We start from the raw sequence: 57,671 nt of genomic DNA, 5'->3' as shown, positions 1-57,671 counted from the left end.
CTTTCGATCATTTCATTGTCATCGATTTCTGGCTGTGTCTTCTCCAGTGCCTCCAACATTTTATCTTGCTGGTTAGAGGTATAATAATTTTCTATCGTTGGGTAAAGCAAAAAGCCAACACCTATCAGTACGACTATTACAGCTACACCTCTCATCAGCCTTTGGCCCTCCCTCTATATAAAAAGAGCAGTGGAGTTTATTATGCTTGTTCCCCACTACTCTCTTCTTCTTTTCAACTGTCCAGAAGCATATAGAGCAAATCCAAAAGCAATGAGTAACCCGCCAATCAAATAGTATATAGTTGGCATTGATTCACCCGTTTGCGGTAAACCTCCAGAAAATGCAGGTATGGCAGTGCCTGTTTGTGGCGTGCCTGAACCGCCTCCATTAGTTGGAGTCCCTAGTGTGGATGGACTTTCTTGGTTATCCTTATCTCCTGGGCTCTCTGGATTTTCTTCGTCTGGTTTATCCGTTATTTTCCCGTCAGCGTAAAATTTAAAAGAGACCTTAGCGTTTAAACCCTGGTACTCATTTCCAAGCTCGTAAGGCATTTCAACTCTAAGTTCCAAAGTTTCAAAAGTGCCATGTAATAGTGGACGAGGTTCAAGTTCCTTAAAATCTTTCAGCATTCCATCAAATAAAATATTTTCTTTATCTTTTACTGTGAGTAATAGAGCGTCATAAAACATTTTGGATCCTTTCGAAAACTCGCTTGTAAAAAGATATCTAAAATCCTGTAATCCGTTATTTTTAATTGTAATTTCCCTGGTAATTGTGTCTCCAGGTTTTATATTATCCGTATTGAATAAAACATTTTTAGGACTAGTTGAAATATCAATTTCTTTTTTGCCATTCGTTTCTGCCAGAGGATGGTTTGGAATGACCAAAATCAGCACAAGAGCTACAATGGAAATGGTATATATTTTAAATAATTTCATATACAGTTCCCCCTTTATAAATTGCAGCTCTTGTATTAATGTTACTTATGATGATTTTTGGACAGTTGCTTCTTCCTCCTCTTTACGAGTATTTGTATCGATAGAGGATAATGTCTGCCATATGGTAAAGCAAGCGTAACCAAGAAGCAGAACACCAGGCACGAACAACAGTAACGCGCTGCCAGTTTTGGATTTAGCATAATCAACAAAATATCCTAGATAAGGAACGGTAAAACCAGTGTATTGAGCGACAACATTTTCAGATTGGACCGGATTCAAATCCTCAGCATCATTGTTATCACCTTTTGTTCTGAAGAGGGTTTGCCCTTCACTTTCCACAACTTCTGTAATCCTATGGGTGACAAGGTAGTCTTCCTCTTTATAAGTGATAACGTCTCCTTTTTTGAGTTTCTCTGTATTTTCTATTGGTTCAACAGCTATAATTGAACCTGTCTTGATTCCTGGTTCCATCGATCCTGATAAGACTGTCTTTAATTGATAACCGAACATACTCGGGCCATCCGGCGAAGCCTTTGACGTGATGACCATGAATACCATGAACAATAGCAATACTGCTAACACTGTGGTAATTAGATAGTTCAACACTTTCTTAACGATTTTCATCTTGTTAGTCACTCCTTATTTTCTTTCTGTTCTTCTGAGGGTTTTTCTTCCGTTGTTTCTTTATTTGACTTTTCACTTATCGTTTTTTCTTCTTTAACCCCTTTTTTGTTAGCATCTTCTTGTTTAGGTCTCTCCGTATCTTCCGCTATTTCATCCTCTTTTTCATTAGAGGAAGCCGCTTTATCCTCTGACTTTTGAGCGGAATCATTAGACTTTACTGGTGGTTTATCTTGTTTGTTCTTTGATTCCTCATTTGAAGTTTCGTCCTGAGCTGAGTCATCTTCTGTTTGCTCTTGACTCTCTTCTTCATCAGTCTGTTCTTCCGCTTTATCTTTCTCAACATTTTGATCAAGAGATTCCGTTTCCTCTTCACTATCTTCTCTCTCTGCATCGTTATTAGCTTTCTCTTCTTCCTCATCACATTCAACAGTAATCGTATCGCTCCATAAGTCATGTCTTTCATCTTCTTTGTTACCATGCCCAGGTCGTTGGAAAGCCCTGAACTTATAGTTGCCAGGCTCCTTAGCTATGTAGCTTATCTCTCCAACTCCATCTTTCTTTATAATTTCAATCGTGCCATCAGCAATCTTTTCTCCTTTTTTCATTGGGTTGCCAGATTCCGAATAATAAACTTCAAACTCTGATGTGCCTTCCATATCACTTCCAGAATTCTTGATAGCCGCCATGATCTTAAGCGGCTTACACCCTTGTTCCATTAATTCCTTTACTTCTCCACCTTTTTCTTTTACAAATTTCAGTGAGCTTTTGTCCCAAAGAGATTTTTCCTCCCAATGGCCGGCCTGGATCGTGGTTTTCGCTACAGATTTAGAATTGAAAAATGCCCCAGTATCAGACGTTGCATAGGATAAGATTAGTGTAGAAACATAAAAAATGCTAAAAAGCTTTACCATAATTGACCGATGCTTCTTCCTAAAGTCACTTAACCGTGAAATACGTATCTCAACCACGTCCTTTCAGCCATAAATTATGTATTGTTTTTCAATTCCTTTCATTTCATTTCAAGCTAAAACCTCGAAGTGAAAGGGAAAGAATTGATAAATGAAGGAACTGAGAAGCAGGAAGTTACTGCTTCTCAGTGTATTTATTATTTTGCTTCCCCTGCTCCTTGCATACCATTAAATTGCCAGTTTAGTTCTAAAGAGTCACCTTGGAATATGTTTTGATCTTTACCGTTATCTACAAATTCAAATTGCACATAAAAAGTATCAGTGGTACCAGCAGCAAGATTACCACCTTTCTCAGCAAAGAATTGACTCCAGAAATTCCCTTCAATAACATCAGGGTCCATGTCTTTTAATTCTGATAGTGTGGTACTAAAGACAGGCGCATCCAATTTATCAGCATTTATTAGGAAATTAACTCGAATGTGGTCACCAAAATCATTTCCTTTGTTACTATCGTCTGAATTTACAGTATAATCAGTGAGTAAATCGATACTTGCAATATCTAAACTTCCATCATTTTCAAGTTTGAATTCTCTAAGCATTGTGTCTCCAGGTTTAATTTTATCTACATTTATTACCTCTTCTGGGTTAGTGCTAAGTTGCAACGTTCCTGCAGCAAATGATCCTGAAGCTTCAGCAGTGTCACTAAAGTAAGCGTATGTACCTCCGCCCATTAATGCTAAACCCATCGCCGCAGACATAACACCCATGCCCAATTTCTTCTTAATACTCATACAAAATTCCTCCTCTTGATTTTGTTTTTTGTTCTCTTTTGAGAACCACAAACTGAGTATATGCCAAAAACCCTAGATGTAAAACCTTCAAAAATGGCTGATTATTCCATATAAAGAACTAAAGGCGTTCTTTTTCTTTGATTATCTGCTATTTTCTTAGTATTTTATTTCTTATAAAGAACATTTTGTGTTATATAAAGAACATAAATAAAGAATAAGCCCCTTAAAATGCTTACGCATCCTAAGGGGCTTGTTCAAGTAAACCATCATCTATTTATCATGGATTTGTTTGACTCTGCCAACCTGGCCATCCTGAAGACGGACTTTTATTCCATGAGGATGCTGGGCAGATTTTGTTAGAATTTCCTTCACTACTCCACGGGTAGTTTTACCAGTCCGCTGATCCTGCTTTAAAACGATATCTACTTCGGCTCCCTGTTGAATATCTTTACGGTATTGCCCGCTTTTACTCATTTCATTTCACATGCCTTCCCTTGCAAATTTACTTCTTCTATTCTGACGGTTATTAACCAGAACTGCAAGCTATACAAAAATGCCAGGGGGCCATAAATTCTATTAATCGGGCTATTGCACCAGTCAGCGTCTTTTTGTCATAAAATACAGGAACCAGACGGCGTGATTCTGCTCATCGGCCGATGCCCGACGGAATGTCTGTTGGATAAAAGGATCGGTAGATTGCTCGGCAATGTCCTGATAAAAATCAGCCGTATCCTGTTCATCTTTGAAAGCTGCTTCTATTCCCCTCCGATAATTAGTCGGGCAATCCTCAATCTGCTGTGGGCTCGGCTGTCTTCCCGTTAAACTTCTGTATATACGACTAAATTGCCGCAGGTGTTTTTCTTCATCCCTTCGGATTTCCCTGATTTGTCGTTTTTCTTCGTTTGTCGGTGCCTGCTCAATCAATTTAGCATAACACTGGACCGCCGTGTACTCTCCGTTGATAGCCTGGGCAATATTGCTGATCAGCTGCTGCTGATTTTGCCGCTCCATCGGCTGGTAATACGGATAATAATAAGAATAATACATGATACCCTCTCCTTTTTAATACATGAAATCATGGTATCCCTTACCTTTTTCCATTAACATCCAGATTAATAACTAAGTTTCATCGGTGAGGTAATTCAGTTCAATTTGTCTTAGCTGGCCAATCAATTGCTCTGTAGAACGTTCTGCTTCTTCCAAATCCAACCGGCATTTGGAAACAAATTTTGATAGAGAATAAAGGTGTGCCTAAATGCCAGCCGGGCATCTTGATGATTCAGGTTCTCTGACACATCCTACACACTCCTTTTAATGGTGCTGATGTTTTTACAGGTGTTCTCGCTCATATTGATAGTAGGTCGAACAGATACCTTCTGAGGAAACCATACAGGGACCCAAGGGACTTTCCGGTGTACAGGCAATGTCGAACAGCTTACAGTTAAATGGTACTTCTTTCGCTTTTACTATATCTCCGCATCGACAGTCTTTCACATTCCTCGACATTGGTTTATCGGTCACAATATTCTTTCGTACATCATATTTTTTAAATTCCGCCTGAATGGTCAGTCCACTGTCTGGCAGCTTACCGAAACCTCTCCATGATGGTGAATGTACCTCGAAAACTTCTTCTACAAGCTTCTTCGCTTGTCCATTGCCGAATTCCCTAACATGTCGAGGGTAATTATTTTGAATAACATGTGAGGATCTATCCATTTCTTTCAGTAATAAAACAACCGATGACAGCAGATCTATTGGCTCGAATCCACTGATAACGGTAGGTACACGAAACCTTTCTAACCCCTGCCAGCCATGGCGTCCAATTATTACCGAAACATGCCCCGGCAGCAATAAGCCATCCAGTTTATGTTCCTTATCCATTAGCAAAGAAGCGACGGCTGGAAGTGTCAGCTTGTTTGCGGGGTAAACAAAATAATTTTTAGTTCCTTGTTCTTTCGCTTTTTTTATCGTCTGTGCAATACTCGGAGCTGTGGTTTCAAATCCGATACCTAAAAAGACAACCCGTTTGTCTGGATTCTCTTCAGCTATTTCAAGCGATTGTGATGGTGATTGGACAATTCTTATGTCTGAACCTTCTAACTTTCGCTGATAAAGGTTGGAATGAGTGCCAGGCACCTTCAACATATTTGCAAAGGTCGTGACGATGACATTTTCACATGTTGCATAAGCAATCATCTGATCAATATCACATTGATCGGTCACAGAAGCCGGACATCCCAGACCGCTAACCAGGTTGATATATGGAGCAAGCAGATTCCTTACCCCAGATTTAGAAAAAGCTGCCGTATGGGTTCCGCATACTTCCATTAAATTAATTTTCCTGCCTAATGCTTCCCTTTTTTCTTTTAAAAGAGGCTCAGTTTTTCTGAAAAGTCGCTTGAACACGGGACCATTTCGATAGGACATCAGGTTCATCCTTACAGCTCCTCTCCATAAATCAAATAAGTAAACCACCTGTTCTTAATCTATTAACTCGATTGCTTCCAATTCATGTAAGCCTATGACGACACCTTTGATCCTGCTTCCTGATTAACTGATCAAATCCATTCATTTCACTTTTTACTCGAGGAACATGAGAAGTCGTATTCTCGTGGAGAGTATCACGTCCAGTCGAAGTCTTTTACCTGCGTTTGAGCAACCCAGCTTTCCTTTAACCACTTCGTCCATCTCTTGAACCCTTCCCCTGACTGGGCTGATAGTTCAAAAACCGGAGCATCTGGATTGATTTGCTTGACGTTCTCTCTGAATTCTTTCAGATCAAACCCTGTATAAGGAAATATATCCATTTTAGTAAGAAGAATGACATCAGCATGCTCAAAGGGCGTCGGGTGTTTGATTACTTTCTCGGCGCTCTCCACAGTGCTTATAACTGCTGCATTGACATGTTCACCTAAATCAAAAGGCTCTGGATCATTAAGGGTGCCGACATTCTCAATTACCAACATATCTATTTCTCTCAATGTAAAATGAGGCAGAACTTCGGCTATCATTTTAGCGTCCAGCTGGCATGCCCCTTGCGTGTTGATTTGCACAGATTGTACATTTTGTATAGAAATACGCTCTGTACTAGCAGCTTTAACTGCTTCAATCACCCCGAAAGTCATAACATCTTTTAACTGCTCGATTGTTCTTTTCAGAATAGTTGTCTTTCCAGAATAAGCATCACTGAGTAAATTAATCACAAATACATTTTCATCATAAAAAACTGTGCGGTTTTGCGCCGCAAATTTCTTATTTGCAAGCAGGACGTCTCGTTTCATGGTCAATTTATTTCCTCTCTTTCCATGTGATTTCGAAGTATTCTCCATCTTCAGCCATAGTAGATTCTATGTGAATCTATCGATTATTATCACTCGTCCGCCTTTTGGCTGATTTTCTCCTTTCGACTGAAAATTCAGTGTACAGAAAATGTAAGCAGGGTAAACAAATGCTAGACTGTTAGATAAGGAAAGGGGAATGGAAAATGACATTTAAAGCATTTCGCGTGAATCAGGATGGAGAGGAATTTTCAAGAGGGATAGAAGAAGTTGAGATAGACGATTTGACGGAGGGCGATGTTGTAATCAAGGTGCACTATTCCAGTGTCAACTACAAAGATGCGATGGCAAGCGTGAAAAACAGTAAGATTGCACAGAAATATCCGTTGACACCAGGAATTGACCTGGCAGGAGAAGTAGTAGAATCCAATTCCGAACAATTTCGTGAAGGAGACAAGATAGTTGCTACCAGCTACGACATCGGGGTCTCCAAGGATGGTGGCTATAGTGAATATGCACGGATTCCTTCTGATTGGATCGTCGAACTGCCAGAAGGAATGACATTGGAAGAATCGATGATATTTGGAACAGCCGGCTTTACTGCTGCCTTATCGATACATCGTCTGGAAGAAGCGGGTATTAGACCGGAAGACGGGCAAATTCTTGTTACCGGAGCAACTGGCGGGGTTGGCAGCATGGCGATCGCAATGCTTGCCAAACTTGGCTATAGCGTTGTGGCAAGTACCGGAAAAGAGAGTGAACATGACTACTTAAAAGAGCTGGGGGCAAGAGAGGTCATTTCCCGTGAGGATGTCTATGATGGCGGTAAAATTAAACCATTGGACAAGCAGAAATGGGCCGGGTCCGTCGACCCAACGGGTGGAAACAACCTGGCAGCCATTTTAGGTAAACTTCAATATAGCGGGGCAGTTGCTGTAAGCGGTCTGACAGCAGGGACAGATGTGCCGGCTACCGTGTTCCCGTTCATTTTGCGAGGTATCAGCCTGCTCGGTGTTGATTCTGTCCACTGCCCGATGACCATTCGCAGACAGATTTGGAATCGGATGGCGACAGACCTTAAGCCAGAAGAACATTTTGAGAAAATGAAAAATGAAGTGACACTGGAAGAATTGCCGGAGACTTTAAATACATTGTTAGAGGGTAAAGCACGCGGCAGAAATATCGTTAAGCTGTAACATAAAAAAGGAGCATCTGAGAATCACTCAGTTGCTCCTTTTTTAAAATTATTCTTCGCCGTGATAATAGCTTCCAGTCAATGTATCCCAGAAAGAAGTATCAGCATTATCGATTGAACCATCTGCGATTGCCTTCAATGTAGCTTTCATCGTTACTACTCCTTGTTGGATCAACTTTCCATTACTCTTTTGACCAAGCACATAGTCTTCACGGTAATGGTCAGCCATTCCCCTCATTTCAAATAGTAAAGTAGAAATACCGTACTCATTAGCTAATCCATTACGGCTGATTGTATTAGCGTTGCCGCCCGGATATTTAGACAATGTCCCGTACCCTTTAGATTCTACAGCATCATAGACTATTACACCTAGCTGCTTGGATTTTTCTAGCACCTCAGAGTCGACGTCCTCATTGGTCGGATGAAGGATAGATCCAGATACAAGCGGTCCGTCTTCTCCTTTCGTCACCTGTGTACCTTGGTGATGGAAGTCAATCATATAGTCTGGCATATACTTTGCAAGTACATTCTCATGCAGGGCTTTTGTTTCCGGCTGCTCACGGTCAACGTGATCCCGGTTAAGATCTACTCCATTTGCGTTATAACGCGTATGTGTCCCTGAGACATAGTCGTCCAGTGAGAAGTTTACATCGCCTTCTGCTCCATCGACATTGAGACGAGGAGCAATCAATACATTTACATTATCTAAGATTTGTTGAACTTCATTGCTGTCTGTGCTTAAGTATTGAACCATTTTCAAAGCAGCTTCCGTTGTCAATGTTTCGTTTCCATGCTGCTGTGTCAAAAATAAGATTGTCGGATTATCTTCATTTTCCCCAAACTTAGCAAGGTATAAATCACGATCTTTTACAGACTGTCCATATACTTCTAACGTCAAGTTTTCGGACTTTTGATCGACCCTTTCAAGGAGTTTGACCATTTCACTATACGAATGCAAACGCTCGTTCTTGATCGTTTCATTACCATTGTAATTCGGGCCGTTCGCACTTACAGAGTCTACTGTACCAAAAGCAAGACCTGAACTTAACAACACACCGGATAAAGCGATATTCAATGCTTTTCTTTTCATAAACATGCATCCTTTCGTCATTTTATTCGGGTTCTCTTTGAGCTTTCTAGACAGTTTTAGAGGAATCCTGTCAAAATAACGCAACTCAGGAAAAACGCCCTAACAAAAGGATACATACGTCCTATGCTTAATCTTCAGCTATTCCAAAAGTTTCATTCGCTTGTTCAAACCTTATCGCGAGATACAAAAAAACAGACCTTTTTTGGAGGTCTGTTTCGTTACTTGTTGCTGTTTTCATAATTGTGTTCTTTTTGAACATCTCCATTTTTCTTATGAATGACCGCTTTAGTGCCTTTATTTTCTGCAATTTCTTTTGCCCGTTGGATTGCTTCATCTTTATTGTCAAAAACCTGGTCGGGCTTTTTGGCTCCTTTAGCCTGGACTGCCCAGCCGTCATCATGGGCCACAACATGTTCTCCACGGTCCAGTAATTCCGGTCGGTTGTCATATTGTTTATCTTCTTCATCCCGCTCCTTCAATTCCTTATCATCGACATCTTTCATTTCATTTATTTCTTTTTGTGATGCATTGTCGTACCATTCTTTCGCCTGACTTGTCGCGATTGGGATTGCACGGTTTTCATCATAGCCTTCATCTAACATAGCATTTGCTATATCAATCGCTTTATTCCGGACGGCGCTGTTTAAATTCTTCAGAGAGCTTGGATAATCATTTTTATCCCAAGGCATTACGTCACCTCCTGAATCGTTTGTTTACTATGTTCCGCATAAATGAACATAATAAACATCTTCTGCCTGTTTTAGGCAGGTATAGGTTGCCCAGTCCATATGAATACTAGCTATGTACCACAAAAAAAGGAGTGTTTCTAATGGGAATTTTAACAGGCGATCCTAAAGAACAGCCTCTCCATTATGGGGAAGTGTTCGGAATGTGGTCCTATTTAGCCGTGGCTAAAGGAAATTACACACGTTACCAGACGTTTATGAACCATACAGGAGATAAAGAATTGATGAAGTTGCTTGAAGAGTTAATTGAGGGAATCAAGCATGAATCAGAAAGTATTGAAGAGATTCTGAAAACGAACGGGATAGCATTACCTCCTTCCGCTCCAGAAAGATCCAATGCTACGTTAGAGGATATCCCGGTTGGCGCACGTTTCAACGATCCGGAAATCAGCGCGCAGGTTTCCGCAGATTTATCACTGGGAATGGTTGCCTGCAGCCAGGTCATCGGACAGTGTACGCGTGAAGACGTTGCGATGATGTTCGGGCAGTTCCATATGAACAAAACCCAGGCTGCCGCTAAAGCGCTTCGTCTGAATAAAGAGAAGGGCTGGCTGGTAACACCTCCCCTGCATACAAAAGTACCTGAACCAGTTTAACCCCTGGACCAGACCATCAATACATGGTCTGGTTTTTTCTTTTAAAATATAGCTATGTTAAAAGTCATGTTAAAATTTTATTGGCAATGGGAAAGTTTTTATGAAAAAGTGATTGCATCATTAGCAAAATTCCTGTATGTTGGTAATTAACTCATTTCAATTGAATATTCACAATTCTTATGAAGAGAAGCTGAGGGAACTGGACCGATGAAGCTTCAGCAACCTGCCATTATGGTGAGGTGCTACATCCAGCAAATGGTATGATCCATTTGAAAAATAAGAAGAAGTGGCTAATTGACGGTAAAATCAGCTCTTCTTCTGAAGGGCTGATTTTTTATTTTACAATAAAGGAGACGGAATGATGGGCACTTATCACCTTGATACAACACTCGCACAAACAGGAAACCGAAGTGAAACAGCAACAGGAGCAGTTAATCCTCCTGTGTATTTCTCTACAGCCTATCGGCATGAAGGGATCGGAAAATCAAGCGGGTATGATTATTCGCGAACAGGCAATCCGACGCGTGATTTGTTGGAGCAGACAATCGCTGATCTGGAATCCGGCGCAGGAGGTGTGGCTTTTAGTTCAGGAATGGCTGCCATCCAGGCTACTTTTTCGATTTTTGAACCGGGGGATGAGTTCATTGTAACGAAGGATGTTTATGGTGGCTCCTATCGTATTTTCGAAACTCATTTCAAAAAGTTCGGCCTCAACTTTCACTATGTGAATAGCTCTGACCCAGCAGATTTTGAACAGGTCATTACAAATAGAACGAAAGGACTGTTCATTGAATCTCCAACAAACCCTTTGATGAAACAAATCGATATCACGGCACTGGCTAAGGTTGCTGAAAAGAACAAAATTTTATTAATCGTGGATAATACATTCTACACGCCATACCTTCAGCGTCCACTTGAGCAGGGAGCGGATATCGTGCTCCATAGCGGGACTAAATATTTGGGCGGACATAATGATGTACTTGCCGGATTGGTGGTAGCTCGGGATGGCAAGCTTTTAGAAGAACTTCGCTTGGAACAAAATTCATCAGGAGCGGTATTATCTCCGTTTGACAGCTGGTTATTGATGCGAGGGATGAAGACGTTAGGGTTGAGAATGCGACAGCATGAAGAAAATGCCAAACAGCTGGTCAAGTTCCTGGAACAAAGTCCTTTTATTGCTGACGTTTTATATCCTGGCAAAGGCGGTATGGTTTCCTTTCGTGTTCAGGATGAAACAGCCGTCCCACATCTACTCGAACAACTGAAACTGATTACATTTGCAGAGAGCCTGGGAGGAACAGAAACGTTCATCACCTATCCAGCTACCCAGACGCATTATGATATACCAGAAGAGATTCGCAGCAGCTATGGAGTTTGTAACAGGCTCCTTCGCATGTCCGTAGGAATCGAAAATGTTGAGGATTTAACTCAGGATCTACAGCAGGCATTAGAAAACTCGCACCAGCATGTCTGATTTTTCCCCTTGGAAATGCCCCCTTACCCTAAGAGCGTAAGGGGGCTATTTTCACCAGATAAATAAAGCGAGAGTAGTGGATACCATCAGCCCAATGATGACAGGGAAGAAGTTTTTGCGAACAAGTTCCATAACAGAAACCCCGCAAAAACCAGCTACAGCTACCAGCGATGACCAGGCGATCAAAGTTCCGCCGCCAACCCAAATGGATCCCATCTGTCCAATAGCTGCCAGGGTAGCAGGATCAATATTCCCTGAAGCAAGTGCACCAGATAATGCCCCTGTCAATGGCAGACCGGAAAAACCAGACCCATCCAAACCAGTGATCATACCGATAATCAGAATACCAAAGGCAGACAGCACCATATTTTCCGGGATTACATTTTGACCTGCCTGCACGAGATCGAACAAAAATGCTGGACTGGCCTCTTCTCCCAGTGACAGAATGCTTCCGGCGAAATCTCCACTTCCCAGGAAGAAAAAGCCGGCAATCGGGATGACAGGTCCCATCGCTTTAAAAGCAAATACAAAACCTTCTGTAATGTGCTCGGAAATACGATCCAGTGCCTTCCCTTTTCCAAAAGCAAGCGTCGCAAAAGATAATAATAATACAGCAACACCGCCGATGAACGCCGCTCCGTCTCCTCCTTCAAAACCACCCATTCTTCCACTGCTGAATTTCGTGTATGCCATATATAATATAACCAGCAGCATGGAAAGAGGGACAATGACAGCAAAAACTTTCCCCCATCGCGAATCTGTTTGAGAAGCAGCAGATCTAGTTGTACTGCCACCGCCCGGCAATGATTTTAAAGCTTTTTCGTTTTCAGGGTCATTCGGTTTTCGAATCTGTTTTCTAATCAACATATAGGCGATAGAGATGGCAACAGCACCGGTAATCAAAGATAATAGTAAAGCTTTATCTGCTACTGCGGCTGTTTCGATACCAGCTGATGTAGCGCTCAACATCGGTGCGACCTGGATCACATAGTCCGAAGACAAAGCCATTCCTTGTCCGGATATAGCCACAATCATTGCGGCCCCCATAATAGGAAGCCCTGCTCTGACAGCTGCTGGTACCAACAGCGCACAAATTAATGGTACAGCTGGAGTCGGCCAGAAAAATAACGAAATGACAAAGGTGACAAGGATCAACATGATAAAAGCGATATGTCCGTTCGTCATCACTTTTTGAATCGGAGCAATCATTTGTCGATCGGCACCCAAATCCTTCAATGCATGCAGCAAAGCAACCATGAATGTAATAATGAGGAAAATACTGAACAACTCTTTTGCTGCGGTCAGGTTTGCATTAAATACAGAAGTGAACCCACTGACGAGATTCCCATTATAAATCCATGCAACCAGGAAAGTACCAAGCAGAGTCGGAAGCACGACACCTTTCCTGAATATCATGGTCATAATAACAGCCAGCGTCACAATTGCATAAACCCAGTGAGCTGCGGTCAAAACCATCTTGATGTCTCCTTTCGAGCCTAGTGCTCGATTTTGGAGTATTCTATGTGCATCCGCCTATATATGTGTGGGCTTATCATTAAATAGGCGGACATTATAAAAAAATGCATTAGAAAAACTTGCTTGTTGCCAAGTACTTTTGGCAAAAGTCTTTCACCTTTTCATTCCGTAGACCTTTCTTAAAGTACAAAAAAGACGCTCCAGTGCGGAACGTCTTTAAAATTTACAACTTTCCTTCTTCCTTTAGTACTTCTTCAAATACTGCGACAATATCAGGATCGTAATGAATGCCAGCGAGACTCTTGATTTCTTCCATCGCATATTCTGCCGTAAACGCCTTACGGTAAGTTCTATCCTCTGTCATCGCATCAAATGTGTCACACACAGCGATAATTTTCGCTTCATATCGGATTTCTTCCTCTTTCAGTCCATAAGGATAGCCTGATCCATCCAATCGTTCATGATGTTGAATTATTATTGGTGCTAACTCTTTGTAGTATGTATTCGCCAACATGTCAGCGCCATCCCCAGGATGCTTCTTAATCAGATCGAACTCGTCTTTTGTAAGCTTTCCAGGCTTGTTCAGTATGTCTTCTGAGATATTAATTTTTCCTACATCATGAAGTTCAGCAGCTAAGTGTGCATGCTCCAATTGCTGCTTTTTTAGATGGAGTTTTTGAGCTACCTTTACGGTGTAGTGTGCAACTCGTTTGCTATGCATATACGTATACCGATCTTTTCTTTCAACTGTATAAACAATATCTTTCAGTTTTCTAATATATTCGCTAACATCTTTAAAGATAGGTTCTGTTATTACCCATAAGTATTTCGTATCCTTTAAGGCAGTAAAATGAACTGGAGACTTAAGTTTTTTGATGGAAAAATAATCATTTTCTTTGAGGATTATTTCCTCGCCTTCTATTTCTCCTTTAAGTTCTCCGCTTAACAGATAAAAGAACTCCATGACTTCTTTATTTTCACTTGGATAAATATAAAATATATTACTTTCGTGGATGGTTTGTAGCATAATTTCTACGCCATCTCCACGTTCTAGCAGGCTGAGTTCATGGGAACTAACTTTATATTTATCTAGATATGAGCCGCCTTTAGCTATTTTTATTCCTTCCACATTCACTCCTCCTTAGCTCAAAACAACTTATACCCCTACTACTCTTACCGGATCAACCATTACTGTTCGGTCAGCAATCTGCACCTCTACCCATTCCACTTCAGCGTCCACTCCGAGTTTTTCTATAGCATTGATGGTTGTATAGGTCAACGTTCGGGTAGTGTAATCAAGCAACGCAATCAACAAATCAAGGTCCTGGTTATATTTTGCTGTACGTGCTGCCGCTTCTTCCTCATCCTCAATTGTTTCCATGTCTTGCAGGTAATTATCCTGAAGCACATTTCCTGCTTCCTGAGCTTTCTCAATTAAAAAGTAAATTTTACTATTCGTGGTATCAGCCAGCTTCAAAGCTGCCTCCATATTTTCGGCTTCATTATCGGCTGCGAAAACATTACCTCCTGCAGCCAGCGTCAACACTAAAGATAAAATCATCATTCCAACTAACTTTTTCATCATTCCTATTACCTCCTGTTATTTGGGTGCGTTATGTATTCTCATTTGCTGATAAGACATACTGAAAGCGGGTCCACTCACCCCTTATATCGTCACAAAAAGCAAGAACTTAACAGAATGCTTCAAATTATGACATTAGAAAAAAATGGTTTATCGCCAAGTACTTATGGCGAAAGCCTTAGATTTCCTTATACATTAAACCTAACAAAGCCACAATTTTAAGGTATAAAAAAGAATCGTGTGATTGGCTCACACGATTCCGCAAGATGCTGTTCCATTTTTTTGTAAGTATTTCTGATGATACTCTTCTGCTTCATAAAAAGGAGCTGCCTGTTTGACCTCGGTGACTATTTCGGTTTTAAATACTCCCTTTTGATTCCATTCCTGAATTTTTTCTGCAGCAATCTGCTTCTGCCGGTCATCTTGAAAGAAAATGATGGAGCGATATTGAGACCCAATATCTTCTCCTTGACGATTCCTTGTCGTTGGATCATGGCATTCAAAGAATGCATCAACAAGTTCAGAGTAAGAAATTTTTTCAGGATCAAAATCTATTTTCACTGATTCAGCATGGCCGGTCTTCCCTGTTTTGACTAATTCATACGAAGGATTTTCAATAGTACCTCCGCTGTAACCTACTTTTGTCTGGTCTACACCATTTAAACGTTCGAACCATGCCTCTACACCCCAGAAACATCCTGCTGAAAATACTGCTATTGCCATTACTCATCGCTTCCTTTCCACTCACGTTACTTCTTTCGCAAGAGATTGACGAGCCTTTATACGTTGAGAAACACTCAGCTTCTCACCAGGTCTTTCTGGTGAAAACCTAAGCGTTTCTTATACTTTAATCCCTTTAACAAAGGTAAATGCTTAAAGTATAAAAAGATCCCTCTCTTATCCAAAAGAAAGGGATCCGTACGTTTATGCATACGTCCTCTCATCTTTCAGGATCATTCATCCTGCAGGAATTGGCACCGTTCGAATCATGACGATCCGATGGTTGCCGGGCATCAAAGGGCCAGTCCCTCCGCCTCTCTGGATAAGAAGTTAACGATAGTATTTAAATTTGTAATTCTTATCTTACAATAAATGCTATGCCGAAGTAAAGGGATAAAAACCATTTTTTTCGAATAGGTCCTTTATTTTTTTCACAACCTATAGCGAGCATGCTAAGGGAAAGAGGTGTACATATGGGCTGGATGTCCGTCATACCGTTCGTTGCTGTGGTTGTAGCCGCTATTTGGACGAAACAAGTAGTGCCAAGTCTCTTACTGGCTGTAGTTGTCGCTGGGTATCTCGCCGAACCAGACTGGCTGGGAGGGATGACTACTTCGCTTCAGTTCATCATTGAGGGTTTACAAGACGAAAATAACTTAAAAATCATCATCTTTCTTTATGCATTTTCAGCATTGATAGGGCTTATTAAATTCGCCGGGGGAATAAAGGGGTTCGTACGAGCAGCTACAGAAAAAGTGGATACAAAGCGTGGAGCATTCCTATTGACCTGGTTGTCATCTGTCGGCACCTTCAGCGCCCCCAGTTTCCGTATTGTCACTATCGCTCCTGTAATGAAAGCCATGCGAAAAAAGCTGCCAATGACGAAGCAGGAATTAGCCTTTGTCATTGAAACGACCGCTTCTCCGCTTGTTGTTTTAATTCCGGTGGCTACCGCTTTTGTAGGATATATGAGCTCGGTAATTGAGATGTCAATTCATCAGGCTGGGACTGAAGGCGACCCTTATAGACTCTACCTTCAAAGTATTCCGTTCAATTTTTTCGCATTCGCTATGCTCGGGATTGGATTCTATCTCAGCTTTTTTCACCGGAATAAAAAGTCTGCAACCGATGCGGAAGATGGAACAAAACAAGCAAACGAAGAAGACGACCAATGGGAGGACTGCCACCCAGCTGTCGCCAAAAATCTGCCTACCAGACCGTGGACATTGATCATACCTTTGTTCAGTGTGATTATCCTGACTTTTTTATTGATGTACGTGCTTGGTTTGGCTAAAGGTGAACAAGGGTTTCAAGCCTTAATTAACGCTAATGTGCTTGATGCTATGGTATTGGCCGTAGTGCTGACCATCGTATTACTGATGGTCTATCTGAAAATCGTCCGCCAGCCCTTACGAACGATGATGAATACGTTGATACATGAAGGAAATGAAATGATGGGGGTTATCGTACTGCTTGCGATGGTATGGGGATTGAGCAAAGGTTCTGAAGCTTTGCAGTTCGCTGATACGGTTTCGTCTTCCTTCGGATGGATACCTCCTGGCTATGTAGCCGTTGTCCTCTTTATCGTTGGGTGCGGTTTATCTTATTTTATCGGCTCTTCGTGGGGAACCTGGGGGATTCTAATGCCTGTCGGAGTGTCGATCGCCGTATCTGCAGGTAGCTCATTGCCGATTGTCATCGGAGCCGTCTTTGCCAGTGGGACGTTCGGTGCGTTTGCCTCCCCTTTAAGCGATGATACCAATACTACAGCAGGAATATTAGATCTTAATCCGGTCAAATATGCTAAATTCAAGCTGAAACCCGCTCTTATTGCTGCGGGTGTAGCGGCTGTAATCTACTTTGCCTTTTCCTTTTTTATGTAAACGTGAATTTTATAGCTTCATAAGCAAACAACCAGCCCTCAAGATGAAGGGCTGGTCGTTTGTTATCGAGCGCTGAAGTTTTGGAAGACATTCTTAGCTGGAAGTTTGTAAACTTCCCGGTCAAGCAGATGATTGATAATAACTTTGTTTCGGTGAATCGCCAATCCAAGATTGGTAGAGCCTACCCCATGGGTGTGAGAGATGCCACTGTGTACATAGATTTCGTTCGCTTCTTCGGTTGTTTTCAAACGATAATCCGCTTCTACTTTATATCGCCCTTTCTCATCCCACTCAATGATGGAATCCAGACTGTCAATGAATTCGGGGACAAGGGGCTTATAACCGGTTGCCGTTACCACTACCTCACTGGCATGGGTAAACGTTTCGTCTGTTTCCGTCTGCCTGCAGGTAAGTTCGTAGCCTTCTCCATTCGATTTCTGTTCTATTTTTTCTACTTCTGACAATACTTGAAGCCCTACATCTAATGGTTCACCGCCAACCGAATGTTCATACAACAGGTTATAGATATCGGTCACCGTGTGGTTGCTGATTCCTTTATAATATAAGCCCTGGGTCGGAAATATTTCATCTTTTTTCTCCTGGGGAAGCTGGTAAAAGTAATTGACATAGTCCGGGGAGAAATGTTCCAAACTTAGTTTCGACTCTTCCATCGAATCAAACCCTGGGGAACGCGTAATCCAATCAAGCCGGTAGCCATATTGTTTTTGTTCTTTCAACAATTCCCGGAACGCTTCCGCAGCGCTTTGCCCCGATCCGACCACCGTCACTGATTTTGCTCTTTTACACCGATCCTGATGGTTTAGGAAATCAGCCGTATGGAACACATCTTCCTCCGGCAACCCTTGCAATGATGCAGGAACGGCTGGGACGCTTCCAGTCCCTAACACGAGATTTTTCGTGCGGAAAGCATGTGTTTCATTCGTGGCAAGGTTCACAACCTCTACTTCAAAATAAGCTTCGTTGTCCTTCACATGCCTAAGGTTCGTCACCCGGTACCCGAACTTACAACTGGAAAGCTGACCAGCCACCCACTGGCAATAATCATTATACTCCCGGCGGGGGATATCCAGGCGCTGTAAAAAATAAAACTGATACATACGCTCATTTTCATTGATATAGTTTAAAAATGTATACTTGCTGCGCGGATCTGCCATAGTAACTAAATCAGCCAGAAACGGTACCTGGAGCTTCGTGCCTTCAATCAGCATTCCAGGATGCCACTCGAACCTTTCCTTTTGTTCAAAAAACATGGCATCTATTTCCGGCTGTTCATCCAATAGTGCTGCCAGGCTCAAGTTGAACGGTCCTGCACCAATACCAATCAAGTCATATAATTTTGCTTTGTCCAAATCCTTCACTTCCCCTGTATGTTGATTTCTCCGATTGTCACACTATCTTTTATCGTATCATAAGTTTTACGGTACTTGCCTAAATACTAAAAAAAGACCACAAGCGGTTACACTTATGGTCCTCTATTTCAAGCTAATCTATTCTATCTGGAACTGAAATGCGCCCCATTATCAATGTGGACGAATGGAATATCCGTATCCACTTCGCCGGTGATGTGTGCCATCTCAATATCTTCTCCTTTTAGCCATTTACCGAAGTCCAATTCGGTAGGCTCCTGGTCTCCACCTAAGGCAAACCAGGTTTTCATCTGATGGGGAAGATAGACGGATGTGTGGATGGTACCAGCCCAGCTCTTGTATTTTTTCGAAAATACACCTTTATCCGTATCATTCATGACACGGAAAGCTTCATAAGCCTGCTTGGCACCACCACGCTCCATCGCATCCATTCGCTTATAGGAATCAGCGAGGTGATTACGATTTTCATGCTTCATAATTTCAAAATGATTGGTGCACATTGCTGATTGACGAACTTCGACACCACGCGGGGAAGCCTCAACTACATAGGTCTGTCCACTTCGATCATACACAATATAACTGAAAGAGTGACGATGGGGGATTTCCTTTAACATGGCGATTGCATCCGCTACATCAGCACAGCTCTCTAATATGAGACGACCGATCATACAGCAGATGAAACCTAAGCCCGGCTTTTTGCGATGCATGAAATTATACCCCAGCACAAGTCCTTTCTCATTCATTCCGTCCATACGTCCGGTAATTCGCTGTGTTGGACCAGCGATGGCATATCCTTGATCGGTCGGCTGGAAAAAGACATATCGGCCTTCATATGTTTTCGGCTGATAATCATAATTCCGCACGAAAAAGTCTTTTCCCGTCAGTATCGAACACCCGGACTTTTGATAATTAACACGGTAGCCGCCAAATTCTTTCATCACCCGTTCCATTGGCCAGCCAAGGCTATCCCGTAACCCTTCCAGTTCCGCCCAGACACCTGGTGCGAATTTAGTGATGGCTGCTTTTACTTCTTCTTCTTCCACCGTAAACCTTGGAATTCTTACCTTCCATTGTTTTTCACGGTTTTTGACTGTCAGAGAATCTTTTAATAGCTCCCCCTGTTTATAGCCAAAATCATAATGGGTACCTCGAAATTGTACTATATCGCTATGTATTTTCTTCAAGCTGATCCCTCTTTTACATGAATGTATGTAATAAGACTACCTATAATTGTCATCATTTTTCAAATGAATAGAATTATTTTATGATAGAACATAGCATGCATTCCAGTTGAAAGGGTGAAATCAGTGTATAAAATTGAAGAACAACGCCAGCAAGTGATTGCTTCCATGGCTGACCTTACCGATGAAGAAGCACGAAAAAAACCGGATGAACATACATGGTCCATCCTGGAAACACTGGAACATTTATATTTAATCGAAGGATGGGTGACTCAGCAGCTAAAAAAATCATTAGCTGAAGAGGACGTTCAGGAAGCGAAGGAAAAGCCTATTGAGCGAACGGTGGATCGCTCCCATAAAGTAGAGGCACCGGAATCGCTTCGTCCAAAAGGCAAATTTGATTCCCTTGATGAAGCTTTGGATAGTCTCTCCAAAAGCAGAGATTCCTTGCTGTTTCTCCTTCGAAACTATGAGGAAGAGGATTTTCGAAAAAGAGCGATGCCTCATCCTGCTTTTGGCAAAATGAACCTGTTACAATGGGTCGAGTTCATCGGATATCATGAGCTCCGTCATCTGGAACAGATGAAAGAAATAAAAAATGCTTTATAGTGGTCTTCCACTATAAAGCATTTTTATGTTTTTATTTTCGCGCTCAGACGCCCACTTCGCAGCAGCATGCTCATGCGCAACAAAAAACCCAGCCCATAAGTGGGGCTGACTTAAACTTCTATGGTACTATAGTTACGGGGACTTTTGCAGAATGTAGGACGCTGTAGCTTATGCTGCCTAAAATCGCACCTTTCAATGCGCCCATTCCACGGGATCCCATAATGATTCCTTCGACTTCTTCCTCATCCGCCACTTCACATATAGCTGGAGCTACTTTTCCAGCCATCTTTCTCGTTTCTACCGATACAGGAACGCTTTTCAGATGTTCATCCGCCAGAGCAATTGCTTCGTTAGCTGCTTTTTCCTGCTGAGCTTCAATTTCTTCATTAGTAAAAACACGATGAGTGTTATACGTGTCGAATAGCGGTTGTACGTTGACGAGAAGGATACGACTTCCATTTTGTCCTGCTAGCTTAGCGGCATAATCAAGGGCACGCAGGGAGTGCTCGGAACCGTCTACCGGTACGATGTATTTCTTGACCATTTTACCCCTTCCCTTCTCTAGGAATCTACCTCAATTATACCATATCCCTATCGATTACCGGAATTTTCTGATCAATCGTTCAGAATTCGTTCAATTACATGGGCGACGCCGTGGTCTGTATTCGACAATGTCACCCAGTCTGCTTCCTCTTTAACGATGTCCTGTGCATTTCCCATCGCTACACCAAACCCAGCCTCACGGATCATTGCTATGTCGTTCAGGCTGTCACCGACCGCCATAATCTCGTTCATGGACAGGTCAAGCCAGTTGGTTACCTTTCGTAAGGCAGCGGCTTTATTAACACCGGCAGCATTGACTTCGATATTTGTCAGGCTTGAATTAGTCACTTCCAATGCTTCATTTTTTACTAATTCATCATAAATAACCTGACGCACTTCATCATCTTCAATATCGAACCCGAACTTCAGCCATTCATACGTTTCAATATCCCGGTCGAATGGTTGTCCAGAATTGAACATTCCTTCTGAAGTACTCGACCAAAAAATGGTATCATGCTGTTCTTTCAATTCCCATAACCGCTTGACCAGGCTGGCTTCGAGCGGCTGGCGATCCACTAATTTAAAATTATGATCATAAATCTCTCCCCCATTGACGGTGACAATATAGGAAGACCGGCCAAGCTCTTCAGCAATATCCCGGCAATTCGGCAAGGAGCGACCGGTACTTAAAACGACATGAAGCCCCTTTTCCTTAGCTCGTTGAATAGCTTGTTCATTCTCCTCTGAAACATGGCCTTCGTCATTGACGAGGGTACCATCCATATCAAGTGCAATCAGTTTTATATCCATGACTAACACGTCCTCTCATTTGCTGACCTCATTTTAATATTCCATAACTTTTTATATAATAACAGAAAAAGAAGGGGGTATTCATCTCAAACTTCTGGAGTTGAAGTCAACCAGCTACAAAGGAGTATCCATAATCATGTGATTTTAATGTTTTCCAGACAAAAAACAGCCCCTTTGAAGGGCTGCTTTGTCATTTATAGAGTTCCGCTGGCAGCTTCTTTACAAACGACAGCATGAGACTGAGACCTTTCCGCGTTTCTTTATCGTTCATCATCCGCATCAACTGCATCATGGAAGGAGGTTCCCTATAAGTCTGCTCCTGCATCGCCATATCAAAAGCACCTACCATACCGTCTGCAAGTTCGACGGCTCCTTTTTGTACAAGTTCATCCCCAAGTTCAATTCCTCTGATTACCTTGTCCATCATATCGGAAATCATAGGACCAGTCATAGCGGACTTCATACTTTGGACCAGTTCAGCAGCTTCTGCCAAAGTCTTTATTGTTCCGCTTTCTTCCAGCTTTTTCACTTCCATTAAAGTTCGTTGTAAATTTTCACTGACTTCCGGGAAAGTCCTTAGCAGCTCCACCGTTTCCGGCTGTAGAACATCATCAGCAACTTCGATCATTTCCACGACTTTCCCGGCAATTCCGGTTACCATTTCCGCTGTAACAGCCTGCATGGCTGCTTCAGTGAGATTTTCTATTTTTTCTGTATTGTTCATAGAGGGCTCAGTTATTACAGCAGTCATGTTCTCCCCTCCTCATAAAATACCCCTGGCATTCAGCCAGTATAATTCATTATAGACAGACTTAAACCAGTGAAGCATATCAGAAGTCGTCGCTGGTTTAGGCGGATGCTGGTAATCAAACGTGATCATACTTGCATCTTCAAGACTATTCTCCAGGAAACAAGCGACCTTACCACTGTATCTGGCGGTTTCCGGTCTGCCTTTTACACGACTGATAAGGTTATGAACTAATGTTTCAGCTTGATAATGAGCCGTAGACCCTGCCTTGCTGATTGGGAGATTGGTAGCATCACCAACGACATAGACATCATCAGAACCTTCCATTTTCAGGTTGTAACGGTCTGTCGGGATAAAGCCATCTTCATCGCCGAGTCCTGAGTCAATCACAGCTTTTGCTCCTGTATGTGCCGGAATCGAGATGAGAATATCATAGGAATGTTCTTCCCCATCCATGGTAATCGCTACTTTCTTTTTTGAATCTACTTCTTCCAGATTGAAAAAGGTTTCATAATCAATATTTCTTTTTTCAAATTCCGGAAGTCCCCAATCCGCCACAGGCTGCAGCGAATGAATACGGCCAATTGGATACGTATATTTGATTTCCACTTGATCACGAACACCTTTTTTGCGGAAATAGTCATCAAGCATTAATGTGATTTCCAGCGGTGCAGCCGGACATTTATGGGGGACATCAATGGTAATCAGGATCTTACCTTCCTGAAAGTCGGCAAGTTTATCACGAAGCTTTTCAGCTCCTTCTAACGTATAGAAGTTGTCTGCACCTTCAGATAAACCAGGAATACTATTCATATCAGGATGGGACCCAGTAGCAATGACCAGATAGTCGTAGCTGTATGTAGACTTATCACCATGAACGCGATTGGTTCCAGGGTCGATTATCTGGACATCATCATAAACAAGGTTGACCAGTCTGTGGGCTATTCTTTCTTGCTTTCGTATGAAATGTTCCGGCTGCTGTTCATTAAATGCTATAAATAAATAGCCAGGCTGATAGATGTGTTTCTCTGTATTGCTTAATAACGTGATTTCTACTTCGTTTCTTTTAATTTCGTCTGGAAGCTGTCTGGCGAGACGGTTGGCTACCATCATTCCTCCGCTGCCTCCACCTACAATTACTATTTTTTTCGGCATTAAAAACGCTCCTTTTACACCACCAGACTCTCAAGCTGGCAGCAATCGTTATTTCATCTTACGGACCGCGATGTAATAATCTTCACCTTCCAGTCGTTCATTGGCAATTTCATGCCCCATTTTGTTAACCCACTCCGGAATGTCAACACGAGAGCCCTTATCATCAGAAATTAACTCAATCACATCTCCCATTTGGCCTCGCTTGATACTTTTCACCAATTCCATTAATGGACCAGGGCAATAGGTTCCTCGTGCATCCACTTGCTTAGTGAAATCTACTTGACGCATTATAATTTCCTCCCTTTACATTGTGATAACTTGAGCATTATTAGTCATTCCTAGAAACGCAGTGACCCCAATGACATCATCAAAGACATCTATCATATCTTCTTTTTTCCACTCCATCAGATCCATCGCCAGCGCACAACCGTAGACATTGATCTCCCCGAAGTCTTTCCCTTCTTGCAGCAAGTGATCGAATAATGGAATTTTCTTCGCCAGAATCTCCTTACCGACTACTCCGTACTTAAAATCTGTCTCTTCAAAATTATCCTTGTGAAAAGGTACTAAGGCATTCATCGTTACAAATACATTTACTTTCATGCCTGACATCGCTGCTACTGACCCGACTAATGAACCGGCATGGAGCTTTTCTAAATCCTCCGAAATCAAAATCAATGCTAATGAAGGCGCTTGCTCACTCATTGCTATTCCCCCTTGAACTTGATGCCCCTATTATACATACAGGGGTATAGGTATGTCTGTGTCATCCATTTGGCAATAATATGGCCAATTTTTGAAACTATTCAATAATTCGAGTAGTGTGATTGACAAAAAGTTAACAATACCAACACTGTAAAAATTAAAAATCCTGAAACCCCTTTAACAGCAAGGGTTCCAGGACATTTTCAAATGTGCTATTCTTTCTCAAACAGTTGTTTCGTACTCCATTTCCCATATTTGTAATAAAGTGATGCCACCACACTGCTGATGACAAAACTTACCCCCATACCAACCGCAATTCCTGAATCTCCTAACAGCCTGGAAAATAAGGCGGTCAACGGATACCGGAGTACCCAGAAAGAGATGATATTCAACACAAGTACCTGATACATAGCACCTGAAGCCCGGACGATTCCATTCAAGATAAAGTTGATGCCTAAAAATGGATAAAAGAAGGCTACTATTCGAAGATATTCACCACCAAAAGCTACTGGGGCTTCTTCCTGCACGAACAATTTAATTCCATATTCCCCAAACAACACTAACAGCAACGCAACCACCAGCATGATTGTTATCGTATAAATCAAGCCATAACGAGCGATCTTATGGACGCGATCCCAATTTTCCATGCCAATATTTTGACCTGCCATACTGTTCACAGCGGTTGCCAGTGCCATAGGTGGCAGCATCAAAACACTATCCAGGCGCTGTGCGGCACTGAATCCGGCTACTACATCCTCTCCGAATGCAGTGACAACACTCATGATGGCAGCTACCCCGGCAGAAATGACAGCCATCTGCAGTCCTGAAGGGATCCCTAAGTGCAGTATTACCCCCACTTCCTGTTTACTCGGAATGGAAGGGATAGAAAATGGAGCAAGATTCTTTTTCAGAACGATATACATCCCATAGAGGAAAGAGGCTCCTTGCGCAACAACCGTGGCATATGCAGCTCCGTCAATACCCAGGCTGAAAACGTAAATGAATAATGGATCGAGTACGGCATTCAAAAGAACAGCAGCCACCACGAAACGGAGCGGGGTTTTGCTGTCCCCAAGTGCACGCATAACCGTTCCGATGAAGTTATACCCCATTAAAAAAAGAATACCGATGGAGTTGATCTGTAAATATGCTTTCGCTCCCGGCATCATCGCATCCGGTGTTCCCAACATCAACAGGACTCTTTCGGCCAACAGGAAACCAAGGAGGCCCAGTCCAGCAGCTAAAAATAGCAAAACGACAACAAACGCATTCAAGTAGCGCTTCAGACCTTGCTGATCGTCTTTCCCTTTCTGTTGCGATAAAACAGTCAGTGTCGCATTGTTAAGGCCGATGATGAATGACAAAAGCGTAAATAGGACCGTACTCGCTACAGCCACAGCACCCAGTGCATTTCCCCCGAGGAGATTTCCAACCCACATGCTGTCGATGAACTGGTACGATACCTGAAGCAAGTTGGTCAGCATAATTGGACCTGAGAAGCTGACGAGCTGTTTTCCTATATTTCCGCTTGTAAAATTATGTTGATTCCCCATAACCGACTTCCTTTCTCCTCTACTTTATCATCCTGCCAGAATAATTGCTGTTTATAATCTTTCCATATGGGTATTTAAAGGTTGAACGCTGCTATGACGGTGTTCATGAGGACCAAGTATATAAAAAAGGAACCCCACACAAGCCGATAAGGAGGTCGATTGCGGGCAAATCATTAAATAAAACGGAAAAATCCCCCAAACAGTAAAACCCTTTCATATCAAGGGTTTAAGATTCGATTTTTTTGAAACTTTTAGAAAATTACAGAATTCCTAAGCATTATTTAAAGAATCCCCCATTAAGCACCACTCAGTATAACTCAGCGATAATAAACCTTATTCAGCAAGATTAAGCTAGTTTGATAAAAAAACGGGAGCGATTTAATATTATCAAGTATGTAAGGTCACACCTTATTAAAAATGGAAAGGAGAATCCACCATCACTCAAACGACAAAAGAACGAGCAGTATCAACCGCAACATTAACATTTAGCGAACCAAACTTGGATGATGGAAAAGCAATGTGGGAATTAGTCGATAATTCCTCTTTAGATCAAAATTCAGCTTACAAATATCTCATGATGAGTGAGTTTTTTTCTGATACTTGTGTAGTAGCAAAAGAAGATGATAAATTAGTTGGATTTGTAACCGCGTTTATCCCCCCTGAACATCCTGATGTGGTGTTTGTCTGGCAGATTGGAGTAGATTCTTCCCAACGAGGGAAAGGAGTCGCATCCAAACTTCTCAATGAACTTGTAGCACGGGAAGCATGCCAGGATGTCCATTACCTGGAAGCGACAGTCACCCCATCGAATGAAGCATCTCAATCCTTATTCCGAAGATTAGCTCGTGATCATGATACCGAGTGCAAGGTCACCGAACGTTTCACAGAAGAAATGTTCCCTGGCGATGAACACGAAGAAGAATTGAATTTCCGAATTGGACCATTTAAACGGTAAACTTTGAAAATAAATACCAAGTAATCCGATGATTAAACAAGGAGGAAAACAATGAGTAAAACTGATATGAACATCTTTGAAAAATATGAATCTGAGGTACGCAGTTACTGCCGCGGCTTCCCTACTGTATTTTCTAAAGCGAAAGGCTACAAAATGTGGGACGAAGACGGAAAAGAATATATCGATTTCTTCTCCGGAGCTGGCGCATTGAATTACGGGCACAATGATGATCATATGCAAGATAAGCTTGTAGAGTATATCAAAAGCGATGGTCCAACCCATACGCTGGACATGGCCACAACAGAAAAAGCGAACTTCCTGACAAAATTCAATGATGTCGTTCTGAAACCACGAGACTTGGATTACAAAGTCATGTTCCCTGGACCAACAGGTACAAACACGGTTGAAAGTGCTCTGAAACTTGCACGTAAGGTTACAGGCCGTACAGATGTCATCAGCTTTACAAACGGCTTCCATGGCATGACCATTGGCTCTCTATCTGTTACGGGTAATGCAATGAAACGTAAAGGTGCTGGTATTCCATTGAATAATACCGTGACCATGCCATACGACAATTTTGTTGATGAAAGTATGGATACACTTGAATATTTAGAACGTTTCCTGGAAGACAACGGAAGTGGGGTAGATTTACCTGCCGCAATGATTCTTGAAACTGTCCAGGGTGAAGGCGGCATCAATGCAGCACGTATGGAATGGCTGAAAAAAGTCGACGAAATCTGTAAGAAGTGGGACATCCTGTTAATCATTGATGATGTGCAGGCAGGTGTCGGACGTACTGGTACTTTCTTCAGTTTTGAACCAGCAGGTATCAAACCTGATATCGTATGTCTGTCCAAATCATTGAGCGGTTACGGCCTTCCATTTGCAATCACTCTCTTCCGTCCAGACCTTGATATCTGGGCTCCAGGTGAGCATAATGGAACATTCCGCGGCTTCAATCATGCATTCATCACAGCTTCTGCCGCTTTGGATTATTGGAAAGATGAGCAATTCGAGAAAGGGATCCAGCAAAAATCCGAAAAAGTAAAAGATTTCCTTGTTGGACTTACTGAAAAATATCCAGAGCTGCAAGGTACCTTCTGCGGTCGTGGTCTTATGGTCGGTATCGAATGTGCAAAAGAAGGGCTTGCCGATGAAGTTGCAGCGGAAGCTTTCGAGCGTGGTTTGATTATGGAAACTTCCGGACCGAAGAGTGAAGTATTCAAATTGTTCCCACCACTAAATATCGATGATGAAGGTCTTCAAAAAGGCTTTAACATCATAGAGGAAAGTGTAAAGGCATTAGTAAGTGAACCAGTAACTAACTAATCTACCAACGAACCAGGAGGAATCAGACATGAAAACAGTCAAACTACAAGACGTAATCGATTCAGAAAATCACGTAAAAGCAGATACTTGGGAAAGCAGACGTTTAGTATTGAAAAAAGATGGCATGGGCTATTCTGTTCATGATACCGTCATTAAAGCAGGTACAGAAACACATATCTGGTACCAAAACCATTTAGAATCTGTCTACTGCATTGAAGGCAAAGGCGAAGTTGAAACCATAAAAGATGGAAAAGTATGGCCAATCGAAAAGGATACCATCTATGTGCTGGATCAACATGATGAACATTACCTGCGCGCCGAAACGGATATGCGTATGGTATGCGTCTTCAACCCGCCGATCACAGGCCAAGAAACACATGATGAAAACGGTGTCTACCCACTAGTAGAAGATTAATAGTATAAAAGCTTCCAACTTTGGTTGGAGGCTTTTTTCTTTGCCTTCCCCCTAGTTACTATTCAACTAGCTATTCATTACTTTTTTGCTATATAATGGATGAAAAAGCAATGGAGGATTTTGTTAATGAAAAATGCTTTGATTGACCGCTTCATCCGTTATGCCAAAATAGACACCCAGTCTGATGCCAGCAACCCAGAGTGCCCTTCCACCCCTGGACAGCTGACGCTCGCCAATATGCTGATAGAAGAATTGAAAGGAATCGGTATGCAGGATGTATCCATCGACGAACACGGGTATGTGATGGCGACTTTGCCTTCCAACACAGATAAAAACGTTCCGACCATCGGATTTTTGGCTCACCTTGATACTGCCACGGACTTCACTGGTAAAAACGTCAAACCACAAGTAGTAGAAAATTACGACGGTAATGCGATCACACTGAATGACATACATAGCGTAGTTCTATCACCGGAAGACTTCCCTGAGCTAACCGGTTATAAAGGACATACCCTTATCACGACAGATGGAACGACATTGCTTGGCGCAGATAACAAAGCAGGAATCACAGAAACCATGACAGCGATGAACTATCTGATCGAGCATCCGGAAATAAAGCATGGAGATATCCGGGTTGCTTTCACCCCTGATGAAGAAATCGGACGAGGGCCACATAAATTTGATGTTGACCGCTTCCACGCCGACTTTGCCTATACGGTAGATGGCGGCCCTTTGGGGGAACTTCAGTATGAGAGTTTCAATGCTGCTGGCGCCCGGATTACTTTTTTAGGGAACAGTGTCCATCCCGGTACCGCTAAAGGTAAAATGGTTCATTCGAGCAAACTGGCAATGGAATTCCACTCCCACCTTCCAGCAGAGCAGGCACCAGAGTACACAGAAGGTTATGAGGGCTTTTACCATCTCATTTCCATGCATGGCGATGTGGAAAAAACAGAGTTAACTTACATTATTCGGGATTTTGATAAAGACACATTCCGAACAAAAAAAGAAAATATAGCCACCATTACGGATCAAATGAAGGAAAAGTATGGGCAAGAACGAATAATCTTAGAAATGGAAGACCAATATTACAATATGGGAGATAAAATCAAACCTGTTAAAGAAATCGTCGACACCGCCTATCAAGCAATGAAAAATATAGATATTGAACCGCTTGTCCGGCCCATCCGCGGCGGTACCGATGGCTCCCAGTTATCTTATATGGGCCTGCCAACACCGAATATTTTCACTGGTGGAGAAAACTTTCATGGAAAATATGAATACATTTCCGTTAATAATATGGAAAAAGCTGTACAAGTAATTGTAGAAATATCTCATCTTTTTGAACAACAGGCTTAGATGTCCGTCCAATTGCATGTGTAAACCTTCCTTTTTGCGGGTAATGGGTAGTAGGAAGACCAACATTTTTGGGGGAGTGTAAATTGTCAAAAAATGAAGTTTTACGTGAATATTTTCTAGAGCACGCAAAAGTAATAACGGAAGAGTGGTATAACACAATCGAAGAAAGTGATCCAGCTTCCATCTATGCCATTCGGACACCAGAAGTAGTAGAGAAATTAAAAAAACAGAATTATGACTTCCATCATTTTTTCACTCAAATCTTTGTGAAAACTGAAGAAGAGTGGGCGGAAATCTTTGATGAATGGGCATCTGAAATTGCAGCCGACCAAAACCACTTGAACACACCCAGTCACTACGTCATTCGAGAATTTATGAGAGTGCGTATGTTCTATCTCAAATACTTAAAAAGGTTTGTAAAAGAAACGGAACTTGACATAACACAAGAAGATATAGATAACTGGAATGAATTGGTCATCACAGGGTTCGATACTGCTATCCTGATGTTCGTCGAAGGTGCTAATAGAAATTCCAAAGAATTACTGAAAGCAAAAGAGGATATCATTCAACAATTGAGTGCTCCCGTCATTGCCTTGGACGATAAGCGGGCGCTGCTCCCACTGATTGGAGAGATTGATAGTGAACGCGCTGGTGTTATCCTGGAGAATACCCTTCATAATTGTTCCAGGATAGGGATTAGTCAATTGTATATTGACCTCTCTGGTGTAGCAACGATTGACACATTGGTAGCTCACCAGATTTCTAATTTAATTCAATCCTTACAACTCCTTGGCATCAAACCAATGATTTCAGGCATGCGTCCGGAAATCGCCCAAACCGCCATTCAACTTGGTATTGCGTTTGATGATGTCACGATCAAATCTTCCCTTGCAAATGCCATGGAAGAAAAATAAAAAAAGTCAGCAGTTGTTTAATCAGCTGCTGACCTTTTTCATGGCTTTTTTATGTTACAGAAGGGCCATTACAGACCTTGTGTATTTATCAATAACAATCTCCTTATCTCCCTCATCAAGATGGTGAAACGGCTGTTCATTAGGCAGCACAATATGGCTTAAGAAAATCCCGCCTAATTGACGTGCGCATAATTCCGTGTCCACATTATCACCTGCGAAGTGATGATCTAGTCCATTTTTCAAACTTGTAAATATCAGCTTCGGCAGGTCAATCTCTTCTGTAAGGTTCCCCATAAGGCTTTCCGATATCAACATCTTTACCAGTGGGGTGTTTTTCGAAAGCACTTCCAGCCTGTTTTCAATAATCTTTCTGAAGAAATATTCTGTATCTGCCTCATCCGCTAATTTCATAACCTTGGAATTAAATTGGTTTTCAAGGACATGTTTGATGACACTGATAAATAGGTTCTGCTTTGTTGCAAACTTACGGTACAGCGTCACTTCTGCTACATCTGCTTCTTTTGCTATTTCTTGTGTTGTAGCCTGTAGTCCCTTTTTAATAAAAACAGCTACTGCCGCCTTCAAAATTTGATCTGTCTTATCTTTCAAGCTATTCACCCCACTTGTACTTCCTTCCTAGCTTTTATTTTCACAAAACGATCCAAAATAATCAAGACAACAGGCATAACGACCACCGTGCTGAATAATGCCAATGAGATATTGATCAATGTCATCAACCCGAAATTACTCAAGATGACAAAGTCAGATATCAGAAGGGCGCTAAAGCCGCCAATTGTCGTCAACGCGGACGTAAAAATAGCTTTTCCGATTTTCTGGTTGGAAATCCGGACTGCCACTTCAGCACTGTTCCCTTTTTCTCGTTCTTCATAATATCGTTCCATGATGAGAACCGTAAACTCTGTCCCAATACCAATGATTAGCGCGCCCAGGGTCGCAGTCAACGGAGTATAATCAATACCTAAAAAGTACATCGCTCCCCCTGACCATCCGATAATCAGGATGATCGGTACAAGAGGGATGAATGCTTTGACTGGGTGACGGTAAAGGATCAACAAGCCCAAGAAGACTAGTCCCATTCCAAGCAGGGTCATTTGATACCTTCCTGATGTTAAGGCAGAAATCATTTCTACATCTAACACGGATTTTCCTGTTATTGTAGTTTCTACTTCAGCAGCCTCATTTTCCTCCAGATATGTTTCCATATCCTTCAGAAATTCTTGCAGAGGTTCAGACTCCAGATGCTTGATACCGACGTTTATTACACCCTGTGTATGTTCTTCATTGATCAACAGTTTGGACTGATCCGCCGGCATATCTTCCAGCTGGGATGCCCAGTCCCCATCTTCCGGAAGCTCACCATCATTCATCTGCTTGATAGCGGTCGTGATTGATTTAGCATCTACCACTTCTGAAAAATCATCATCCAGTGACTCACTAACACTATCCACCCAAGTCATGACATCCTTGTTGATTACATCTTCACCTTTATAGACAATGGACACCTGGTCGGTTGTACCGATGACATCTCTGATCTTATGGATATCTGCAAGCGCCTGATCATCCTGGGGCATGAAGCTTTCCACGTCAGTTTCAACCCCGGCATCTGTATCCACCCATATCCCCAAGGCTGCGGTCAAGATGGCCAGCAGAATGATTAGCCACCTTAGCTTGATCAATTGTTTCGTGAATTTATCAAGGAAACGATCTCCTTTTCCCGCCCCTTTTCTCCTGACAGTTTTCGTTTTCTTGCTTCCGAAAAAATAATCACGGGTGAACAGGATAGGGATCAACAAGAATAATCCGACAAAGAAACTTACAATCATCCCGACTGTCAGCATTTTACCGAAATCCTGAATCATAGGGACAGGCGAGGTATACAAGGAAATAAAACCTAACGCTGTTGCAATCAAAGCGGTCATTACTGCCGGAACCATTTTTGTAACAGTCCGATGCAAGCTTTCTTCTGACTGGTTCGTAAATGATTTATTGCTCATGAGAATCCTCTCCTTCATTCAATTCTTCGGTGTATCGACTGTGAAACTGGATGGCATAGTCAATACCTAATCCGATCAAGATCGGGAACACAGCCATGGAAACCATTGTAATTGGGATATTAAGCCATCCCATCAGACCGACAGTTCCGATAACGGCTACCATAATTACAACTAATGATAGTAAGCGCCAACTTACTTTAAAGATGATGGAAAGGACAATGATCATAAATGCCACAGACAACATCATCATTTTCTGCATACTCTCTTTCATTGACGTCCGGATGGAATCATCCAAGACCGGTTTTCCAGACACCATTGTCTCCACCTGATCGTTCGGGTTTTCTTTCATATAGGAATTTATCGTCGCTATCGTATTGCTTTTCACCGAATCTTCGACATTGCCTTCGAACTTGATGATCATCAACATATATTTGTTATCAAGCACCACTTCCTCAAATGAGGTCCTAAGCTGGTGGTCGTCATCATAAATCAAATGGTCCAGCGTTGCCTGTTTTTCCGGCAGACCTGACTTCATTGTGTCGGAATAAGCGGTCACCGTTTCAACATTGTCACTGATAGAAAGGAGATGCTCACCCAGTTTGTCCATCTCTTTCTTCTGCTGTTCCTGTTGGGTTTGGAAACCTTCCAATTGTTTGGTTTGCTGGTCTGACCCCGCCTCCATATGTTCACCGGACTCCTTCAGCTGTCTCCCCATTTCCTTTAATCCTTCGTTGATTTCCCCTATTCCTTCCATGGATTTCTCCTGCTGTTTCTCTGCTATCTGCTCCACTAAAGTAACCGGACTGAATACACTGAACACAGCATTATTATCCTCCAGCTGATCTTCAAGCCCTTTCATATGCTGTAAATTTTCAGGAGTAAGCAAATCTTCCCCTTCATAAAGTACAGTGATGGATTCTCCACCAAATTCTTCTTCCAGCTTTTGATTATCCTGATAAACTTCAGTGTCTGTTTGGACCAATGTTTCATTACCAGTTGCCATATGGACATTTCTTGCCCCTGCTGCCATTAGTACGATTATTAGTAATGCTATGAAGATGACCCGCATCGGATGTCGCGCCAATACCCTGGTTAAAAAATTAAATACTTTCATTTCCCCACCCCTTTGAATGTTAGCGGTAACTTACATATATTTTATAAAAATATGCCGGAAATCAAACCCCGGCAATTTTGTGTTAGTAATTACTAACATTCATTTTATATTATAAAATTCGTTTTGTAAACCCGAAAACCCAGCCTCCCTTATGGGTGGCTGGATTTGACAAGGTTAATAGGGGTGATTCTTTTAAAGTGCTTTTACCAGTCCGCCATCGACTACAAGTGACTGCCCAGTCAAATAAGTATTCGCTCCGGAAGCCAGAAATACGATTGCTCTTGCGAATTCCTCCGGTTCCCCATAGCGGCCGATCGGGATCGACTGTTCCGTTTGCTGCTTCACTTCCTCAGCTGTAACTCCCAGCTTTTCTGCTCTTTTTTCATCCAACTGGGCAACTCTATCGGTTGCAATTCTCCCTGGACCTACCGTATTGATTAAGATATTATCACCAGCCAGCTCCTGGGATAGTGATTTCGATAGACCAACGATGCCGGCACGAAATGTATTGGACAAAATCAGGTTATCCAATGTCTGTTTGATCGAAGACGAAGCGATATTGACGATTCTTCCGCTTTGCTGCTCCCGCATTGAAGGAAGTACTTCACGTACGGTCCGGACAAAGCTCAGCAGGTTTAACTCAAATGCCCCCTGCCAGTCTTCATCCGTAAACTTATCAAAGGTGCCTGCTGGCGGGCCACCGGCATTGTTGACCAACACATCTACAGTCCCGTTCCAATCCACCGCTTTTTGAATCAGTTGTTTAATTTGAGATGCATCAGTGACATCACAGACACCATAATCTACATGGCTATTCCCACTAACTTCCTGAATCTCTTTTTTAGCGGCCTGTAGTTCTTCTTCATTCCTGCTGGAAATTAATACATGGGCTCCTTCTTTTGCGAACTCCAGTGCTGTCGCTTTACCCAAGCCTTTACTTGAAGCAGTCACAATCACTGATTTTCCTTGTAATTGAAAGTCCAAATCCTACACCCTTTCCTATCGTTTCTTCAAGTCTACTACATTATTTTTTAGTTTGCAGAATCCATCAATCTCGCATTCAATCACATCTCCATCGCGGATAACCACCGCTCCAGGAGTCCCTGTGGAAATGATGTCACCTGGCTGTAGTGTCATCACTTGGGAATGAAAAGCCACGAGATAATAAGGATTAAAAGTCATATTGCTTACGAAGTTTTTTCGATGGCATTCGCCATTAATGATTGTTGCTACTTCTAAATCAAACAAATCGTCCACTTCATCCGTAGTAACAAATTCTGGGCCGAAACTGAAAAAAGTATCGAAACTTTTCGAGCGCGTCAAATAACGGGGATTACGCTGGAGAATGTCCTCTGCGGTCATATCAATGATGGTCGTATAACCGGCAATAACCTCTTCCGCTTCTGACTCGGAAATATTTTTACATTCCTTCCTGATGATCACTCCTAATTCTGCTTCCGCTGTTGTACGCTCTGACTGTAAAGGTAACTGGATGGTATCGTTGTGACCGATAATTGTGGTTGCTGGTTTCATAAAGCTTGCCGGCTCTGAACTTGGAGCTATTTCCTTCAGGTCAGAAGCATGATCGACGTAGTTAAGCCCTATTCCCCAAATTTTTCTCGGATACCGATAAAGTGGTCGATAGACAGCCTCATCACTTGCCAGATAATGAGGGCTGATTTTCTCGAGTTCATCTGCACTTTTATCCTTCCACCAATCTATTAAGGACAATAGTTTTCCTTCCTCAATCAAATCAAATAGACCTATAGGCCAATCTGTACCCAGCACATCATTGAGAGATTGGATAGTGAGCAGACGCTCACCATCCACAATAGCAGCGACTTCTATGCCGCCATGATTGATTGTTGCTAATCGCATAACCTTCCCCCCTATTTGCCTGCTTCTGCCGTCTGGTTCGATGGCAGATTTGGTGTGTTTTTAAAATTGGTAAATAGTACGTATGAGAATACGATTAAACCAATCAAATCTGTCCAGATGCCAGGGTAAATCAATAGCAGTGCAGCTGCACCGGATACCGCCCTGAGCCAACCCGGTACCTCTTCCATAAAGTAACCTTCCGTCATGATCGATAATAAGAATACTCCGATTAACGATGTGATGGTGATGACAATAATATTCATAAAGTTAGCATCGATCATTAGCATTTCATGCGAGAACACGAACATGAATGGTACGATGAACCCGGCAATCGCAAGTTTCATCGCCTGGAATCCAGTCTGATTCGGATTTCCTCCTGCTATCCCGGCCCCTGCGAATGCGGCCAGCGCGACAGGCGGTGTAATATTAGCAAAAATACCAAAATAGAACACAAACATATGAGCAACGAATGTAGCAGTTTCCGTAGACCCTGCAAGTTCCCTGTACAACGGAAGCTGTAACAGGATTGGTGCTGCCATCGTACTGGTAATGATATACGTTGGAATACTAGGCAGACCCATTCCAAGAATAATAGAAGTGATCATTGTCAGGAACAAGGTGATGATCAGCTGGATTAATGGACTGTTCACAGCACTACCGATATTGACGATGCTGTTGGCAATTTCCAACGCCACCCCTGTCAAAGAGGCAATACCTACAACAATACCGACAGCCCCACAGGCAATCGCAACAGGGACCGTGGTTCTTGCTCCATCTTCCAAAGCTTTAAGCGTGTCTTTCACACCTACTTCATCAGCTTCAAGCTTCAGCCATTTTCTCCATAGATTGATAGCCAAAGGAATACCAATAATCAAGAGTAATTCCCACCAATCACTGCGCACCTTCGGCATAGCTCCGCCACTGAAAAGGGCAGACAGCTGCGGCTGAAAAATCAGGAACAAGGAAATACCAGTTATAATTGGTACCATCTGCTTCGAACCGGCAATCACCACGGTTGCGATGATGGACCAGAAAGCCGCATAAAATGGTGTCTTTCCTGAAAACAACAGGTACAACAAAATCATCATCGGTATGATTAAATGCCCGCGTTTGGCAATGACTGCTTTCAACCTTGGCAGTTCACTTTTTGGCATCCCCTGCAGCCCGCGCTTTGAAGCTCGGAAATGGACTTGCAGTAATATTCCGACATAGAATAGCAGTGCCGGAATGATACCAGCCAGAATGATTTTGGTATAAGCTACGTTCAGGTTTTCCGCCATGATAAAGGCGGCTGCTCCCATGATTGGCGGGAGAATCTGTCCACCGACACTAGCTGCCGATTCCACGGCACCAGCGAAATTCTTTTTATAACCAATCTTCTTCATCAACGGAATTGTAAACGCACCCGTTGTTACTACGTTTGCGATTGCGGAACCATTGATCGAACCAAGAAACCCACTGGAGATGACAGCGACTTTTGCCGGACCACCTTTGGTATGTCCCGCAACAGCTAAGGCGAGATCATTGAACAACTGACCCATTCCGGATCGTCCTAAAAATGCCCCGAATAGTATAAATAAGATGATGTAACTGGCTGATACACCAATCGCTGTACCAAGAACCCCTTCCGTAATAAAAACGAGTTGTCCGATGATTTGCTTCGATACACTTAAAACGACAGGGGATGTCAATTCTGGATAAATCGAGAGTTTTACATAGAACCCATAAATGAGGAAACCGAGCGCTAATAAAGACAGGCCCCACCCTGTTACCCTGCGCGTAATATCGAATAATAAAAATAGGATAAGCAATCCAATATAGAAATCCGTATCATTGATACGTCCACCCGATTCTATAATACGTTCTGCAGTAAAAAACATATAAATACCGACACCGAGTGACAGTGCAGCAGTGAAATAATCATAGAAAGGAACCGATTTGGCCGGTTTTCCTTTTCTGCGAACAAATGGATATAGTAAGAAACCAAGTGTCATCAATGTGTATAAGTGAATACTCCGCTGCTTGATATCAACAAGCGATCCAGCATAGGAGGTATATAAATGGAACAGTGATAAGGAAATTGCCAAAATAGAAATTACGAGTGCTATCGGCTTTGTGATACCTGTCCTTACTGTACTTTCGCGGTCATAATCTTCTGCTGATTTTTTCTGTTTCTTCCCCATACGCTCACCTCATTCTAGTAGCTATATAATAACCGATGGCATGGAGCAAATTTGCTTCTTCCACTGTGAAACGATAGGAGTGAGAAGCTCTCATCTGCCAGACCTCGTCTCCACGTATGACACGATGATCCGTTGTTTTTCCTGTTCTCGTCACCATTTCCATGCCAATCGGCTGATGAATGTCTGTCATGTAAACCCAGCCGTCTTTAATAAATGTATCCTCACCAGTATCACTTGGCACCCCGGCCCCAAATGTTTTGAACCTTGTCGAGTCAAGGACAATTTGACCTTCTTCCACTTTAAAGAACTCTTCCCATTCCTCATTTTCAACAGAATGTGTCCACCGAATCGAAAAGTCATTCTCCTGCTGAAGATATAGCACCTTTTCCATCTCATCCTCTCCAGAAACTTTAAGTACAGGAATCGTGTAGAACACCATCACCGGAAGCAGGAGGATAATGCAAGCAGCAAGAAAAAGAATGATTCGTTTCATGTGCCTATTTTAAAAAGGGCACCAAATCGATGCCCTTTTTGCTTACTCCAGAATTCCTTGTTCTTCATAAAATTTCTCTGCTCCCGGATGGAGAGGTGCAATTAAGTCTTTAGCAATTTCATCACGGTCTAATTGCTTAAGTGCTCCGACTGCAACTTCATCTGTTCCCAGATATTCGTAATATCGTTTTGTCATGTCATAGACGACATCTTCGCTTAAATCAGGAGAAACGATAATCATGTTTTGAATACCTACTGTCTCTACTTTATTCTCTAACTCATATTGAGCTTCGTTGCCTGCTTCAATCGTATATTCTTTATAGAATGGATATTTCTCCATCAGTTTTTCAGCTGTATCCCCTTTGATTTCTACAAAGTTAATGTCCGTCTGCTGCATCAAATCAGTGATATTACTGTTTGGTACTCCGGATGTAAAGAATGCCGCATCCAGATTTCCGTTTTTCATTTCCTGTACACTGTCAGCGTAGCCGGTATGCGTCACTTTAGATAAATCGTCGTAAGTCAGTTCCACAGACTCTAATACTTTCTTCGCACTTTGTTCTACTCCGGAACCCACCTTACCAACACCGACTTTTTTACCTTCTAAATCTTCGATGGATTCAATCCCGCTATCTTTCAAAGCAACTACTTGGACAACATTCTGATACATACCAGCCATTGCTTGTACATCAACAGAGCCACCATCGAATTGCCCAGTACCTTCGATCGCATCATAGCCTACATCACTCATGATAATTGCCATCTGGTTCAATCCATCCTGAATGTTCTGAATATTAGCGACAGAAGCACCAGTGGACTCCACCGTAACATTGCCAATTTGATCACTCTCTTCAAAAATAGGCTTCAATGCCCCGCCGATCGGATAATAGGTTCCAGATGTACCACCTGTACCAAATACAATCGATTGGTCACCAGAACCACCGGATCCTCCTTCAGAACCACCTGCTTCATCATTACCACCGCAAGCAGCAAGCAGCATGACAATGGCTAACGTAAAAATAAATGATAATCGCTTTATCATATAAAAACCCCCATTTCGAAATATAAACTAATTACATGTTACCGCTTACATGTTATTTTTTGAATATTATGACCATATTGGACATTTTGGTCATTTTGGTCACAATATTAATGTTTTAAAAAATGATATTAAAAAAGCCCACCTCATTTCAAATGAGATAAGCCTGTTTAAGGATTAATTTTATATCGATTTACAGGGCGTCCAACGCCGCCATACTGAATATCCAGGACGACCTCCCCGATATTCTTCAAATAATCCAGGTACCTTCTAGCTGTTACACGGGCAATGCCAATCCCATCTGCAACTTGTTCTGCAGAAAGGGCTTCCTTCTGCTCCCTTAAGAAAAGAATTATCTGCTCCAGCGTCTGTTCATTCAAACCTTTCGGAAGTTCTTTTGACGACGATGGTGACTGTTTGGCACCGGTGATTACATCATCTATTTGCTTCTGGGCCAGCTCTCCCTCACCGGAAAAACGTTGATGCAGGTCCCGGTAGCGAGTCAGCGCCTGCTCCAGGCGCTTGAACTTGAATGGTTTGACAATATAGTCCGTCGCGCCTCGCTGCAGCATCTTTTTAATCGTTCCTTTATCGTTGGCAGCTGTAATTACAATGACATCTATATCCAGTTGGTCCCCTCGAAGCTGTTCCAGTGTTTCCATCCCATCTTTTTCAGGCATATAAATATCTAACACAATCAAGTCAGGTTTAATTTTCCTGGTGAGCTCCATTCCCTCTTCTCCGTCAGAAGCAATTGCTTCCACTTGAAATCCAGGGACGCGTTCGATGAACTGCCTGTTTACTTCCTGAACCATCGGATCATCTTCAATCAACAAAACTTTTATTAATGGTGATGTCATGCTTTCTCCTCCTTCAAGTTCATCGGAAATGTCAGCAAAACGCTCGTCCCTTCTCCTGGTTGAGAAATGACTTCTATTTCTCCCTGGCCTTTTTCCACTGTTTTATGGACGAGATACAAACCATAGCCTGAGCCACCTTCCCCTTTCGTGGTGTAGCCTTTCTCAAAAATATGATTCATTTTCTCTTTTGGAATTCCTTTTCCATTATCCTCTACTGCTATGGAACAAATGGTATCATCCTGTTTGATGGAGATATCCACCCATTTCTGATCCCGTTTGATACCATGGAAAGAGTGAAAGGCATTTTCAATTAAGTTTCCTAAAATCAGCACAAAATCATGTTTGTCCAGTAACGGGGGATAGCTTTTTAATTCACTGGTTTCATCAATGGAAACCTCTATCCCTATTTCTTTCCCACGACTCACCTTACTGAGCAGAAGTCCGGAAATACTGTAATCTTTCATATTCGTAATCAAAAACCGGGATAATTCTTCTTGTTTTTCACTAGCGTCAAATACAAATTCCAGCGCCTGCTCCTTTTTGTCCAGCTGAATCAGACCTGCAATCGTGTGAAGCTTATTTAAATGTTCATGGTTTTGTACCCGTAATGCATCGACAAAGGCTTTTACACCCGTTAATTCTTCAGCAAGCTTCGTTGCTTCTGTCCGGTCCTGGAAAACTGCGACAGCACCTACGATTTCATTCTCCACACGGATAGGTACGCGGGTACTCATAATCAACTTGTCCCCGACTCGCATTTCTTCATGATAAACAGGAGCCCCTTCCTGTAATACTTTTAATAATTTAGTCTCACGGACAACAGATTGAATAGGCTCGCCAATCCAGTCTCCTTTTATATCAAGAATTTGTTTCGCTTTATCATTCAGAATCGATATGCTTCCGTCCTTATCAATCGCAACTATCCCTTCATTCATTGCCTGGAAAGTTGCTGTTCTTTCCACTAATAGCTGTACAATTTCATAGGGCTCCAGTCGAAATGTCTGGTCTTTCAAATGCCGGGCAAGCAGCCAGGAACCGATGACCCCGAATAAGGCAGTTAAAAAAAGAACAAATAGAATTTCTTTTTTTATATCGTTTAATATTTCACCTACAGAGGGAAGGATATTGCCTACAATTGCTACACCAATCTGTTCATGGTCCTCACTCATAATGGGAACGAACGCACGGATAGCCGTCCCCATCTCCCCTTGCGCTTTAGCGGTATAGCTGTGTTCCGCAAAGGCAGGACCTTCATCTTTACCGGATGAAACAGTACCTAGCTGATCAGCAACAGGGTGGGAATAGCGAATCCGGTTCATATTCAAAATAACAATATAGTCCGCATCGTTGACAGTTCGAATCCGTTCTACAATGGGATTTATTTTTGTCCAGCCGGCTGGTTCTGTCAAATATTCTTTGATATCAGGAAGGTTAGCTACCGTACGCCCGGTAATCATGGCGTGTTCTCCCAACGCATCTTCTTTCGATTCAATCGTATTTCCAATTACAATAATCCCACCGATCAGAATCGAAAAAAGAACGACCCCAAATGACAGGATTGTGATTTTCCAGCGGATCGGCATATGCTTGAGTGTCATGAGGAATCTTCCTTCCCATCAGGCTATACCTAGTGTACCATTTATTCTTTGGTGTGTTACACTATTGAAAACGATTGCGAGCGAGGTGGCAGGATTGCGCACAGTCATCACGATTACGGCTTTTATCATCACCGGAATTTTCACTGCTCTGTTTTTCGGATTCGATTTGAGTAATGCCTCCAGCTATCTGGAATATGATGATGAGCAGGAAGGGATCAAAGATAAGATTGTCATCCAATTCAGTCATGTAGTGGCAGAGAATACTCCGAAAGGGATGGCAGCCAGAAAATTTGCATCTCTTGTAGAATCACGTACCAATGGTGAAATTAAAATTCAGGTGCATTCCAATGGCACGCTTTACAGTGATCAGAATGAGTATGAAGCACTGAGAGAGGGACGAGTGGAAATGATTGCCCCTGCCACCTCTAATTTAACGAAACGATTTCCAAAATGGCAGGTTCTCGACCTCCCGTTCGTTTTCCCTTCCTATCAAGCTGTCGAGGAAGTCTATGAGGGAGAAATCGGAGAAACGCTGCTCCGTGACCTTGAACAGGATGGCATCAAAGGATTGACCTTTTGGTATAATGATTACAAACAAGTGACCAACAGCAGCCACCCGATCCTATATCCCGAGGATTTTCATCGCCTCCATTTCCGGATCATGCCCAGTCCTGTCATCGAATCCCAGTTCGAACAATTAGGCGCCAGCACCAGTGAACTTCCTTTTAATAAGACATATCGGAATCTCGAAGTGGACTTCGTCAACGGCCAGGAAAACACTGCTTCCAATATCTCTTCAAAGAAATTATTCCAGGATCAGTCCTATATGACTATCAGTAACCATGGTTACCTTGGGTATGCTGTACTGATTAATGAAGCATTTTGGAACAACCTTTCTGATGAACATAGAGAAATCATTGAAGGTGCGATGACAGAAACCACCAACTGGGTGCGACGTCACTCCATTGAAATGAACGACGAGTCTACAAGAAAATTGAGGCAGGAAGAGAACCTGCAGATTGATTACCTGACCCAAGCCCAACAGGAAGCATGGGAACAACGACTCCGTCCGATTTATGAAGAAACAGAATCGATGGTGGGCTCAAAGTTAATGAAGAAAATATATAAATTAAAGGATAAATACAGTAATTAACTAGCTTGTAGGAGGAGAAAACATGAATACAATTTTTGTAGCCGGACATTCGAAATTACCGACTGGAATTGCAGCGAATCATATTTCGGAATCATTGACATTGACCTTAGAAATTGATAAAAAATATGGTGTCATTGTCGATGCATCCTGCACACTGGCAACCGACCATGGCAGAGAATACGTAAAAAACCTATTGAAAGGGTACAGCCTCAAGGAAGGATTGGATGAGCCTTTGAAACAGCTGGAAAATGGTTATAGAGGGAAAGCAGGCAATGCTATTGCAGCTGCCTTAAAAGATTCCTATAAACAGTATCAAATGAACGACTAAAAAAAACCGCTCCTTGTGAGCGGTTTTTTAGTCTATAATTCTTCCGATATCAATGTGATGACACGAAAAAGTTTAATTCGTGACAAGGCTTGGCTTCATTCTATCGGTCATCTTCAAGTGGTTTTGAGGAGGGATGCGGTGAACGATCTCTTTTCCTATTTCTAAGGATGCCGTAGCGGCCGGTGACGGAGCATTACAAACATGGATCGATTTCTTCCCTGGGATGATATAGAAGTCATCCACGAGACGACCATCCTTCAACATCGCTTGCGCTCTTACCCCCGCATGAGTCGGTACTACATCATCCACCTGGATTTCTGGGACGAGGCGTTGCAGACTTTTGACAAACGTCTGTTTATGGAAAGATCGCACCATCTCCTTCAAGCCTTCCTGCAGGTTGCTGCCCGCCATTTTCCAAAAGCCAGGAAAGGTCATCGTCTCCAGCGTATCTTTCAGGTGAAAGGCTGTTTTATGATACCCTTCCCGTTTGAAACTCAGTACGGCATTAGGACCCGCATGAATACTACCATCAATCATCCTGGTCAAATGGACGCCAAGAAAAGGAAAATCCGGGTTCGGAATCGGATATATCAGGTTTTTCACAAGGTGGCGTCTATCATCTTTCAAGGTGAAATACTCGCCGCGGAAAGGTACGATTTTCACGTCTGTCTGAATCTTGGCCATCTTGACCAGGCGGTCACTATGAAGACCGGCACAGTTAATCAGAAAACGGGACAGAATGGTATGCTTATCGGTATCAATAAATACCTCACGGGATGATTCATCAATATTTAATACCTTTGTACCAAGCAGCAAATCTACCCCTGCTTCTTCTACTAACCTCGCCAACGTCTCGGTTACTTGTTTATAGTTGACAATCCCTGTTGTCGGCACCTTTAGGGCAGCTTTTCCATTGACGTGCGGCTCGATTTCCAGCAGTTCTTCCCGACTTAGTCGGGTAGCATTTATGCCATTCTGGTGTGCGTTCTTATAGAGCTTTTCCATTCTTGGCAGCTCTTCGTCTTCGGTCGCCACCAACACTTTTCCACAAACTTCATGCTCGATATCATGCTCTTTACAAAACGCTACCATGGAAGCCGCGCCCTGCTTGGCTAGTCTGGCTTTCATGCTCCCTGGCTTGTAATAGACACCGGAGTGAATAACCCCGCTGTTGCGGCCGGTCTGATGGCTCGCCCAGGATTTTTCTTTTTCTATAACGGCTATTTTAGCAGCCGGATATTTTTTAGTAAGGGAATAGGCGGTAGATAAACCGACTATTCCCCCACCGATTATGGTGAAATCATACATGCTGACTACTCCCTCCTCATCCAACGCTTACTCTGCGAACCTTCCTCGCTGACGCAGTAACTCTCTATGCAATTCCGTATTTTTTTCGAACGCTTCACGCCCATGCAGCCAGAAGCGGTTATTCAACATGATCAAGTCGCCTTCTGGAAGATCAAGACCAATCGTCGCCGGCGAATTCTCCATAGAATGGGACAAGTTCTTTAGATACTTTGCCTGATCGATCGTCTCCGGGTACACGAACTGGTCGATGAAACAAATGCAAGGACCATTGTTATGCTCATAGAAAGTCTGGCGCAGTACATCTTCTGAGACGTTTTTACTTGCAGGCGCTTTGTATGTGAATTTATATTTTGCCAGCGGATGATTATAGAAATAATCCATCTCTTCCCAGTCATCAAGATGAAGCAAGCGGGAGCGTCCGCCAACAGCATTCTCTTCCTCGAACTTCATCATCAGCAGCCAGTCTGTCGGCTCATCGACATAGGTGCCATCGGTGTGCAATGTGAACGTCCGGTAGGCCTGGCGAAGATAGGAATCACTATCATCTGTATGCTTTACCGTAAAACGCGCGTAGTACTTACCTGACATCGCATCGAAGTTCGGCGTACCGACAAGATGGGTCAGTGCCGTAGAAAACTTCACATAGTCCTGATCGTCTTTCGTCCGTCCCTGCAGCCCGACGGTAAAGCCGCCTGTCTTACGATCATGAAGAATACCACGGATTGTCTGTACAAACTCTTCTCCTACTAACTCTACCAGTTTATCAGCCGCCATCAAACGCATATATGGAACATATTCCAGCTGCTCATCACTGACATCCTTTAAGTCTGCTACGAACTTATCAATGACATCGCTTTCAAATTCAATATGATAGAGACGGTGATGTTCCGGGTGCTGCACAACCTTATACCCTTTTCCAGTTTGAAGCTCTAATTTACCTTTTTGTAGATCCATCGCACACATTATTAAAAACCTCCTGATATTTTTGATAGTTTTTGGCTGCTGACGGGCCCTTCAGCGATTAAAAAAAGCCAGTATTGTCCCTTAATTTCAAGGAAAATACTGGCTTCTAAACTGCGTGGGTGCTCTGGTGCTCAGAGCTCTGGCAGTTTTGACAGTCACTTATTTAAATGAACGTTACGGATAAACTAGCAAACCGGCTTTGAAAGGGGATACCTTTCTAAAGGTTGCTTTCTGTTATCTACTATATAGCAATCTAAATTTTCTGTCAATAATATAATTAACTTTTTCACTATGCTTATAGTAATTGTTAAGAGCGCGTACGCTTTTGTAACTTTAAAGCTCATCGTATTTTTCATAGTCGATCGCCCGGTATAGCTCTTTCCTGGTCTGCATATCTTCAAGCCTACTTTGCTGCGTTCCTTTTTCATAGATAGTTCGATACACACGCTCCACCGCTTTGGCAGCTGCACGTAGTGATGTAACAGGATATATCACCATTGAGAATCCAAGTGCAGCAATTTCTTCAGCCGTCTTATAAGGTGTTTTACCAAACTCCGTCATATTGAAAAGTAAGGGAACATCCAGTCTAGAAGCAAAATATTTCATTTCTTCATCTGTGCGTACGGCTTCAGGAAAAATGGCATCTGCTCCCGCTTCGATATAGTATTTTGCTCTATCAATAGCGTCTTCGCTTCCTGTAACAGCTAACGCATCGGTACGGGCGACGATGACCAAGTCAGGTTCCGCTTGCTTCATCAATCGTATCTTTTCCCCCACTTCTTCTTTAATAGTCAATTGCTTGCCATCCAAATGTCCGCACTTTTTCGGAAAAACCTGATCTTCAATCTGAACAGCGGCTACCCTTACTTTTACTAAATCACGGGCCAGCCTTGCCACGTTAAAGGCCTCCCCATATCCAGTGTCGATGTCGACGAGCAATGGTAAGTTTGTAGCATTGATAATTTCTTCTGCCTTGCGAACTAGTTCTTCGTGAGTCATCAATCCGATATCAGGCAGCCCTTTACTTGCAGACAATGCTCCTCCCGATAAGTAAAGGGAGGTAAAACCAATATCTTTTGCAATGATACCTGATAATCCATGATGAGCCCCCACCAGCCGCAGTAATTCCTTGCTCTTCATCTGGTTTCGAAATGATATACTCAATTCCTTCTGCCCTGTTCGCTCATCCATCATCCATGACATCTACAATCCCCCCTGCTCTACAAGCTCATTGAAATATGCCTGGACTTCTTTATTCGGAAGCTTCTTCTCATTATGAAAATTTAATAGTTCCTTCGTCCGTTTTTTTGTATATCGAACTTCCATATTCTTAAGAAACTTAGCTTCTAAAAGAGGGTAGCCTTCTTGTCTGCGTTCACGATGACCAATTGGATACCGTACCTCTACCCGTTCCGTAGTGCTTCCATCTACAAAATGAACAGTAACTGCATTAGCAATTGAACGCTTATCCGGGTGAAGATACTCTTCGGTATAGTCAGCATTTTCTACTACTTTCATTTTTTCTCGAAGCTGATCGATCTCAGGGTGAGCCAGTGCAAAATCATCCTCATAATGGTCTGCTTCCAATTCTCCTAAGAGCAGTCCAACAGCTGTGATGTACTGAATGCAATGGTCACGGTCAGCCGGGTTATTCAATTCCCCCGTCTTGTCGATAATCCGCTTGGCTGATTCCTGCGTTTCAATGACGATCTTTTGCACCTCTTCCACTCTTCCCTTCACTTGGTCATGAAGGGTGACGGCACATTCCGCAGCGGTCTGTGCGTGGAATTCTGCAGGGAAGGATATTTTAAATAAAACATTTTCCATCACATAGTCTTTCATTTCCCGGGAAAGTGTCAGCTCCTTCCCATCTAACATGACATCTTGAAATCCCCAAGTTTTAGCACTGAGTGCTGTCGGATAGCCCATTTCATCTTTCATCGCCATTAAGGCAAGGCGGACTCCACGGCTGGTCGCATCCCCTGCTGCCCATGATTTTCGGGACCCCGTATTCGGAAAATGGCGGTAAGTTCTCAAGCTTCCATTATCAATCCATGCATTGCTGACAGCATTCATCACTTGCTGTTTCGTTCCCCCTAACATGGCTGCAGCGACTGCAGTTGTTGCAATTTTAACGAATAGCACATGATCAATTCCCTGTCGGTTCATGCTATTGCTTAGTGCCAGAATCCCCTGAATTTCATGCGCCTGGATAGAACGGTAGAGCACTTCTTTCATAGTCAAAGGGGCTTTACCTTCTGACAGACGTTTACGAGAAAGGTAGTCAGCTAAAGCTAATATTCCTCCAAGATTATCGGATGGGTGTCCCCATTCTTCTGCAAGCCAGGTATCGTTATAATCTAGCCAGCGAATTAATAACCCGATATTGAAGGCAGCCTGGACAGGGTCCAATTCATAAGAAGTCCCGGGAACGCGCGCACCATTAGGTGTCTGTATCCCTGGTACAATCGGACCCAAGTGTTTTGTACACTCCGGGTATTTCTGTGCAAGAATCACACACCCGACGGAATCCAACAAAACATAGCGGGCATTACGATAGGCTTCCTCACTGAATTGCTGCTCTTCTGTCACGTAAGCAGCGATTTTTTCAATCACTTCATCAAATACTTGCATGTTCCTTTCACCTCTTAATCTTGTGTAGCATCTTTTTTGCGAATTCTTATTAGTGGCACGACAAATGACAAGGCACTGACAATCAATAAGGAGATGGAAATAGGATCAGAAACAAGGATTGCCAGATTGCCACCCGAGGCGGTCAACGCCTGTCGCAACGCCTGTTCCATCATTCCGCCCAGGATAAAGGCAAGTATGAACGGGGCTGCCGGAAATGAAAACAAGCGCATCAAGTAGCCGATCACTCCAAAAATGAGTAATAAATAAAGGTCAAATGTACTGAAGCTGATAGAATATACACCAATTAAGCTGAAAATGATAACAAGAGAAATCAGCATCGGCCGGGATATCTTCAATATTTTTGCTATATAAGGGATCAATGGTAAGTTAAGGATCAATAAAAATACGTTTCCGATATACATACTGGCAATAATCCCCCAGAAAACTTCCGGACGATCCTGTACTAGGAGTGGACCAGGCTGAATGCCCAGAACAAGAAATGCCCCTAGCATGACGGCAGTAGTACCAGAGCCAGGAATACCTAAACTTAGCAACGGAACGAATGCACCGCTCGTAGCAGCGTTGTTGGCTGTTTCCGGTGCAGCTACTCCTCTTACCGACCCTTTCCCGAATTCTTCCGGCTTCTTGGCAATCCTTTTTTCAGTAATATAACCGATAAACGACGCAATTGTTGCACCGGCTCCCGGAAGCACACCAAGAATGAAACCTAAGAAAGATTGTCTTGTCATCGGTCCTTTCATTTCTTTAAGATCTTCTTTACTCAACTTCAAATTGCCGATGTCACTTTGTTTGCTTAATGATTTGTCTTTTCGATTGATGATTAAGAAACAGACTTCTGCAATGGCAAAAAGTCCAAGAGCTATGACAAGAAAGTCGATACCTTCAATAAGATTAGGGGTTCCAAACGTAAAGCGGGTAGTCCCTGTCTGGGCGTCCATCCCAATCGTAGCTGCTATGAAACCTAACGTAGCTGCTATCAATGCTTTAATCGTCGAACCTTCCGATAGACTGGAGATTGCAGTAAGCCCTAGAAACATCAAGGCAAAATACTGCGGGGGACCAAACGAAACTGCTACCTGTGCGAGAGCTGGCGCGAATAGCATCAATAGAACCACTGAAACAGTTCCTCCTGTGAAAGAGGAGATAGCTGCAATTGCCAGTGCCTTACCAGCCTCTCCCCGTTGCGCCATCGGGTAGCCATCGAATGCGGTTGCTACTGTACCCGAAATTCCCGGGGCGTTTAATAAAATGGAAGAGGTTGAACCGCCAAAGACAGCACCATAATAAACACCAGCCATCATCACTAAAGCAGCGGAAGGATCCATTCCATACGTGACTGGAATCATGATAGCAATGGCACTGATCGGTCCCAAACCAGGCATCATTCCAATCAATGTCCCGGTTACAACGCCAATCAAAACAAACATGATTCCTTGTAAACTAAATGCAACTTGGAAGCCTTGCATCAGGCCGTCTAATGCACCCATTTTTCACCAACACCTTTTAAAATGGTAATATTCCTTGAGGTAAACGAATCTGTAATAAATAGTTGAATAGATAATACAAAACGGAAGGAAAAATAAGTGATACCAATAAATTACTCACCCATCTGTTATAACCCAGGAACCAGGAACAGAAGAAAATAAACAAGGCCGTTGCAATCAGGAACCCGACTATTTCAAATAAGAAAATATATAAAAAGATCATTCCTCCGACTGCAAGTATGACCATCAATTCTTTTTTGGGCACGCTTCGTTTTTTCTTTTGTTCTTCCGTTTCGGAAGACTTGTCAAAGAAAAGCAATACGGCTAATCCAACCAGCAAGTAACCAAGCGCTTTCGGTACAAGATCGGAATCCACAGGAACATATGGATATTCCTTCAGGTTGTAACTTAAGTACAAATAACCGATTCCAAACAGGATTAGAAAAACACTTATTTTTTGATTCATCGTTTTAAGCACATGCATCACCTTCATAAAAGAGTTCGAGTTTGTAAGAGAAGGGTCTGCCCTCCCTGAACCGCCATCTGCGGCGGAATGAAAGTAATCAGACCCTTAAGTAAACAAACTCGCATGTTCTGTTTATTGACCTAAGCCCAGTTCTTCAAGCAGGCTTCCTAATTCGTCATTTTGCTCTTTCAGGAACTCCTGGTATTCTTCACTATTCATGTACATTTCGTCCCATCCGTACTGGTCACGAAGCTCTGCGAATGTGTCAGAGTCACTGACTTCCTTGAATTTCTCTTCATAATAAGCAACTGCTGCAGGATCCATGTCTTTCGGACCGAAGAACCCTCTCCAGTTTACGAATGTTGCATCGATTCCCTGCTCTTTTGCAGTTTCAAAATCAGATAACACCTCTCCATCCAGTCTTTCTTCTGCAGTGACACCTAGAACTTTAATTTTTCCTGCTTTCACTTGTTCTACCGTTTCAGCTACACCAGTGGAATAAACATCGGCACTTCCATTCAAGATTTGGGTAAGCGCCCCGCCATCCTGTTCAGAAACATATTTGATTTCCTGGATATCTACTCCCGCTGCCTTGGCGATTTTAATGAACTGCATGTGATCCATGGAACCAGGTGAAGATGCTCCGACTACCGTTACGCTCGAAGGATCTTCTTTCATGTCGTCGAACAAGTCATTCAAGTTGTCCCACTCTGCATCTTCAGAAACAGCAAATGCACCATAGTCTGCAATCATATTGGATAGTGGTGTGAAATCTTCATAGGACAAGTCTGATTGTCCGTTTAACGGAACAAAAATTAACGGAGGAGACGATACGAATAAATTGTGGGGATCATTCGTGCTATTGATGTAAGACCAGCCTACAGCACCCCCGCCACCAGGCTTATTGACAACACCAATATCTGTATCTACAATACCTTCCTCTTCCATAATCTTACCGACACTTCTGGCTGTTGTATCCCAGCCGCCACCAGCGCCACTAGGAGCTACAATTTCTATATTCTGTTCTGGCTCCCAGTCACCCCCGCCTTCTCCAGAATCCGCTTCTGAATCAGCGCTTTGATCGCCGCAAGCTACTACAAATACAAGTAAGGTTAAAATAGCCATCATCCATAATTTCTTCATGTAAATACCTCTCCCTTTCCAGATGTAATCTTTCATTAACTTCATGGTAAAAGAAAGAAATGGAATTGTAACCGTTTTCAAAATATTCTGTGTTAAAAATAATAAAAAAATAAACCAAATAAAATTCACGAAAGAAACAATAAAGACAAGCACAAAAAAAGCCCCCTCCACCCAGGGGACTAATCAATCATTCAGATAGTATTTTCTTTCCGGTCTTCCTACTTTACCGTACCTCATCTCTGCCTGTCCTTCTTCAATAGAAATCAAGTATTCCAAATAGCGCCGTGCAGTGGTTTTTGATGCCCCCATTTTTTCGCTTGCCTGTTCGGCGGTCAGCCCCTCTTTGGCTTCAGCCAGCATACTTCTCACCTTATCAAGGGTAAGTGGATCTATTCCTTTTGGCATATTTTCATTCGGTGGTGTAGTATTCTTCCTGCTGCCAATCAATTGATCTACCATATCCTGATCGAAGGTATCCGTCGAGTCTATCATTTGTTGCTTTTCTTGATAAGAATGGATAGTTTTTTTGAAGCGGTCAAGAGAAACCGGCTTAATGATATAGTCGATAACCCCATATTTTAAAGCTATTTCAATCATTGCTTTATCATTGGCAGCTGTGATCATAATGATATCGATCGTAGGAGAAAGCTCTCTAATATCATGCAGCAAATCCGTGCCGAGCCTGTCTGGCATATAGACATCCAATAATAATAAATCTGGTTGTTCGTCAGCTATGAGTTCAAGGGTTTCCTTTCCATTCAATGCTTTTCCGACTAATTGGAACCCTGTTATTTCACTTAAAAATTTTTCATGGAGCTGTGCCACCCGAAAGTCATCTTCAGCGATCACGACCTTAATCATTGAAGCCACCTCCCTTTTTAGGTATGAATATCGAAAACATTGCTCCCTCTCCGGATGTCTGGCTGATTTCCATCGTCCCGCCAAGTTCTTCTACAATTTCGTTCACGTTCGCTAATCCAAAACCTCGGTTTTGACCTTTTTTAGTGGAAAATCCTCTCATGAACAAATACGGCATAATAGAGTCAGAGATGCCAGGTCCATTATCTGTAATTTCAAAAACAATATCACTGCCGATATCAGTTGCAAAGAAACCCACCTTTCTCTCTTCCTGACTACTTACAGCTTCGAAGGCATTGTCAATGATATTACCTAATATCGTTACCAGCTTAGAACGATTGATATGTTTTGGAATTAATTGAAGAGACGATTCACTATCAATTGAGAAATCTACTTTTTGTTCCGACGCTTTACTTATTTTCCCTAGCAAAATAGCCTGTACCGTATCATCTTGAATCTGATCAAAAAGAACCTTGTTTTGAGTCTGAGACGTTTGAAACTCGCTTTCTATCAAGTCAATAGCTTCCTGATAATTTCCTAACTGAAGCAGGCCAAGCAAAACGTACATTTTATTGGTAAATTCATGTGTTTGCGCCCTTAAGTCTTCAGAATACCGCTTCACTTCAGAAAGAGCATTAACCATTTCTCTTACCTCTGTCTTGTCTCGAAAACTGGCAACTACCCCTACGACGTTATCATCTTCCAGAATAGGTGTGCGATTGACAATGATGACCCGGTCTTTCAGAATCATTTCTTCATTATGTTCAGGCGTGCCTGATTCCAGGACACGAAGCATTTGAGTATTCGGTAATATTTCTTCGATTGGCTTCTTGTTCGTATCTTCCGTTATATTCAACATAGCCTTTGCTGATTGATTGATCATCGTAACAAGGCCTTGATGATCAATGGCAATAATTCCTTCTTTCACCGAAGAAAGAACCGCCTCCCGATCGCGGTACAGCGAGGCAATTTGGTAAGGCTCAAGCCCCATCGTGTCCTTCCGTATACTTCTAGCCAGCATAAAACTTCCAAATGTGCCGAGCAGAAGAACTGCGATAGAAATACCACCGATATCCATAAATTTCTGCAAGGCAGCTGAGTTGATATCATCAATCAAAAAGCCGACGGACACAATCCCGATGATATCTCCATCATCATCTAAGATAGGGGCCTTGCCCCTCAGCGACGGCCCTAATGTACCTTCTGCTTTTGAGATATAATATTCACCATTTTTCAAAGCACGATCGTTATCTCCGCCAACCATTTGTTCACCGATTTTCCACGGGTCAGGGTGTGCATAACGGATACTATCCTGATTCCCTATGACGACAAACTCTGCACCTATCTCTTTTTGTACGCTTAACGCTATCGGCTGTATGATCTCAGCTGGATCTTCGCTATTGAATGCGTCTTTAATGGTCGGCATAAAAGAAAGTGTAGTCGCAGCCTGAAGTGCCAGCTGGCCCATTTTTTCCTCTGTCTCCTGCTTTTCCCAATATGCGAACACTCCAGAGAGTATAATGATAATCGAAACAATTAATGTAATTACCAGCCCAAGGATTTTTGTTTGTAAGGACACACGAAAACGGCTAGTCATGATGAGGAACCTCTTTTCGTAAAGCGCTTTATTATATTTATTTTAACATGTGAAGCAGGGGTGAAAATTAGAGGGTGAACGAAAACTTAATTATTTTGATTGAATATTCCAAATATTAACAGAGCAATGAATTTACTATGTTAATAAAGTATATAAAAAAGCCCTCCCATATTTCAGGGAAGGCTTTCTACGCTTTGCGGCGAAGGACCGATGACCACATTCATCGTTTAGCTCAAAAAAGCATATCCATTCGTCTTACGCAAATTAGCTCATCGCTCAACTAATATACCACGTAAAACCTTCAAACACAATCCTTCTTTTTAAAGTACTTTACTTAAGAACTCCTGCGTCCGTGGATTCTGAGGATTTCCAAAGAGGTTACTCGGTACATCTTCTTCCATAATGATTCCTTCATCCATGAACAATACCCTGTCGCCAACTTCCCGGGCAAAGCCCATTTCATGGGTAACAACCACCATGGTCATCCCTTCTTTGGCAAGATCCTTCATAACCTCCAGTACATCCCCGACCAGTTCAGGGTCAAGGGCTGATGTCGGTTCATCAAACAGCATGATTCTAGGTTCCATCGCAAGTGAACGAGCAATGGCGACACGCTGCTTTTGACCACCTGACAAGCTCTCCGGATAAACATCCGCTTTATCACTTAAACCGACTTTATCCAGCAAAGGCAATGCGACTTTCTTTGCTTCGTCTTTGCTCAGACCTTTAACTTTTATAGGCCCAAGAGTGATGTTCTCCAGGACCGTTCTGTGTGGAAAAAGGTTAAAATGCTGAAAGACCATTCCGACCCGGGAGCGTACTTCATTAATATTAACTTTCGGATCAGTCAGGTTTGTGCCTTCAATCAGAACATCGCCGGAAGTGACTTCTTCCAGTAAATTCAGACATCGGAGGAATGTACTTTTTCCAGAACCGGATGGCCCGATAACACAGACTACTTCTTGTTCCTTAATTTCTGCATCAATTCCTTTCAATACTTCAACGGAACCAAATGATTTATGCAAATCTCTAACGCTGATCATCATACGTCAAGTCTCCTTTCTACCCTTCTCAAGTAAACCGCTGTCGGCACAGTTATGACAAGGTACATAATACAAACCATCGTCAATGCCTCGAATGCAGCAAAAGTTGATCCATAATATTGTTGCCCCATATATAGCAGTTCACCAACAGCGATTACAGAGAAAAGTGAGGTATCCTTAAGACTAATGACAAACTGGTTACCAAGCGGCGGAATCATTCTTCTGAAAGCCTGTGGCCAAATGATGTAGCGCATTGTCTGGTTACGAGTAAGACCGATGGACCGTCCTGCTTCCTCCTGTCCCTTATCGATCGAGTAAACAGCTCCACGGACAATTTCTGCGATATATGCCCCCGCATTAATAGCAATAGCTATAATTGACGCCGTTATTTTATCGATATTAACACCCATCAAATCAGACAGACCGAAATAAATGAATAAGATCTGGGCAAGAATCGGTGTACCGCGAACAACTTCTACATATACTGTTGCGATTCCATAGATGATTTTACTTTTTGAAAGGCGGGCGAAACCGAAGATAGCTCCGAGGATAAAGCCGAAGATCAATCCGATACCTGTAATCAATAATGTCCATACCAGCCCTTCGAGCAGCATGGGCATAACCCGGTAATAGTGGGATTGTGTAATAAAATCCATGAATGTTCGCTCCTTATTCAACATTTTGTGCAACATATAAATTAAATTTTTTCATTAGAAAAACTTGGCTTGTCGCCAAGTACTTATGGCGAAAGCCTTAGTATTTTCTTATACTTTAATCCTTTAACAAAGTTAAACTCTCTTAAAGTAAAATAAAAGCGCAACAAGCTAATCACTTGCTACGCTTTTACCGATCAGCTATGACGTCTTGGTGTCTTGTGTATTATTCAGAGGATTCTGTGCCGTATTTACGCTCACCGAACCATTCTTCGTAGATATCATCATACGTACCATTTTCAATGAGAGTTTCCAGTGCTTTGTTTACATCCTCAACAAGCTCGGAATCTTTAGGGAATGCAATACCATACTGCTCCCCTTGCAGAATATCTCCGACAGTTTTCAGTTTTGCAGAGTCATTGGCGACATAATATTGGACGTTCGGAACATCATACATGACGGCGTCCAGACGGCCTGACTCTAAGTCCATGTATGCTTCTACAATTCCAGGGAACGTAACTAGCTCGGCATCAGGATGGTTCGATTTGATGTATTCTTCACTGGTTGTACCAGAACGAGTACCAACCTTTTTGCCTGTCAGATCATCTTCAGACTGAATGTCCTCATTATCTTTATTAACAGCGATCATCAGACCTGCATCATAGTATGGGTCTGAAAAGTCGATTGTTTCTTTACGTTCTTCTGTGATGGTCATCCCTGCAATACCGATATCAAAACGGCCGGATTGCATTCCACTGACTACCCCATCAAATTTCATTGACTCGATCTCCACCTCAAAGCCCGCTTCATCAGCAACCGCTTTGATCAGGTCGATGTCGAAACCTTCCATCTCACCTGTTTCTTCGTTCAAAAATTCAAATGGAACGAAGTTGTTATCTGTAGCAACTGTATACTTCTCCGTAGCATCGCCAGTGTTACAACCAGCTAACAGTAGAGTGGATAATACAATTGTCAGGATAAATAAGTACCCTTTTCCTTTTCTCATTTTCTTGTCCCCCTTTTTATGTGCGTAATTAATTATCTCAAAAGTCACCATTAATTAAAATTTTCTGAATAATGTATATATTATCATATTTATACAAAATTAATGATTTTTATAACTTTTTCGGTTAATTGCTAATAATTACGACTATTTATTACGTATTACTGCTGATTACGATAGATTTACAATTTGACCACAGCTTGTAAACTTTATCAACTAACATTTTTCTAGGATTTTACTAGGATTTTTCACCATATTTATAGAACTAAGTACTTATAAACTTGCAAGGAGGGGTATTATGAACTTCCTGGTAAACTGGATCGACTATTTGATTTCTAGTAAAAAGACACTTATCTACACTACATTCAGTCTTGAAGAATACTATAAAGTTGTTTCCAGCCTTAAATCTGCTTCTATCAAGTACCGTGTAGCCTCCAATGTTCACTTATCAGGTAATACTGGCGTGACTAGTAATAATTATGGGAATGAATATAAGTTTTATGTAAAAAAGGAAGATAAGCATAGGGCAATGGATGCTATACATTCAAATTAATAAACAGGAAATCGTACAAAAAAACCGCCTGAAAATTCAGGCGGTTCAACTGTTTATAATAAATTTTCCTGTAACCGGAAGCAGACGACTTTCGGTTCGGTCATCGATTCGATAGCGTAACGGACACCCTCGCGTCCAATGCCAGAACCTTTGACACCGCCAAATGGCATCGCGTCAATCCGGTAGTCACTGCTGTCATTGATCATGACACCACCGACATTCAACCCTTTGATTGCATGGAAAGCATGATTGATATCGGAAGTGAATATCCCTGCCTGCAATCCGTAGTCGACATCATTGGAACGCTCAATGGCTTCATG

Annotated in this window: 60 protein-coding genes and 2 riboswitches (2 of these 62 only partly in view); of the genes, 13 read left to right on the top strand and 47 right to left on the bottom strand. The window is 42.4% G+C overall.

The window, feature by feature from the left end:
- The 9 genes from B9Y67_RS03940 to hypB all read right to left on the bottom strand — a co-directional run.
- On the bottom strand, positions 1-155 hold the beginning of the coding sequence (locus B9Y67_RS03940; RefSeq protein ID WP_085505468.1) for a class D sortase. 490 nt of this gene lie to the left of the window's left edge; only the first 155 of its 645 coding nucleotides appear in the window; the start codon lies at positions 153-155; its stop codon lies beyond the left edge, outside the window.
- A gap of 60 nt (positions 156-215) precedes the next feature.
- Entirely contained in the window at positions 216-938 is a 723-nt protein-coding gene (locus B9Y67_RS03935) for an LPXTG cell wall anchor domain-containing protein (RefSeq protein WP_085505467.1), read from the bottom strand.
- Positions 939-983: 45 nt separating this feature from the next.
- A complete protein-coding gene (sipW, locus tag B9Y67_RS03930; protein WP_085505466.1) occupies positions 984-1,562 on the bottom strand; it encodes a signal peptidase I SipW in 579 nt (192 codons plus the stop codon).
- A gap of 8 nt (positions 1,563-1,570) precedes the next feature.
- Positions 1,571-2,530 carry an amyloid fiber anchoring/assembly protein TapA gene (gene tapA / locus B9Y67_RS03925; protein ID WP_176223906.1) on the bottom strand — a complete coding sequence of 320 codons (960 nt, stop codon included), beginning with the start codon at positions 2,528-2,530 and terminating at the stop codon, positions 1,571-1,573.
- Positions 2,531-2,667: 137 nt separating this feature from the next.
- The gene (locus tag B9Y67_RS03920; protein WP_085505464.1) at positions 2,668-3,261 is read right to left on the bottom strand and encodes a CalY family protein; all 594 of its coding nucleotides are present in this window, start codon (positions 3,259-3,261) and stop codon (positions 2,668-2,670) included.
- 270 nt (positions 3,262-3,531) lie between these two features.
- Positions 3,532-3,735: a YwbE family protein gene (locus tag B9Y67_RS03915; protein ID WP_085505463.1), complete on the bottom strand. Its 204-nt coding sequence runs from the start codon at positions 3,733-3,735 to the stop codon at positions 3,532-3,534.
- Between the two features lie 123 nt (positions 3,736-3,858).
- A complete protein-coding gene (locus B9Y67_RS03910; protein ID WP_085505462.1) occupies positions 3,859-4,308 on the bottom strand; it encodes a ferritin-like domain-containing protein in 450 nt (149 codons plus the stop codon).
- Between the two features lie 282 nt (positions 4,309-4,590).
- Positions 4,591-5,688 (bottom strand): hydrogenase formation protein HypD, encoded by a 1,098-nt coding sequence (gene hypD, locus B9Y67_RS03905; protein WP_254901694.1) that lies wholly within the window; start codon positions 5,686-5,688, stop codon positions 4,591-4,593.
- Positions 5,689-5,882: 194 nt separating this feature from the next.
- The gene (gene hypB / locus B9Y67_RS03900) at positions 5,883-6,542 is read right to left on the bottom strand and encodes a hydrogenase nickel incorporation protein HypB (protein ID WP_254901702.1); all 660 of its coding nucleotides are present in this window, start codon (positions 6,540-6,542) and stop codon (positions 5,883-5,885) included.
- 203 nt (positions 6,543-6,745) lie between these two features.
- Between hypB and B9Y67_RS03895 the strand changes: the two genes are divergently transcribed.
- Positions 6,746-7,735 (top strand): acrylyl-CoA reductase family protein, encoded by a 990-nt coding sequence (locus B9Y67_RS03895; protein ID WP_085505459.1) that lies wholly within the window; start codon positions 6,746-6,748, stop codon positions 7,733-7,735.
- Positions 7,736-7,783: 48 nt separating this feature from the next.
- Here the strand turns inward: B9Y67_RS03895 and B9Y67_RS03890 are convergent, their stop codons facing one another.
- Both B9Y67_RS03890 and B9Y67_RS03885 read right to left on the bottom strand, forming a co-directional pair.
- Positions 7,784-8,824 (bottom strand): M14 family metallopeptidase, encoded by a 1,041-nt coding sequence (locus B9Y67_RS03890; RefSeq protein WP_085505458.1) that lies wholly within the window; start codon positions 8,822-8,824, stop codon positions 7,784-7,786.
- A 218-nt stretch (positions 8,825-9,042) separates the two neighbouring features.
- Positions 9,043-9,513: a DUF2188 domain-containing protein gene (locus tag B9Y67_RS03885; protein ID WP_085505457.1), complete on the bottom strand. Its 471-nt coding sequence runs from the start codon at positions 9,511-9,513 to the stop codon at positions 9,043-9,045.
- 140 nt (positions 9,514-9,653) lie between these two features.
- Here B9Y67_RS03885 and B9Y67_RS03880 point away from each other — a divergent pair, with 140 nt between their 5' ends.
- Positions 9,654-10,166: a DUF3231 family protein gene (locus B9Y67_RS03880; protein ID WP_085505456.1), complete on the top strand. Its 513-nt coding sequence runs from the start codon at positions 9,654-9,656 to the stop codon at positions 10,164-10,166.
- Between the two features lie 174 nt (positions 10,167-10,340).
- Positions 10,341-10,449, top strand: a riboswitch (SAM riboswitch).
- Positions 10,450-10,527: 78 nt separating this feature from the next.
- On the top strand, positions 10,528-11,640 hold the full coding sequence (locus B9Y67_RS03875; RefSeq protein ID WP_085505455.1) for a methionine biosynthesis PLP-dependent protein: 1,113 nt from the start codon (positions 10,528-10,530) through the stop codon (positions 11,638-11,640).
- A 51-nt stretch (positions 11,641-11,691) separates the two neighbouring features.
- On the opposite strand, the gene B9Y67_RS03870 is transcribed toward B9Y67_RS03875, so the two are convergent.
- The 4 genes from B9Y67_RS03870 to msrA form a co-directional block, all read right to left on the bottom strand.
- A complete protein-coding gene (locus B9Y67_RS03870; protein ID WP_085505454.1) occupies positions 11,692-13,116 on the bottom strand; it encodes a hypothetical protein in 1,425 nt (474 codons plus the stop codon).
- 223 nt (positions 13,117-13,339) lie between these two features.
- Entirely contained in the window at positions 13,340-14,245 is a 906-nt protein-coding gene (locus tag B9Y67_RS03865) for an HD-GYP domain-containing protein (protein ID WP_085505453.1), read from the bottom strand.
- A gap of 27 nt (positions 14,246-14,272) precedes the next feature.
- A complete protein-coding gene (locus B9Y67_RS03860; protein WP_085505452.1) occupies positions 14,273-14,701 on the bottom strand; it encodes a hypothetical protein in 429 nt (142 codons plus the stop codon).
- Positions 14,702-14,947: 246 nt separating this feature from the next.
- Positions 14,948-15,421, bottom strand: a complete 474-nt coding sequence (msrA, locus tag B9Y67_RS03855; protein ID WP_085505451.1) for a peptide-methionine (S)-S-oxide reductase MsrA — start codon at positions 15,419-15,421, stop codon at positions 14,948-14,950.
- Positions 15,422-15,635: 214 nt separating this feature from the next.
- A riboswitch (SAM riboswitch) is annotated at positions 15,636-15,747 on the bottom strand.
- A gap of 120 nt (positions 15,748-15,867) precedes the next feature.
- Here msrA and B9Y67_RS03850 point away from each other — a divergent pair.
- Positions 15,868-17,301: a Na+/H+ antiporter NhaC family protein gene (locus B9Y67_RS03850; RefSeq protein WP_254901693.1), complete on the top strand. Its 1,434-nt coding sequence runs from the start codon at positions 15,868-15,870 to the stop codon at positions 17,299-17,301.
- 62 nt (positions 17,302-17,363) lie between these two features.
- On the opposite strand, the gene B9Y67_RS03845 is transcribed toward B9Y67_RS03850, so the two are convergent.
- Positions 17,364-18,671, bottom strand: coding sequence for a lysine N(6)-hydroxylase/L-ornithine N(5)-oxygenase family protein (locus tag B9Y67_RS03845; protein WP_085505449.1), 1,308 nt, complete (start codon positions 18,669-18,671; stop codon positions 17,364-17,366).
- Between the two features lie 143 nt (positions 18,672-18,814).
- Complete coding sequence (locus B9Y67_RS03840) at positions 18,815-19,873, bottom strand: C45 family autoproteolytic acyltransferase/hydolase (protein WP_085505448.1); 1,059 nt, start codon at positions 19,871-19,873, stop codon at positions 18,815-18,817.
- Positions 19,874-19,996: 123 nt separating this feature from the next.
- On the opposite strand from B9Y67_RS03840, the gene B9Y67_RS03835 reads away from it, so the two are divergent.
- On the top strand, positions 19,997-20,479 hold the full coding sequence (locus B9Y67_RS03835) for a DinB family protein (RefSeq protein WP_085505447.1): 483 nt from the start codon (positions 19,997-19,999) through the stop codon (positions 20,477-20,479).
- Positions 20,480-20,597: 118 nt separating this feature from the next.
- Here the strand turns inward: B9Y67_RS03835 and B9Y67_RS03830 are convergent, their stop codons facing one another.
- The 7 genes from B9Y67_RS03830 to B9Y67_RS03800 form a co-directional block, all read right to left on the bottom strand.
- Entirely contained in the window at positions 20,598-21,023 is a 426-nt protein-coding gene (locus B9Y67_RS03830) for a universal stress protein (protein ID WP_085505446.1), read from the bottom strand.
- Between the two features lie 71 nt (positions 21,024-21,094).
- Positions 21,095-21,832, bottom strand: a complete 738-nt coding sequence (locus B9Y67_RS03825) for a Cof-type HAD-IIB family hydrolase (RefSeq protein WP_085505445.1) — start codon at positions 21,830-21,832, stop codon at positions 21,095-21,097.
- A 190-nt stretch (positions 21,833-22,022) separates the two neighbouring features.
- Positions 22,023-22,583, bottom strand: coding sequence for a helical membrane plugin domain-containing protein (locus B9Y67_RS03820; protein WP_085505444.1), 561 nt, complete (start codon positions 22,581-22,583; stop codon positions 22,023-22,025).
- A 12-nt stretch (positions 22,584-22,595) separates the two neighbouring features.
- The gene (locus B9Y67_RS03815) at positions 22,596-23,735 is read right to left on the bottom strand and encodes an NAD(P)/FAD-dependent oxidoreductase (RefSeq protein WP_085505443.1); all 1,140 of its coding nucleotides are present in this window, start codon (positions 23,733-23,735) and stop codon (positions 22,596-22,598) included.
- 48 nt (positions 23,736-23,783) lie between these two features.
- Entirely contained in the window at positions 23,784-24,023 is a 240-nt protein-coding gene (locus B9Y67_RS03810; RefSeq protein WP_085505442.1) for a sulfurtransferase TusA family protein, read from the bottom strand.
- A gap of 15 nt (positions 24,024-24,038) precedes the next feature.
- Complete coding sequence (locus tag B9Y67_RS03805; protein ID WP_085505441.1) at positions 24,039-24,440, bottom strand: DsrE/DsrF/DrsH-like family protein; 402 nt, start codon at positions 24,438-24,440, stop codon at positions 24,039-24,041.
- 212 nt (positions 24,441-24,652) lie between these two features.
- Entirely contained in the window at positions 24,653-25,993 is a 1,341-nt protein-coding gene (locus tag B9Y67_RS03800) for an MATE family efflux transporter (protein ID WP_085505440.1), read from the bottom strand.
- Between the two features lie 436 nt (positions 25,994-26,429).
- On the opposite strand from B9Y67_RS03800, the gene ectA reads away from it, so the two are divergent.
- The 5 genes from ectA (at position 26,430) to B9Y67_RS03775 (ending at position 30,965) form a co-directional block, all read left to right on the top strand.
- Positions 26,430-26,948: a diaminobutyrate acetyltransferase gene (gene ectA, locus B9Y67_RS03795; RefSeq protein WP_085505439.1), complete on the top strand. Its 519-nt coding sequence runs from the start codon at positions 26,430-26,432 to the stop codon at positions 26,946-26,948.
- A 51-nt stretch (positions 26,949-26,999) separates the two neighbouring features.
- A complete protein-coding gene (gene ectB, locus B9Y67_RS03790) occupies positions 27,000-28,277 on the top strand; it encodes a diaminobutyrate--2-oxoglutarate transaminase (protein WP_085505438.1) in 1,278 nt (425 codons plus the stop codon).
- A 28-nt stretch (positions 28,278-28,305) separates the two neighbouring features.
- A complete protein-coding gene (locus B9Y67_RS03785; RefSeq protein WP_085505437.1) occupies positions 28,306-28,692 on the top strand; it encodes an ectoine synthase in 387 nt (128 codons plus the stop codon).
- 126 nt (positions 28,693-28,818) lie between these two features.
- Positions 28,819-30,051 carry a peptidase T gene (pepT, locus tag B9Y67_RS03780; protein WP_085505436.1) on the top strand — a complete coding sequence of 411 codons (1,233 nt, stop codon included), beginning with the start codon at positions 28,819-28,821 and terminating at the stop codon, positions 30,049-30,051.
- 83 nt (positions 30,052-30,134) lie between these two features.
- Positions 30,135-30,965 carry an STAS domain-containing protein gene (locus tag B9Y67_RS03775; protein ID WP_085505435.1) on the top strand — a complete coding sequence of 277 codons (831 nt, stop codon included), beginning with the start codon at positions 30,135-30,137 and terminating at the stop codon, positions 30,963-30,965.
- A 54-nt stretch (positions 30,966-31,019) separates the two neighbouring features.
- Here the strand turns inward: B9Y67_RS03775 and B9Y67_RS03770 are convergent, their stop codons facing one another.
- From B9Y67_RS03770 to B9Y67_RS03725, 10 genes are all read right to left on the bottom strand, one after another.
- Complete coding sequence (locus tag B9Y67_RS03770) at positions 31,020-31,583, bottom strand: TetR/AcrR family transcriptional regulator (protein ID WP_254901692.1); 564 nt, start codon at positions 31,581-31,583, stop codon at positions 31,020-31,022.
- Positions 31,580-32,980 (bottom strand): efflux RND transporter permease subunit, encoded by a 1,401-nt coding sequence (locus B9Y67_RS03765; protein WP_085505434.1) that lies wholly within the window; start codon positions 32,978-32,980, stop codon positions 31,580-31,582. Before B9Y67_RS03765 ends, B9Y67_RS03770 begins: the two co-directional genes overlap by 4 nt.
- Positions 32,970-34,094: an MMPL family transporter gene (locus B9Y67_RS03760; protein WP_085505433.1), complete on the bottom strand. Its 1,125-nt coding sequence runs from the start codon at positions 34,092-34,094 to the stop codon at positions 32,970-32,972. Before B9Y67_RS03760 ends, B9Y67_RS03765 begins: the two co-directional genes overlap by 11 nt.
- 192 nt (positions 34,095-34,286) lie before the next feature.
- Entirely contained in the window at positions 34,287-35,078 is a 792-nt protein-coding gene (locus B9Y67_RS03755; protein WP_085505432.1) for an SDR family oxidoreductase, read from the bottom strand.
- Between the two features lie 15 nt (positions 35,079-35,093).
- On the bottom strand, positions 35,094-35,972 hold the full coding sequence (locus B9Y67_RS03750; RefSeq protein WP_085505431.1) for a fumarylacetoacetate hydrolase family protein: 879 nt from the start codon (positions 35,970-35,972) through the stop codon (positions 35,094-35,096).
- Between the two features lie 11 nt (positions 35,973-35,983).
- Positions 35,984-38,155, bottom strand: a complete 2,172-nt coding sequence (locus B9Y67_RS03745) for a TRAP transporter permease (protein ID WP_085505430.1) — start codon at positions 38,153-38,155, stop codon at positions 35,984-35,986.
- Positions 38,156-38,159: 4 nt separating this feature from the next.
- On the bottom strand, positions 38,160-38,648 hold the full coding sequence (locus B9Y67_RS03740; protein ID WP_085505429.1) for a DUF1850 domain-containing protein: 489 nt from the start codon (positions 38,646-38,648) through the stop codon (positions 38,160-38,162).
- Positions 38,649-38,690: 42 nt separating this feature from the next.
- Positions 38,691-39,689 (bottom strand): TAXI family TRAP transporter solute-binding subunit, encoded by a 999-nt coding sequence (locus B9Y67_RS03735; RefSeq protein WP_085505428.1) that lies wholly within the window; start codon positions 39,687-39,689, stop codon positions 38,691-38,693.
- Positions 39,690-39,856: 167 nt separating this feature from the next.
- The gene (locus B9Y67_RS03730; protein WP_085505427.1) at positions 39,857-40,546 is read right to left on the bottom strand and encodes a response regulator; all 690 of its coding nucleotides are present in this window, start codon (positions 40,544-40,546) and stop codon (positions 39,857-39,859) included.
- The gene (locus B9Y67_RS03725; RefSeq protein WP_085505426.1) at positions 40,543-42,144 is read right to left on the bottom strand and encodes an ATP-binding protein; all 1,602 of its coding nucleotides are present in this window, start codon (positions 42,142-42,144) and stop codon (positions 40,543-40,545) included. The genes B9Y67_RS03730 and B9Y67_RS03725 overlap by 4 nt, the downstream gene beginning before the upstream one ends.
- A 64-nt stretch (positions 42,145-42,208) precedes the next feature.
- Between B9Y67_RS03725 and B9Y67_RS03720 the strand changes: the two genes are divergently transcribed.
- Positions 42,209-43,297, top strand: coding sequence for a DctP family TRAP transporter solute-binding subunit (locus B9Y67_RS03720; RefSeq protein WP_254901691.1), 1,089 nt, complete (start codon positions 42,209-42,211; stop codon positions 43,295-43,297).
- A gap of 22 nt (positions 43,298-43,319) precedes the next feature.
- Positions 43,320-43,625 (top strand): DUF3870 domain-containing protein, encoded by a 306-nt coding sequence (locus B9Y67_RS03715; RefSeq protein WP_085505424.1) that lies wholly within the window; start codon positions 43,320-43,322, stop codon positions 43,623-43,625.
- Between the two features lie 72 nt (positions 43,626-43,697).
- Here the strand turns inward: B9Y67_RS03715 and lhgO are convergent, their stop codons facing one another.
- The 12 genes from lhgO to B9Y67_RS03655 form a co-directional block, all read right to left on the bottom strand.
- Entirely contained in the window at positions 43,698-44,933 is a 1,236-nt protein-coding gene (lhgO, locus tag B9Y67_RS03710) for an L-2-hydroxyglutarate oxidase (RefSeq protein WP_085505423.1), read from the bottom strand.
- A gap of 27 nt (positions 44,934-44,960) precedes the next feature.
- On the bottom strand, positions 44,961-45,896 hold the full coding sequence (glaH, locus tag B9Y67_RS03705; protein ID WP_085505422.1) for a glutarate dioxygenase GlaH: 936 nt from the start codon (positions 45,894-45,896) through the stop codon (positions 44,961-44,963).
- 333 nt (positions 45,897-46,229) lie between these two features.
- A complete protein-coding gene (prpB, locus tag B9Y67_RS03700; RefSeq protein WP_085505421.1) occupies positions 46,230-47,099 on the bottom strand; it encodes a methylisocitrate lyase in 870 nt (289 codons plus the stop codon).
- Positions 47,100-48,530, bottom strand: coding sequence for a bifunctional 2-methylcitrate dehydratase/aconitate hydratase (locus B9Y67_RS03695; protein ID WP_085505420.1), 1,431 nt, complete (start codon positions 48,528-48,530; stop codon positions 47,100-47,102).
- Between the two features lie 14 nt (positions 48,531-48,544).
- A complete protein-coding gene (locus tag B9Y67_RS03690; protein WP_085505419.1) occupies positions 48,545-50,038 on the bottom strand; it encodes a tripartite tricarboxylate transporter permease in 1,494 nt (497 codons plus the stop codon).
- Positions 50,039-50,054: 16 nt separating this feature from the next.
- Positions 50,055-50,501 (bottom strand): tripartite tricarboxylate transporter TctB family protein, encoded by a 447-nt coding sequence (locus tag B9Y67_RS03685; RefSeq protein ID WP_243847164.1) that lies wholly within the window; start codon positions 50,499-50,501, stop codon positions 50,055-50,057.
- Between the two features lie 132 nt (positions 50,502-50,633).
- Entirely contained in the window at positions 50,634-51,644 is a 1,011-nt protein-coding gene (locus B9Y67_RS03680) for a tripartite tricarboxylate transporter substrate binding protein (protein WP_085505642.1), read from the bottom strand.
- A gap of 183 nt (positions 51,645-51,827) precedes the next feature.
- Entirely contained in the window at positions 51,828-52,505 is a 678-nt protein-coding gene (locus tag B9Y67_RS03675; protein ID WP_085505418.1) for a response regulator, read from the bottom strand.
- Positions 52,498-54,099 carry an ATP-binding protein gene (locus tag B9Y67_RS03670; RefSeq protein WP_085505417.1) on the bottom strand — a complete coding sequence of 534 codons (1,602 nt, stop codon included), beginning with the start codon at positions 54,097-54,099 and terminating at the stop codon, positions 52,498-52,500. Before B9Y67_RS03670 ends, B9Y67_RS03675 begins: the two co-directional genes overlap by 8 nt.
- 320 nt (positions 54,100-54,419) lie before the next feature.
- Positions 54,420-55,142, bottom strand: coding sequence for an amino acid ABC transporter ATP-binding protein (locus B9Y67_RS03665; protein ID WP_085505641.1), 723 nt, complete (start codon positions 55,140-55,142; stop codon positions 54,420-54,422).
- Positions 55,142-55,798, bottom strand: a complete 657-nt coding sequence (locus B9Y67_RS03660; RefSeq protein ID WP_085505416.1) for an amino acid ABC transporter permease — start codon at positions 55,796-55,798, stop codon at positions 55,142-55,144. Before B9Y67_RS03660 ends, B9Y67_RS03665 begins: the two co-directional genes overlap by 1 nt.
- Before the next feature lie 223 nt (positions 55,799-56,021).
- Positions 56,022-56,801, bottom strand: a complete 780-nt coding sequence (locus B9Y67_RS03655) for a glutamine ABC transporter substrate-binding protein (RefSeq protein ID WP_085505415.1) — start codon at positions 56,799-56,801, stop codon at positions 56,022-56,024.
- Positions 56,802-57,096: 295 nt separating this feature from the next.
- Here B9Y67_RS03655 and B9Y67_RS03650 point away from each other — a divergent pair, with 295 nt between their 5' ends.
- On the top strand, positions 57,097-57,351 hold the full coding sequence (locus B9Y67_RS03650; protein ID WP_085505414.1) for a hypothetical protein: 255 nt from the start codon (positions 57,097-57,099) through the stop codon (positions 57,349-57,351).
- Between the two features lie 53 nt (positions 57,352-57,404).
- On the opposite strand, the gene B9Y67_RS03645 is transcribed toward B9Y67_RS03650, so the two are convergent.
- Positions 57,405-57,671, bottom strand: the final stretch of a protein-coding gene (locus tag B9Y67_RS03645) for an aldehyde dehydrogenase family protein (protein ID WP_085505413.1). The gene runs 1,182 nt beyond the window's last position; 267 of the gene's 1,449 nt are visible here — the last part of the coding sequence; the start codon falls outside the window, past its right edge; the stop codon is at positions 57,405-57,407.

Origin of the sequence: Thalassobacillus devorans, assembly GCF_900176565.1 — a bacterium.
In the GTDB taxonomy this organism is placed as follows: Bacteria; Bacillota; Bacilli; order Bacillales; family Halobacillaceae; genus Thalassobacillus; species Thalassobacillus devorans_A.
Note: the sequence above shows the minus strand (reverse complement) of the source record. Positions and strands in the feature narration are given on the sequence as shown.

What these genes read in the sequence shown, in the direction of transcription:
- B9Y67_RS03830 (WP_085505446.1), bottom strand. Translation starts at nt 21,023, where the DNA reads ATGGTCAAGAAATACATCGTACCGGTAGACGGTTCCGAGCACTCCCTG.
- hypD (WP_254901694.1), bottom strand. Translation starts at nt 5,688, where the DNA reads ATGTCCTATCGAAATGGTCCCGTGTTCAAGCGACTTTTCAGAAAAACT.
- B9Y67_RS03895 (WP_085505459.1), top strand. Translation starts at nt 6,746, where the DNA reads ATGACATTTAAAGCATTTCGCGTGAATCAGGATGGAGAGGAATTTTCA.
- B9Y67_RS03815 (WP_085505443.1), bottom strand. Translation starts at nt 23,735, where the DNA reads ATGCCGAAAAAAATAGTAATTGTAGGTGGAGGCAGCGGAGGAATGATG.
- pepT (WP_085505436.1), top strand. Translation starts at nt 28,819, where the DNA reads ATGAAAAATGCTTTGATTGACCGCTTCATCCGTTATGCCAAAATAGAC.
- B9Y67_RS03885 (WP_085505457.1), bottom strand. Translation starts at nt 9,513, where the DNA reads ATGCCTTGGGATAAAAATGATTATCCAAGCTCTCTGAAGAATTTAAAC.
- B9Y67_RS03690 (WP_085505419.1), bottom strand. Translation starts at nt 50,038, where the DNA reads ATGGGTGCATTAGACGGCCTGATGCAAGGCTTCCAAGTTGCATTTAGT.
- ectB (WP_085505438.1), top strand. Translation starts at nt 27,000, where the DNA reads ATGAGTAAAACTGATATGAACATCTTTGAAAAATATGAATCTGAGGTA.
- hypB (WP_254901702.1), bottom strand. Translation starts at nt 6,542, where the DNA reads ATGAAACGAGACGTCCTGCTTGCAAATAAGAAATTTGCGGCGCAAAAC.
- B9Y67_RS03890 (WP_085505458.1), bottom strand. Translation starts at nt 8,824, where the DNA reads ATGAAAAGAAAAGCATTGAATATCGCTTTATCCGGTGTGTTGTTAAGT.
- B9Y67_RS03910 (WP_085505462.1), bottom strand. Translation starts at nt 4,308, where the DNA reads ATGTATTATTCTTATTATTATCCGTATTACCAGCCGATGGAGCGGCAA.
- prpB (WP_085505421.1), bottom strand. Translation starts at nt 47,099, where the DNA reads ATGTCATGGATGATGGATGAGCGAACAGGGCAGAAGGAATTGAGTATA.
- msrA (WP_085505451.1), bottom strand. Translation starts at nt 15,421, where the DNA reads ATGGCAATAGCAGTATTTTCAGCAGGATGTTTCTGGGGTGTAGAGGCA.
- B9Y67_RS03785 (WP_085505437.1), top strand. Translation starts at nt 28,306, where the DNA reads ATGAAAACAGTCAAACTACAAGACGTAATCGATTCAGAAAATCACGTA.
- B9Y67_RS03935 (WP_085505467.1), bottom strand. Translation starts at nt 938, where the DNA reads ATGAAATTATTTAAAATATATACCATTTCCATTGTAGCTCTTGTGCTG.
- B9Y67_RS03850 (WP_254901693.1), top strand. Translation starts at nt 15,868, where the DNA reads ATGCTAAGGGAAAGAGGTGTACATATGGGCTGGATGTCCGTCATACCG.
- B9Y67_RS03860 (WP_085505452.1), bottom strand. Translation starts at nt 14,701, where the DNA reads ATGATGAAAAAGTTAGTTGGAATGATGATTTTATCTTTAGTGTTGACG.
- B9Y67_RS03675 (WP_085505418.1), bottom strand. Translation starts at nt 52,505, where the DNA reads ATGATTAAGGTCGTGATCGCTGAAGATGACTTTCGGGTGGCACAGCTC.
- B9Y67_RS03680 (WP_085505642.1), bottom strand. Translation starts at nt 51,644, where the DNA reads ATGAAGAAATTATGGATGATGGCTATTTTAACCTTACTTGTATTTGTA.
- B9Y67_RS03875 (WP_085505455.1), top strand. Translation starts at nt 10,528, where the DNA reads ATGGGCACTTATCACCTTGATACAACACTCGCACAAACAGGAAACCGA.
- B9Y67_RS03750 (WP_085505431.1), bottom strand. Translation starts at nt 35,972, where the DNA reads ATGCGATTAGCAACAATCAATCATGGCGGCATAGAAGTCGCTGCTATT.
- B9Y67_RS03810 (WP_085505442.1), bottom strand. Translation starts at nt 24,023, where the DNA reads ATGCGTCAAGTAGATTTCACTAAGCAAGTGGATGCACGAGGAACCTAT.
- B9Y67_RS03670 (WP_085505417.1), bottom strand. Translation starts at nt 54,099, where the DNA reads ATGACTAGCCGTTTTCGTGTGTCCTTACAAACAAAAATCCTTGGGCTG.
- B9Y67_RS03800 (WP_085505440.1), bottom strand. Translation starts at nt 25,993, where the DNA reads ATGGGGAATCAACATAATTTTACAAGCGGAAATATAGGAAAACAGCTC.
- B9Y67_RS03685 (WP_243847164.1), bottom strand. Translation starts at nt 50,501, where the DNA reads ATGAATCAAAAAATAAGTGTTTTTCTAATCCTGTTTGGAATCGGTTAT.
- B9Y67_RS03880 (WP_085505456.1), top strand. Translation starts at nt 9,654, where the DNA reads ATGGGAATTTTAACAGGCGATCCTAAAGAACAGCCTCTCCATTATGGG.
- B9Y67_RS03820 (WP_085505444.1), bottom strand. Translation starts at nt 22,583, where the DNA reads ATGACTGCTGTAATAACTGAGCCCTCTATGAACAATACAGAAAAAATA.
- sipW (WP_085505466.1), bottom strand. Translation starts at nt 1,562, where the DNA reads ATGAAAATCGTTAAGAAAGTGTTGAACTATCTAATTACCACAGTGTTA.
- B9Y67_RS03655 (WP_085505415.1), bottom strand. Translation starts at nt 56,801, where the DNA reads ATGAGAAAAGGAAAAGGGTACTTATTTATCCTGACAATTGTATTATCC.
- B9Y67_RS03805 (WP_085505441.1), bottom strand. Translation starts at nt 24,440, where the DNA reads ATGAGTGAGCAAGCGCCTTCATTAGCATTGATTTTGATTTCGGAGGAT.
- lhgO (WP_085505423.1), bottom strand. Translation starts at nt 44,933, where the DNA reads ATGTATGATTTCACCATAATCGGTGGGGGAATAGTCGGTTTATCTACC.
- B9Y67_RS03730 (WP_085505427.1), bottom strand. Translation starts at nt 40,546, where the DNA reads ATGACATCACCATTAATAAAAGTTTTGTTGATTGAAGATGATCCGATG.
- B9Y67_RS03740 (WP_085505429.1), bottom strand. Translation starts at nt 38,648, where the DNA reads ATGAAACGAATCATTCTTTTTCTTGCTGCTTGCATTATCCTCCTGCTT.
- B9Y67_RS03695 (WP_085505420.1), bottom strand. Translation starts at nt 48,530, where the DNA reads ATGCAAGTATTTGATGAAGTGATTGAAAAAATCGCTGCTTACGTGACA.
- B9Y67_RS03665 (WP_085505641.1), bottom strand. Translation starts at nt 55,142, where the DNA reads ATGATCAGCGTTAGAGATTTGCATAAATCATTTGGTTCCGTTGAAGTA.
- B9Y67_RS03735 (WP_085505428.1), bottom strand. Translation starts at nt 39,689, where the DNA reads ATGATAAAGCGATTATCATTTATTTTTACGTTAGCCATTGTCATGCTG.
- B9Y67_RS03825 (WP_085505445.1), bottom strand. Translation starts at nt 21,832, where the DNA reads ATGGATATAAAACTGATTGCACTTGATATGGATGGTACCCTCGTCAAT.
- B9Y67_RS03760 (WP_085505433.1), bottom strand. Translation starts at nt 34,094, where the DNA reads ATGAAAGTATTTAATTTTTTAACCAGGGTATTGGCGCGACATCCGATG.
- B9Y67_RS03715 (WP_085505424.1), top strand. Translation starts at nt 43,320, where the DNA reads ATGAATACAATTTTTGTAGCCGGACATTCGAAATTACCGACTGGAATT.
- B9Y67_RS03745 (WP_085505430.1), bottom strand. Translation starts at nt 38,155, where the DNA reads ATGGGGAAGAAACAGAAAAAATCAGCAGAAGATTATGACCGCGAAAGT.
- B9Y67_RS03915 (WP_085505463.1), bottom strand. Translation starts at nt 3,735, where the DNA reads ATGAGTAAAAGCGGGCAATACCGTAAAGATATTCAACAGGGAGCCGAA.
- B9Y67_RS03920 (WP_085505464.1), bottom strand. Translation starts at nt 3,261, where the DNA reads ATGAGTATTAAGAAGAAATTGGGCATGGGTGTTATGTCTGCGGCGATG.
- glaH (WP_085505422.1), bottom strand. Translation starts at nt 45,896, where the DNA reads ATGTGTGCGATGGATCTACAAAAAGGTAAATTAGAGCTTCAAACTGGA.
- B9Y67_RS03650 (WP_085505414.1), top strand. Translation starts at nt 57,097, where the DNA reads ATGAACTTCCTGGTAAACTGGATCGACTATTTGATTTCTAGTAAAAAG.
- B9Y67_RS03765 (WP_085505434.1), bottom strand. Translation starts at nt 32,980, where the DNA reads ATGAGCAATAAATCATTTACGAACCAGTCAGAAGAAAGCTTGCATCGG.
- B9Y67_RS03725 (WP_085505426.1), bottom strand. Translation starts at nt 42,144, where the DNA reads ATGACACTCAAGCATATGCCGATCCGCTGGAAAATCACAATCCTGTCA.
- B9Y67_RS03870 (WP_085505454.1), bottom strand. Translation starts at nt 13,116, where the DNA reads ATGGTTTTGACCGCAGCTCACTGGGTTTATGCAATTGTGACGCTGGCT.
- B9Y67_RS03660 (WP_085505416.1), bottom strand. Translation starts at nt 55,798, where the DNA reads ATGGATTTTATTACACAATCCCACTATTACCGGGTTATGCCCATGCTG.